The organism is Streptomyces sp. NPDC048584 (assembly GCF_043199595.1).
GTDB classification, from domain to species: Bacteria; Actinomycetota; Actinomycetes; order Streptomycetales; family Streptomycetaceae; genus Streptomyces; species Streptomyces edwardsiae.
On record NZ_JBICWF010000015.1, the window covers coordinates 1 to 57,671 of the forward strand.

Sequence of the window (57,671 nt, forward strand, 5' to 3'; positions counted from 1 at the left end):
CAAGGGCGTCCTACGCGACCGGACCACCGGCGACCTGAAGATCGTCACCGTCACCCCCGACAACGAGGCCGACATCCTCGTCCACGACGCCCACACCGCGTCCCCCACGACCGCGTTCGCGCTCTCCCGCCTCGCCGACCCCAACACCCTCCACAACACCCCCATCGGTGTCCTCCGCTCCGTCGACCGCCCCGTCTACGACACCCTCATGGCCGACCAGCTCGACACCGCCCTGGAACAACAGGGCAAGGGCGACCTCGGAGCCCTCCTCACCGGCGGCGACACCTGGACCGTCGCCGGGTCGAAGGTCCGGTAGGCGATGCTGCGTCCGGTGCCGCGTCCCGCCGGGCTGTTCGACCAGGTGGTGGCCCGGCTGCGGCAGCAGATCACCGCGCAGGTCTGGCCGGTGGGCTCCCGTATTCCGACCGAACCGGAACTGGTCCGGCAGCTCGGGGTGGCCCGCAACACCGTCCGGGAGGCCGTGCGGGCGCTCGCCCACAACGGACTCCTGGACATCCGCCACGGTTCCGGCACCTATGTGGTGGCGACCAGTGAGCTGGAGGGGGTGATGCGACGCCGCTTCGCCGCCGTAGGGGAACGTGATCTCGTCGACGTACGCGACGCCCTGGAGGTGGCGGCGGCGAGGCTGGCCGCGCTGCGCCGTACGGAGGAGGACCTGCGGCGCATGAACGGGCTGCTGGACAGCGGCCCCGCCTTTCACCGGGCGCTGGTGGCCGCCTCCCACAACGAGGCGCTGATCACGCTGTACTCGGATCTCACCGAGTTGTTGCCGTCCGACGAGGACCGGGCCGGCTGCGCCTGTGCCGATCACGCCCGGCTGCTCGCCGCCGTCCACGCGTCGGCTCCGCGGGCGGCCGCGACGGAGGCGGTGTCCCACGTCCCGGCGTGGCACGTGGGCACCTGACCCGTCAGAACGGCATCTCGAAGTGGACCGTGGCCACCCCCGGGCCGTGTTCGCCGGTGGTGCGCGCGTCGAAGATCTCCTTGGCCATGCCGCGCCAGAACGCCTCCGCGCCCTCGACGTCCACATTGGTGTGCAGATAGAGGCAGTCGTAGCCAGGGGTGCCGGCGACGAAGTCGCGGGCCGCGTTCACCAGGGTGCGCGCCAGGCCCCGGCGCCGGTGCTCCGGGCGGACGTAGACGCGGACGAGCTGGGCGGTGGTGCCGGACGGATAGCGTTCGGCCAGCCAGCGGGGGTGCGGCGGGTGGGCCGGGCCCCGGGAGTGGACGGCGGTGGTGGCGACCACCTCGCCGTCGTGGACGGCCACCAGCAGGGTGTGCCGGGGATCGTCGAGGTAGGTGCCCTTGAGGTCCGTCACATCACGGTGCCAGCGGGGCACATAGCCGTATCCGAACTCCTTGTAGAACGTGTCGAGCATGACGGCCCGGGCACCGTCGACGTCCGCCGGTGTCGCGGGACGCACGGTGTAACCGGCGGGCGTGTTCCGACTCATCGTGGGGTCCTCTCGTATCGGGGACCTCACAGTACCTGACAATGAAAATGATTACCGATATCGTGTCGACCGGTCGCGGCCCTGTCGTCAGGGCGGCGCCGTACGTGACGACACGAAAAGGGGAGCCGTGGCTCATCTGCTGGTGGTCGAGAGCTGGGTCGGTTCGATGAGCAGGCTGCTGCCACGGGCGATCCGGGAGGGCGGACACGAGTTCACGTTCCTCACCCGCGACCTGCATCACTACCTGCGGTCCGCGCCCGAGGGTGTGGCGCACCCGCTGCTCGGGGCGCGCAATGTGATCACCGCGGACACCAATGACACCGAGGCTTTGCTGCCCCGGGTGCGGCGGTTGCACGAGGTGCTGGGCTTCGACGGCGTGCTCACGTCCTGCGACTACTACCTGCCCACGGTGGCGCGTGCGGCCGCCGCGCTGGGGCTGGCAGGACCGGCTCCGGAGGCGGTCGGGAACGCCTGCCGCAAGGACGCCACCCGTCGGGTCCTGGCCGGGGCGGGGGTGGCCGGGCCCCGCTTCGCGGTGCACGAGGAGTGGGCCGAACTCACCCGTGCGGCACGGGAGATCGGCTATCCGCTGGTGGTCAAGCCCGTCGACCTGTGCGCCGGCATGTTCGTGCGCCGGGTGGACGACGAGGAGCAGCTCGCCGCCGCCGTCGGGGCGCTGGCCGACTTCCCGGTCAACGCGCGCGGGCAGCGCCGGGTGCCCGTCGTGCTGCTGGAGGAACTGCTGGACGGTCCGGAGGTGAGTGTCGAGACCGTGTCGCACGCGGGCGCGGTGCATGTCATCGGGGTGACGGACAAGAGCGTCGGCGGGGCACCCGCGTTCATCGAGACGGGCCACATGTTCCCGGCCGCGCTGTCGGCGGCGGACGCCGACGCCGCCGAGCAGACCGCGCTCGGCGCCCTCAAGGCACTCGGGCTGACGGACGGCGTGGTGGCGCACACCGAGATCAAGCTGACGTCGGCCGGTCCGCGCGTGGTCGAGGTGAACCCGCGCCCCGCCGGGAACCGCATCACCGAACTGGTACGGCATGTCACCGGCATCGACCTCGCCGCCGCCTTCGTCGACGTGTCTCTGGGCCGCGCTCCCGACCTGCGGCGTACCGACACCGGGCTGCGCAGCGCCGCCGTCGGCTTCCTGGTGCCGGAGGCGACGGGCACGCTGGAGACGCTGGACGGTGAGCGGGTGCGGGCCGCGCCGGACGTCCTCGAAGCGCGGTTCGCCGAGCCGGGACGGCAGGTGAAGGCGGCCGGCAGCAACAACGAGTACCTGGGCCATGTGATGGCGGCCGACCCGGCGGGGACCGGCGCCCGCGCCCGGGTCGAGGCCCTGCTCGGCGAGGTGCGGTCCGGGCTGGTGATCCGATGAGCCCCGCCACCCCCGCGTCCGCCCGCACGGCGACGACGTACGACGAACTGCTCACCCTCGCCCGTGCCGGCGGACTCGGTCCGGATCCCGCCGGGTTGCGGATCTCCGTGGCCTTCACCACCCGGCAGGCCGTGCGGCACGAGGGGCGCGGCACCGGGTACCGCAACGAGGTGCTCAGTCTGCGCCTCGCCGAGGCCGTCGGCAGTTGCGCGGTCGAGCCCGGCGCGCTGCCCGACGGCGCGGTGGAGGACTGCGCCGGCGCGGACGCGGCCCGGCTGCTGGAGCATCCGACAGCACCGGTGCGGGTCGCCGCGCTGGACGCGTATCTGATGCACGTCACCCCGCACACCCCGGAGAACGGGGCGCGGCCCGTCACGCTGCCGTCCGGGACGTCGCTGGAGAAGTCCCGGGCCCGGGCCGAGGCCGTCGCCGGGCTGCTCGTCCTGCCGCCCGGGGCGACGGTGCTTGTCGTCGGCGTGGTCAACTCCCTTCTTGAAGCGCTGCGTTCGCGAGGTCTGGGCTATGTTCCGTGCGATCTCAAGGGCGGGGTCACCGAGTGGGGCGAGCCGGTCGTCACCGACGCGCTCGGCGCCGCCGGCCGGTGCGACGCGCTGCTCGTGTCCGGGATGACGCTGGGCAACGGGACGTTCGAGCCGCTGCGGGAGCTCGCGCTGCGGCAGGGCAAGCAACTGGTGATGTTCGCCCAGACCGGGAGCGCGGTACTCCCCCGCCTCCTGGGGCACGGGGTGAGCGCCGTGTGTGCGGAGCCGTACCCCTTCTTCTGGCTGGACGGCGGCCCCGGCACCCTGCACCGCTACCGCGTCGACCGTCCGGGAGGCACCCGGTGACCACCGCCGCCGTACGCCCCGCCGCACGCCCGGAGCTGCTCACCCTGCTCGGCCGTACCCCCGTCGTACGGATCACCGCCGGACTGCCGGGACCGCACCCCGGTTTCTGGGCCAAGCTCGAAGGGCTCTCCGCGGGCGGGATGAAGGCGCGGGCCGCCGTGTCGATGCTGATGGGCGCCCGTGAGCGCGGCGAACTGCGGCCCGGCGCCCCGGTGGTGGAGTCCACCTCGGGCACCCTCGGTATCGGGCTCGCCTTCGCCGGACAGGCCCTCGGGCATCCCGTCGTACTGGTCGGTGACAGTGAACTGGAGCCGACGATGCGCCAGTTACTGCGCTCGTACGGGGTGCGGCTGGAGATCGTGGACCGGCCTCGGCCGCAGGGCGGCTGGCAGGCCGCCCGTCTGGCCCGGCTGCGCGAACTGCTGGCCGTACTGCCGGACGCGTACTGGCCCGACCAGTACAACAACCCGGACAACACGGCCGGTTACGCCTCCCTGGCCGCCGAGCTCGCCGCCCAGCTCGACCATGTGGATGTGCTGGTGTGCAGTGTGGGCACCGGCGGGCACAGTGCCGGTGTCATCGGACCGCTGCGCAGGCACTGGCCCGAACTGCGCCTGATCGGCGTGGACTCCACGGGCTCCACCATCTTCGGCCAGCCCGCCCGGCCCCGGCTGATGCGCGGCCTCGGCAGCAGCATCCATCCGCGCAATGTCGCCTACGACGCCTTCGACGAGGTGCACTGGCTCGGTCCCGCCGAGGCCGTGGACAGCTGTCGCCGGCTGGCACGGGGCAGTTTCGTCAGCGGCGGCTGGAGCACCGGCGCGGTCGCCCGGGTCGCCGCCTGGGCGGCCCGCGTCCATCCGGGCGCGGTCGTCGCCACCGTCTTCCCCGACGGGCCGCACCGCTATCTCTCCACCGTCTACGACGACGACTTCACCACCGCCCACGGCGTCGACCCGGCCACCGCGGCCACCCGCCCGGTACAGCTGCCGCACCCGTACGCGGCCGAGGCCACCGGCTGGGCCCGGTGCACGCGCGTCACCGATCCGCTCACCCGTCCGGAGGAGGGCCGGTGAGGACCGGACTGCGCACCGTGCGCCTCGAACTGACCGAGCCGCTGCGGATCTCCCGTTCCACGATGTCCGCCCGTGAGGCGGTGTGGCTGAGCATCGAGCACGACGGTACGACCGGTCACGGCGAGGCCGTCAGCAGCGTCTACTACGGCCTCGACGTCCACGCCCTGGGACGCCATCTCACCCTCGCCGGAACGGCCTTGGCCCGCCACCCCGATCCGGAGTCGGCCCTGGAGGCCCTCCGAACGGGCGAGCTGGCCACCGGGGACACTCCCCCGGCCGTGACGGCGGCCGTGGACGCGGCACTGCTGGATCTCGTCGGCAAGCGAGCGGGCCGTCCCGTCCACCGGCTCCTGGGTACCGCCGACGGTCCGGTCGTGGCCACCGCGCGCACGATCGGCATCACCTCCCCCGCCCACGCGGCGGCGCTGGCGCGCCGTCTCACGACGAGCGGTTTCGAGGTGCTCAAGGTCAAGGCGGGGGCGGCCGATCCCGAGGAGGACGTCGATCGCGTACGGGCCGTCCGGGCCGCCGCGCCGGACGCCCGGCTGCTCCTGGACCCCAACGGCGCCTGGAGCACCGCTCGGGCGACGGCGCTGCTCCCCCGGTTCGCCGAGCTCGGCGTCGAGGCCGTCGAGCAGCCCCTCGCCCCCGGCGACCCGGACGCCCTCGCGGCGCTGGCCGCACGCTCACCGCTGCCGGTCGTCGCCGACGAGGACGCCGTGGACCTGGAGGACGTACGCCGGCTGGCCGGGCGGGTGCACGGCGTCAACGTCAAGCTCGCCAAGTGCGGCGGTGTGCACGCGGCCCTGCGCATCGCGGAGGCGGCCGCCGGCAGCGGCACGGAACTGATGCTGGGTTGTCTGACCGCCAGCAGCCTGGGGCTCGCGCCGGCCGTGCATCTCGCCGACCGGGCCCGCTGGGCCGACCTGGACGGTCATCTGCTGCTCGCCCACGACCCGTGGACCGGCATCGGCGGCGAGGACGGCCGGGTGCGGACGAGCGGACTGCCCGGACTGGGCGTCGCACCGCGGGAGGGCGACCGTGCGGACCTGGCATGAGATACGCCGCTTCCCGCCCGCCGTGCAGCTGCTGCTGGTCAACCAGCTCGGCGTCAACACCGGCTTCTATCTCCTCGTCCCCTATCTCGCCACGCATCTCACGGAGAACCTGGGGATGTCGGCGGCCGTCGTCGGGGTCGTCCTCGGGGTCAGGAACCTCAGCCAGCAGGGCCTGTTCGTCATCGGCGGCTCCGCCTCCGACCGGCTCGGCGCACGCGGCGTCATCATCGCCGGATGCGCCCTGCGCACCGCCGGGTTCGCGCTGTTCGCGCTCGGCGACGGCCTGGGCGTGCTGCTCGGGGCGTCCGTTCTCAGCGGGTTCGCGGGGGCGCTGTTCAACCCCGCCGTACGCGCCTACCTCGCGCGGGAGGCCGAGGACCGCAGGGCGGAGGCGTTCGCCCTGTTCAACGTGTTCGCCACCACGGGCGCGCTGATCGGGCCGCTGCTGGGCAGCGCGCTGCTGCTGGTGGACTTCCGTACGTCGGCGCTGACCGCCGCCGGGATCTTCGCGGTGCTGACCGTCGCACAGGCCCTGGTGCTGCCCGCCCGGAAGGCCGAGCCGAGCACGGGCGGTGTCCTCGCCGACTGGCGGGAGGTGCTGGGCAACCGCGCGTTCCTGGCCTTCGCGCTCGCCATGTCCGGCCTGTTCACCCTGGAGAGCCAGCTGTATCTGCTGCTGCCGGACGGTGCGCGTCACGCCACCGGCTGGGACGGCGCCGCCGGACTCGTCTTCGTGGTCGGCGCGGTCACCAGTCTGCTGTTCCAGCTGCGCCTCACCCGCGCGCTCAAACGCCGGGGGGACGGGGCCCGTTGGGCCGCGGTGGGGCTGGGGCTGATGGCGGCCGCCTTCCTGCCGCCCGCCCTGGTCGCCGGGGCGTCCGGCAGCCCGGACGGTGTGGCCGACGCGGTACTGCGGGTGCTGCCCGTGCTGGCGGCGGCCCTGCTGCTGCACCTCGGGGTGATGGTCGCCCAGCCGTTCGTGATGGACCTGGTCCCCGCCTTCGGCCGTCCCGGACTGACCGGCACCTGCTTCGGCGTCTTCTCCATGGTCTCGGGCGTCGTGGCGGCGGTCGGCAACGCCGTCGTCGGCTGGGCCATGGACACGGGGCGGGACGGCGGCGCCGCGTGGCTGCCGTGGGCGTGCTGTGCGCTGGCCGGGCTCGCCTCCGCACTCGGCGTCGTACGGCTGCGCCGCCTGGGCTCACTGCCCGCACCGCCGCACTCCCCCGTCCCCACGGCCGTACGAGGAAGGACCCCGGCATGAGCGGCAACCTGCTCACCGACAACCCGGCGCTGTACGAGGCCCGGTTCCCCGACCCGGCCCGGCTGGCCGGGCGCTGGACGGAGGACTGTCTGCGGCGGCACGGCGCGGGACGGCGCGTGCTGGACCTGGGCTGCGGCACCGGCCGTGACGCCGCGTGGCTGCACGACGCGGGCCGCGAGGTGACCGGCGCGGACCTCTCCCGGGCCATGCTCGCCCACGCCCGCGACCATCACCCCGGACCCGTGTACGTCCGTGCCGATCTGCACGGATTCGACCTGGGGCAGGGGGTGTTCGACGCCGTCGTGTGCCTGGACAGCGCCCTGCTGTACTGCCACACCAACGACCAGCTCGACGGCTTCCTGTCGTCCTGCCGCCGTGCCCTGGCGCCGGGCGGGCTGCTCGTCGCGGAGATGCGCAACGGCGCGTACTTCCTCGGCCGTACCGACCTGCTCGACACGCCCCGGAGCGACGAGTTCCTCTGGCAGGGCACCGTCCACCGGTCCGTCACCACCCTCACGGTGGACCGTACGGACCAGCTTCTGCGCCGCAGACGCGTATGGACCACCGACGACGGGTCGGCGCCGCCGGTCGAGCAGCGGTCCGCGTGGCGGCTGCTGTTCCCGCAGGAGCTGCGCCATGTGCTGGCCGCGCACGGCCTCGAGGTCCTGGAGCTTCACGACGGACCGGGGCCGCGCACCGAACCCCCCTGGCACGAGGGTCTGCTCCCCGGCCGCACCACCGATGCCGACCGGCTGCACCTCGTGGCCCGTCTTGAATCCGAGGAATCCTGATGCACGACGATACGACCCGTTCTCCCTCCTTCACCGCCCTGCGCCGGCGCGGCTTCCTCGCCGCGACCGGGGTGGGCGCTCTCGCCCTGGCCGGCTGCGGCGGTTCCGGTTCCGACGACGGCGCCGGTGACGGCGCGCCGAAGAAGGGCGGGCGGCTGCGCGCCGCGTTCGCGGGCGGCGGCGCGAGCGAGACCCTCGACCCGCACCTCGCGAACCTGTTCGCCGACGCCGCCCGCGCCAAGGCCCTGTTCGACAAGCTCGCCGACTACGGCGCCGACCTGTCCGCCGTGCCCCGCCTCGCCGAGAAGTGGGAGCCCAACGCGGCGCTGGACCGCTGGCAGGTCACCCTGCGCGAGGCCGCCTTCCACGACGGCAGACCGGTCACCGCCAAGGACGTCCTCTACAGCTACCGCCGGATAGCCGACCCGAAGCAGGCGTTCCGCGCCAAGGCGTCCCTGGAACCCATCGACCTCGACGCCAGCCGCGCCACCGGTGAACGCTCGGTCGAGTTCGTGCTCAAGCGGCCCACGGCCGAGTTCCCCAACATCCTGGCGGCGTTCGGCGCGTACATCGTGCCCGACGGCGCCACCGAGTTCGACAGGGCGCCGGTCGGTTCGGGGCCGTTCCGCTTCGTGTCGTTCGCGCCGGGCCGTTCGGCGGTGTTCCGCCGCTACGACGAACACTGGGAGGGCGCCCCGCACCTCGACGAGATCGAGTTCCTCGTGGCGAACGAGGAGTCGGCGCGGGTGAACGCGCTGCTCGGCGGGCAGATCGAGTACGCCCACGAGCTCAACCCCACCACCGCGCGCGCCCACGAGGACAAGGGGCAGATCGAGATCGTGCGGCTACGGGGCAGTGCCATGCAGGCCTTCTGCATGAAGACCGACCGCCCGCCGTTCGACGATCCGCGGGTGCGCCAGGCCTTCTTCCTCATCGCCGACCGCCAGGAACTCGTCGACGGCGCGCTGTCCGGCGCGGGCGAGGTCGGCAACGACCTGTTCGGCAAGGGCTACCAGTACTACGCCGACGGCCTCCCCCAGCGCGAACAGGACCTCGACAAGGCCCGCGCACTGCTGAAGCAGGCCGGCGCCGAGGATCTGAGGGTCACCCTGGACACCTCCGCCGTCGCCGCCGGATTCACCGAGGCCGCCGGCATCTTCCGCGACCAGGCGAAGAAGGCCGGGGTCACGGTCGAGGTGCGGATGGGCAGCAAGGACTCCTACTGGAGCGACATCCTCGACCAGGGCACCCTGTGCTGCTACCGCTCGGGCGCCATGCCCATCGAGGCGCACATCTCCCAGCGGCTGCTCACCGACTCCTCCACCAACGCCACCCGGTGGCGGCACAAGGACTTCGACGCGCAGTACCAGCAGGCCCAGTCCACCCGCGACCCGGCCGAGCGTGCCGCCGTCTACGAGCGGATGCAGCGCCGGCTGTACGCCGAGGGCGGCTTCCTCGTCTGGGGGTTCGCGGACTGGATCATCGGAACCGGACGCCGGGTCAGGGGCGTTGAGACCAAGGCGCCCGCCAACACGCTCGACTGGGCGCGCTTCGACAGGGTGTGGCTCGCGTGAGCGGACCACGCTCCTTCGTCGCCCGGCGGCTGCTGCTCGGCGTCGCGCAGACCGTGGCCGTGGTGCTGCTGGTCTTCGCGCTCACCGAGGCGCTGCCGGGCGACGCCGCGGTCGCCCTCGCCGGGGACCAGCCCGACCCGGCCCGGATCGCGGCCATCCGGGAGGCGATGCGGCTCGACCGGCCGGCCTGGGAGCGGCTGGCCGACTGGACGGCCGGGCTGCTCCACGGCGACCTCGGCACCTCGCTGGTCTCCGGCCGGCCCGTGAGCCTGTACCTCGCCGACGCGTTCGGCCCCACCCTGCTGCTGGCGTCGCTGACCGTGCTGCTCCTGGTGCCGGCCGGGTTCGGGCTCGGGGTGCTGGCCGCCCGGCACGCGGGCCGGCCGGTGGACCGGCTGATCAGCTCCGTCACGCTCGCCGTGTACGCCGTCCCCGAGTTCGCCCTCGGGGTGCTGCTGGTGACGGTGTTCGCGCTGCGGCTCGGCTGGCTGCCGCCGACCGCCGTCGGCTACGGCACCGATCTGGCCGCCCATCCGGCCGCGCTGGTGCTGCCCGTGCTGGTGCTGCTGTCACGGCCGGTGTGCTCGCTGGTGCGGCTGGTGCGCGCCGGCATGATCGACGCGCTCGCCTCCCCGTACGTGGCCCAGGCCCGGCGGTACGGCGTGTCCGGCGCCCGGATCCGGTACACGCACGCGCTGCCCAACGCGCTGGCGCCCGCCGCCCAGCAGCTCGCCCGGACCGTGGACTGGCTGCTGTGCGGGGTCGTCGTCGTGGAGGCCCTGTTCGTGATCCCGGGGCTCGGCACCGTACTGCTGGGTGCCGTGGCCGAACGCGATGTGCCGGTGGTGCAGGGGCTGGCGGTGGTGTTCGGTGTGGTGACCGTCGTGCTGAACCTCGGCGCCGATCTGGTGGCGCACCGGGTGGCTCCGCGGGCGGGGGTGGCCGCGTGAGCCGGCTCCGTACGGGCCGCTTCGCCCTCGGTGTCGCGGTCGTCGCCGTACCGCTGCTTCTCGCTCTGTTCGGGCCGGTGTTCGCGGGCGGGCCGGGGCCGCGGGCCACGTCGTTCACGCTGGGTGGGGGGCACTGGCTCGGCACCGACTTCGTGGGCCAGGACGTGTGGCGGCAAGTCCTGCACGGCGGGCGGCCGGTGGTGCTGACCGCGCTCGCCGCGACCGCCCTGGCCTATCTGGTGGCCCTCCCGGTCGGTCTCGTCGGTGCCCTCACCCGGCACCGCCGCCTGGAGGACCTGCTGATGCGGCCCCTGGACGTGCTGCTGGCCGTCCCGTCACTGCTGCTGATCCTGCTGGCGGCCACGGTGTTCGAGCCGGGCGCCGTCGGGCTGGCGCTGCTGGTCGCCGTGGCCAATGTGCCGGACGCGGCGCGTCTGGTGCGGGCCGCGGCCGCGGAGGCCGCCGCCCGGCCCGCGGTGGAGGCTCTGCGCATGCAGGGCGAGACATGGTGGCGGATCGCCGTCGGCTATGTCGGCCGCTCCATGCTGCGCACCCTGGCCGCCGACGCCGGCACCCGGCTGACCGGCGTGCTCTACCTGGTCGCCACGGCCGCCTTCCTGGGTGTCGGTGTGGCGCCGGACGCCGCCGACTGGGCGGTCATGGTCGACCGCAACCGCACCGGACTGTTCGTGCAGCCGTGGGCGGTGGTCGTCCCCGCCGTGCTGATCGTGACGCTGACGACGGGGACGAATCTGCTTTTCGACGCCGCGCTGGACAAGGGCGGCAGACGGACCAGGAAGGAACCACGTCCGTGAACCACGAGCACACGGTGGCGGAGATCCGCGACCTGCGCGTGCGGGTCGACGGCCGGTTGATCGTCGACGGTGTGAGCCTGCGGGTGCCGCCCGGCAGGGTCACGGCGCTGATCGGCGCGTCCGGCAGCGGCAAGACCACCACCGGGCTCGCCCTGCTCGGCGAGTACCCGGCGGGCGCCGAAGTCACCGGCGAGGTACGCGTGGAGGGCGACGGCCCGGTCGGCTACGTCCCCCAGCATCCTGCGTCGGCGCTGAACCCGGCCCGCCGGGTGTCGGCGCTGCTGATGGACATCGCGCGGGCGCAGGTGCGCCATCTGCCCTTGCGCCGACGCCGGTTGGCGGCGCGGGAACGCGTGCTGGAGGCCATGTCCGAGGCCCAGCTCCCCTCCGTCGCGGAGCTTCTGCGGCGCTATCCGCACCAGCTCTCCGGCGGGCAGCAGCAACGCGTCGTCCTCGCCCAGGCGTTGCTGCTCGGCGCGCGGGTCGTCGTGGCGGACGAACCCACCACGGGCCAGGACGCGCTGACGAAGAGCCGTATCGTCGAGCAGCTCACGGCGGTCAGGGCGCGGGGCATCGCGGTGGTGCTGCTCAGCCACGACCTGGACGTGGTGCGGGCCCTCGCCGACGAGGTGGTGGTGCTGCGGGCGGGCCGGGTCGTCGAATCGGGCCCGGCCCAGCGGGTCCTGCTCGCTCCCGAGCATGCGTGGACCCGCGAACTGCTGGCGTCTGACGCGGCGTTGCCCGATTCGGAAGCGCCGACCACCGAACAGCCCGTACTCCGTGTACGCGCCCTGACCGCCCGCCATCGGGACGGCTCGCGCCCCGCCACCGTCGTTCTGCGCACACCCGAACTCGACCTGTTTCCGGGCCGGTCGCTCGCCGTCGTGGGCCGTTCCGGCAGCGGCAAGACCACCCTGGCCCGCTGTGTCGCCGGACTGCACCGGGACCACGACGGCGAGGTGCTCCTGGACGGCGTCCCGCTGCCGCGCAGCCTGCGCGACCGCGACCGCGCACAACTGGCGGCCGTGCAGTACGTCTTCCAGGACGCGCACGCCGCCTTCGACGAACACCGTTCCGTCGCACGGCAGGTCGCCCGCACCGCCGTACGGCTGCGCGGCACCGACGAGGACACGGCGATCCGGGAGGCGCTGACCACGCTGGACGCCCTCGGCCTGCCGGAGGAACTGGCCCACCGGCGCCCCGGCCGGCTCTCCGGCGGCGAACTCCAGCGCGCCGCCCTCGCCCGCGCGCTGCTCGCCCGCCCCCGTGTCCTCGTCTGCGACGAGATCACCTCGGGCCTCGACCCGGTCACCCGCCGGGGCATCCTCGACATGCTCACGGGGCTGGCCCGCGAGCGCGACGGGCTGTCCCTGGTCCTCATCACCCACGACCTGGACACGGCGGCCCTGGCCCACCGCATCGCCGTACTCGACGCCGGCGAGATCGTCGAACAGGGCCCGGCCGGACAGATCCTGACCGCGCCGGCCCACCCGTTCACCGCGTCGCTGGTGGCGCGGATTCCGGCGGCGGCTCGGGATCAGTAGCCGACCGAGAACGTCGCGTCGGCGCGGTCCGTGGCGGTGGTGACCGGGTCGACGCGCAGGGCGTAGTCGGAGTGGCGGATGTAGCGGGTGGGGTAGTTGTGGGAGCGGAAGGAGGACCAGGACGCGTCGGCCAGACCGGCCACCCGGTGGAAGGTGGCGTCCTGGGCGAAGGCGCTGGTGCCGTCGCTCGCGTCGAGGCGGAGCACGTAGTCGTAGTGCCGCAGATAGCGGGTGGGGAAGTTGACCGACTGGAACGAGACGCCGGAGGAGTCCGCCAGGCCGGGGACGAGTTTCCACTGGGAGTCGGTGTACGGGTCGAAGGGGTAGGCGTCGATCCGTGCCAGGTAGCCGGCGTGGCGGACGTAACGGTCGGGGAAGTTGTACGACTTCAGCCGGTTCCAGGCGGGCGCGCCCCAGCGGGACAGCAGGTTGGTGTACTCGGCGGCGGTGATCGGGGCGATGGTGCAGTGCTTGGCGTTGACCGGGTGGGTGTAGAGCTTCTGGTCGACCGGGGTCCAGGTGCCGGCGGCGAGGTTGGTGGTCTGCCAGGCGTAGAAGACGCCGTTGGGCGTGTAGGTGTCGCCCCACAGGTACCAGGTGTTGGAGGTCAGGGACTTCACAAGGGTCGGCGCCTCCGTGCCGCCGTGGGCCACCGACGTGCTGAACGGTGTGAAGCTGCCCGGGTTCAGTGAGGCGGAGCGGGCGCCGACCAGGCCGCCGGTACTGCTGCTCTTGAAGTAGAGGTAGTTGACGCCGTTGACGCCGACGGCCATGTCGCCGTCGATGATGTCGTAGCCGGGGTCGAAGAACACCTGCGGTGCGGAGACGGTGGTGAAGTCGCTGGTGTAGTTGACCATCAGGACGCTGTGACCACTGCTGTTCACCGAGGAGTAGATAATCCCGTACTGTCCCCGGCTCGCGTCCCAGAAGGCCTCCGGGGCCCAGCTGTGGGTGACCATGTCGTGCAGGTGGGGGCGGCGGTAGTTGGTGAAGGAGCGCAGGTCTGCGGAGTCCCACACATGGATGGTCTGGCTGTTGTAGCCCCAGTCGGTGCCTTTGAGGTCGGTGGCGATGACGATGAGGCCGCCCTCGCGCTTGCGCAGGATGAACGGGTCGCGCAGTCCGCCGGCCCCGGCGGTGGGGGTGACGACGGGGTTGTTCTGGTTGAGCGGCGTCCAGTTGAGGGAGTCCGTGCTGACGGCGAGGTGAAGGCCGTAGTCGGTGCCGAGGCCGCTCGGCGACTCGGTGAAGTAGCCCATGACGTAGGCGGAGTCGGCGGCTCGGGCGGACCGGGCGCCGAGGGACAGATCGGCGGCCAGGGCCGCCGTCGTGGCGGCGGCGGCACCGAGGAACAGCCTGCGGGACGGCAGGGCCTGGCTGTGCGGGCGTGCGCTCATCGGTTCTCCAGGTGGGTGCGGGGCACATGACCGGCATGTTCGATATTTCAAACACAGTTCGATAAGCCGGTCAGAACCTAGAGCTGTTGACCGAGACCCGTCAACACCCGCGGCGTGCCCCCGCCATGCGGTCTCTCAGCGCGGGGAGGCGGGGGCGAGCGCCCTGTCCAGGAGGGCGCGGAGCAGAGCCGGGGCCGGGGCGCCGTGGGCGTGTGCCGGTCGAGGAGCGGGGGGCGGCGCGCCGCGTCACCGCAGGGCGCGCCTCAGCGCGGGCATGAGACGGAGTGCGTTGTCGCGGTTGATGCCGCGGCGTTGCTGGTCGGTGAAGGCGGGGTCGGTCTCGACGGCCGGCACCGTGTAGCCGGTGACGATGTCGGCCGAGGCGGCCGGCCAGTCGGTGCCGAAGAGGACCCGGTCGGCACCGGCGGTGGCCACCAGAGTGCCCGAGGGGGCCAGGGGGCCCGCCGTGTCGTAGAAGAATCGGTGGAGATGGTCCCGTACCCGGGCGGCGTCGAGGGGCGGGGTGCAGAAGTCGCCGAAGGCCGCCATGCGGGTGGCGATCTGCGGGAGGAACCCGCCGGCGTGCGGCAGGACGACCGACAGGTGCGGGTGGCGGTCGAGCGTCCCGGTACGGATCAGGTTCACGGCGGCACGCGTGGTGTCCAGCAGGAAATCGCACATGAAGTTGGGAATCCCGGGGACGGTGGGCACGCCGGGTGGTCCGCCCGGGAGGTCGAGCGGGTGGGTGAAGAGGACGGCGGCGCGGTCGTCGACTTCCGCGAGGAAGCGGTCGTACGCGGGGTCACCGAGATAGACCCCGTCGTAGTTGGCCTTCACGCTGACTCCCACGGCGCCGAGGTCGTCGTAGGCACGTCGCAGAGCCCACGTGGTCACCTCGGGATGGTCCAGGACGGCGGGGGCGAGGACGGCGAAACGGCCCGGGTGTGCGGCCATCAGGCCGGACATCGCCTCGAAGACGACCGTGAGGCCCTCCCTGGCCTGTGCCGCGGAGCGGTAGCGGTCCTGCATGGTCGGGTTGAGGACCGCGGTCGCGATTCCCACCCGGTCCATCAGCGCCAGGGTGGAGTCGAGATCCCAACGCGCCCACCACAGCAACTCCTCCCGCCGCACCAGGCCCTCGCGCTCGGCCCAGTCCACCCATGCCGGAGCGGTGAAGTGATGGTGGACGTCGATCCTTGCCCGGCGGCTGTCACCCCCGTTCCCCGAGCCCTGCGGCGGCTTCTCCTCCCCGGCCTGCGCAGTGGCCCCGCCCCCGGCGGAGACGGTGGTCGCCACCGCCCCACCTGCGACGAGCAGACTCCGGCGGCTCATGGCCCGTGTCGATTCCGGCATCCGTGTACCCCATCCGTAGCGCCCTCAGCGTGCCGCACCACGATGGCCCCACGGCGCGCCCGCGATCGCCACGGCGTGCTCTGTTCGCGGTGGGTTCCCCCGGACGGACGCGGTCCGGTCCCCAGGGGCCGGACCGGCCGGCTCGTGCCCGGCGCCGCACCGGAGGGCCACCGGCTCGCCCCTGCCCGCGGGCCGACTACCGCCACCACCGGACCGGACGGCGCCCCGTGGTTCACGGAGTGGGGCGGCGACCGTGTCGGCACCGTCACCGCCGGGGGCGTGATCGAGGCCCGGTCGAGGAGATCCGTGTCGCGCGGGGGAGGGCGAGGTCCGCGGGCCTGAACTCATCGGTGAAGGACGGCGCGACGTCGGGAAGCCCCGAAGCGCCGGACGGACTCCGCATGGACGTGAGCCAAGTCCGGAAGCCGGTGAGCGCTTTTCGGACAAACGGGTGCCGTCCGGGTGAGCAGAGACAACCCGGAGGGTGCCCATCCGCCTCTCATGGTCCGAACACCACGGCTCTGCAAGCCAGTTGGGGTCGTGCTGCTCGTCCACGTTCCATGACCCACTCGAAAGCCGGAAGCACGAGGACTGATGACCAGACTCCAAAAGGGCCGCCCCAGCCACCTGAACCGCCCCTACCTCGCCGCCGCCGCGGCCGTCGCCGTGGTCGCGGGTGTCGTCGCCGCCGCACCGGACGCGAAGTCCGAGGAGCCGACGCCGAAGCTCGGCCTGATCGCCGCCTCCACCTCCGTCACGCTCGACTCGTGGAAGGAGGATCCCGGGGTCTATCTCGACCTCGGGACCTACCTCACCTCCGAGAACGGCGCCCTGGAGCTCAAGGTGACCCGGAAGTCCTACAAGGACCCGGTCGTCGCCCAGCAGATCCTCCGGAACGGCAAGAAGACCCGGACCCGGACACTTCCCGCCGGGCTCGTGAACGACTTCGCCGGTCTGCCGGACTTCACGCGGATCACCCTCACCGACGAGGCCGGCTCGACGGTGCTGGAGAAGAGCGAGGCGTTCTGTCCCAACAACGCCTCCGGCCGGGTCCGGCCGGACGCCCCCGCCAACTCGAAGTATCCGGAGAGCTGTCCGACGAACCCCTTCACCCTCGGCTCGGTATGGGGCGTCGAGAACGGCTGGGCGTCCAACACCTACTCGGGGTTCTACACCGCCCCGGTCCAGCTGGCCGCAGGCACCTACACCGCCGAGATCAACGTGGCCGAGAAGTACCGTGATCTCTTCGGCATCGCCGACAAGCCGCAGACCGTCAAGGTGGTCGTCCGCGAGCGCAGCTGGGAGGACGAGGAGAGCGCCGGCGTCCGCGGTTCGGCGAAGACCACCGCCTCCGGGCACAGCGCCCATGCCGAGCACGACGCACACGCCGAGCACAGCGCGCACGCGGGGCACGGGGCCGGCGCGGACACCCCGGCCCCCGGTGCCGTGACGAGCGGCGCGGGCCCCTCGTACAACGCCGGCCACGGACCCTACCCGTCGGCTCCGCCCGCCCTGCCGTGGGCGGTGAAGCGGAAGGCCCTGGAGCGGCAGGCCCTCACCACCGCCGAGGCCGGTGACGGCCCCGGTCAGACCGACGGCTCGCGGCAGGCACCGGGTGCCCTGCCCAACGCGAAGCGGCCCGCGGGCAAGGCATCCGTGCCCGACGTACCGAAGCCCGACCTGCGCTCGCTGCCGGCGTACGGCATCACCGTCAGCGACGGCTACGAGGAGGTGCCCGGCAAGGACTACCTCGCCTTCAGCGCCAACGTGTGGAACGCGGGCCCGGCCAAGCTCGTCGTGGACGGCTTCCGCTCCCCGGGCAAGGAGGTGATGGACGCCTACCAGTACTTCTACGACGCCGACGGCACACAGGTCGGATACACCCCCACCGGCGGCATGGAGTGGGACCCGCGTCCCGGCCACGAGCACTGGCACTTCCTGGACTTCGCCAGTTACCGGCTGCTGACGGCCGACCAGAAGGAGACGGTGCGCAGCGGCAAGGAGGCGTTCTGCCTGGCCAACACCGACGCCGTCGACTACACGGTGAAGAACGCCGACTGGCACCCGGGCAACACGGACCTGTCCACCGCGTGCGGCCAGGAGAACTCCATCTCCGTCCGCGAGGTGCTCGACGTCGGCTCCGGCGACACCTACACCCAGGACCTGCCCGGCCAGTCCTTCGACATCACGGACCTGCCGAACGGCACGTACTACATCCAGGTCCTCGCCAACCCGGAGAACCGGCTCAAGGAAACCGACCACAGCAACAACAGCGCGCTGCGGGAGGTCGTCCTGGGCGGCGAGAAGGGGGCCCGTACGGTGACGGTCCCCCCGCACCATCTGGTGGACGCCAACTGACCCGCCCGTGACGGCCGGGGCGGCCCCGGAGACGAACCGGAGCCGCCCCACACCGCGCTCACGGCTTCCTCGATCCCCGCTGTCGGACGTTGAGCGGGTGATGGTCTTCATGGCGCCGGCCGACTCGCCGATGTCTGTCGTGGGCGAGTACCCCGGACCGGGGCCCGGAACGCCGATCGGAGCGTGTCTCCCGGCTGTACCGCCGGGAGACACGCTCCGATCGTCGTTCGGACGGGGCCGGTTACTCGGCCGCGGCCGCCTTCTTCTTGCGGAGGAAGAACATCGCCGCGCCGCCCGCGGCCAGCAGGGCCACCGCGATGCCCGCGATCAGCGGGGTGGCGTTGGAGCTGCCGGTGTTGGCGAGGTCGCCCTCGCCGCCGGTGGCCTCGTCGGAGGAGCCGCCGGCCGGGCTCGGGGCCGACGACGGGGTGTCACCGCCGGTGCCCGGCGTCTCCGTGCCCGGGGTGCCCTGGGTCTTGCAGTCCAGGACGCCCTCGAAGCGCTCCGAGAAGCCGTTCGGGCCCTTGACGGTTATGTCGTACGTGGCGTCCTCGTCGACCGGGACGGTCACGGTCTTGGACTCGCCGGCCCCGATCGTGTGCTCGGTGCCCGCGAGTTCGAAGGTGAACGGGGAGTCGCCCTGGTTGCTCGCCGTGACGTCGACGCCGTCCTTGGCGCAGTTCTTCTCGGCCGTGACCGAGGGGATCGCGCCCTTGGTGGCCCAGTTCGCGGTGGCCTCGGCGGTGACCGTGGACTCGCTGGAGCCGGCCAGGATCTGCGTCTGGCTCTTGCTGGGGCTGGCGAACGCGCGGCCGACCGGGATCTCGGTGGTGGCCTGGACCGTCAGCGCGGCCGAACCGTCGGCCGTGCCCTCGGGCACGTCGAAGTACAGTTCGGTGCCGTCGCTGGCGGACGTGACGGCGTTGCCGCTCTTGTCGGTCACCTTGACGCCGGCACCGGCCGCGTCGGCGGAGGCGGCGACGGAGACCTGACCGGCGTCGGTGTGCACGGTCACCGGGCCGAGCGTGCCGCCGGCCTTGCCGGAGACCGCGTTGGGCTCCAGCGTGAGGGAGGTCTTCGGCTCCTTCAGGTTCTGCGCCTCGGCCTCGAGCCAGTCGGCGAGCTTCTCGGCCTGCGCGTCGCGGGCCTCGACCTTCGCGCCGTCCGAGAAGCGCCAGATGGCCACCTGGGTGCCGGCCGCCGCGGTCTTGGCGGTCAGCCCCTCGGCACCCGACTTCTGGCCCAGCGCGGCCAGGTCGCCGATCTGGGGGTACGAGTTCTCGAGGATCCAGAGGATCTTGCCGGCGTTCTCGTTGGCGCCGAGCGAGGTACCGGCCCAGGGGGTCTCCAGGTACTTGGCCTTGTTCTGGGTCGGGTTGTGGATGTCGATGCAGTACGTCTGCAGACGGCCGCTGCCCTCGACGTTCATCTCGAACAGGCCGGCGGCGATGTTCTGGGTCTTGCCGCCGCCGAGGTCGAGCCGGGCCGAGTCGTACGTCTTCAGCCCGTCGAGCGTGGCGACCGCACCTCCCTGGTGGTGCGTGTCCCCCTCGTCGGCGGCGGCGTTGCCCGCCCCGGCGAGAAGGCCCATGGTGAGCAGTCCGGCCGTGGCCGCCCCTGCGGCCATACGCCGCCCTGTGGTGCGCCGCCCGGTCGAGGCGGACGCGGAATGAAGAGCAAACACAGATTTCCCCTCCGGCGGGACCCGCAACGGGACACACGAGATGTGTTCACACGAGATGCGTGGTGAAAGAGTCACGCCAGTTGTCTCAAGTGCTGGACCAGCACACGGGGATCCTATGGATGGAACGGTTCCGGATCTTCGTTCCGGACGCCGCACGGCCATTCCGAATCGGAAACGTTACTTCGCGCGACCGGAGTGTCCTCATCCATCCAACCTTCACAACCCGACCAGCAAGTGTGCACACCTACCGACGAGTTGGGGATCGGCGCCGGTATGCCCGCGAAGCGGCCTTCGCCATACGGACGACCGCAGTACACGGGGGTGTGCCTGCGGTCCGCCCGCCGGGCCGTGCTGGATCGGTGCGAGCGGCGGGGCGGCGCCTTGGAGTCGCTCGTCGCCGAGGCCGGGTCCGGCACCGTGACCGCCGTCGCCGTGGTCCGCTTCCGCGGCCTGCCGTGCGTCTTCCGCCGTGGCATCCGGCCACCGCACCACCCCGCGGCCCCACAGGCCGCCCTGTACACGGCGGTCCTGGAGGAGCGCCCGCCGGCCCGGGTCCGGCCCTCGTCCGGTGGCGGCCCGTCGCCGGTGGATCTCCGCGCTCCCGTCCGCGTTCACGGTTTCGGTCAACCTCGGGCGCACGTCCGCCGCCGGCCCGCCCGCCCGGCCTCGGCCGCACGCCGGCCATGGCCTCGATCGGCCGGGCCGGCGTCCCACTGACCACCCTTGTTCCCGGCAGTTGTCCGGCGTTCTGGAAAGTAGACACAAATTCCACACACCCTCTCTTCATACCGGCCCCGATGGTCTAGATTGACCTTGCTTCAGCCGTTCGGACACAAGGTGACCAGTGATGACCCTGGGTGCGGGGAGCATCCGTTATTTCTGGTGCCACCGGGGTGGGCCGTCCGACCGGTTCTGAAAGGGCCGATTCGGCATGTGCGGGAGGCGGGGGCCTCTCGTGGGGGAGAACAGAGCGGCGCGGGGGGCGGGGGCCTCCCGGGTGGAGAAACGGTGTCAGGGGAACACGTCGAACCACTGGGAACCTGGGGGGTTCTGTGCGGCAAGGGGGATTACTCAGCCCGTTTCCGTCGGAGCGGGGGCGTCTGGCGGGCAGTTCGGTCCGTCAGCCGGCGGCCGACTGGGAACATCGGTACCGCCGTACCGTGATCACCGGCGACGCCGTCACCACGGCCGTCGTGGTGGCGTCGATCGGCAACTTCTTCGGGGCGCGGGACGCGGCCAACTGGCATGAGAAATGGGGGATTCTGGCCTTCGGCACCTGGCTGCTGGTGCTGGGGGCGCTGGCGGTGGGCAGGGCGTGGTCCCCTGCCGTACTCGGCCAGGGCGCCGAGGAGTTCCGCCGGCTCGGGCGCGCGCTGTTCGCGGCGACCGTCGTCCTGGCACTCGGCGGGATAGCGCTCACCTCGCGCAACATCAAACTCTGGATCTTCGTCGCGGTCCCAGCGATCGCGATCGTCGCGATGACGGCTCGGTATCTGCTGCGCCTGTGGCTGCACCGGCAGCGCAAGGAGGGCCGGTGCCTGAGGCCGGTCCTCGCCGCGGGCAGCCCGGACACGGTGCACGATCTGATCGCCCGCACCCGTAAGTTCCCGCACCTCGGCTGGCGGGTGGACGGGGTGTGCACCCCGGACGGTCTGGCGCCCGACGGCGATCATGTGGACGGGGTGCCGGTCATCGGCCAACTCGCCGACGTGGCGGGCCGCGTGCGCCGGGACGGCTACCGGGTCGTCGCGGTCACCCCGGACCCGCACTGGTCACCGCACCGGCTGCGGCGGCTGGCCTGGAACCTCGAGGGCAGCGACGCGGAGATGGTCGTCGCCCCCGTGCTGATGGAGGTGGCCGGACCCCGGCTGCACATCGACGCGGTGCTGGGCATCCCGCTGCTGCGGGTCAGTATGCCGGTCTTCACCGGGGGCCGCCGGGTCGTCAAAGGGGTCGTCGACCGGCTGGGCGCGGCGATCCTGCTGCTGCTGTTCTCGCCGCTGATGCTGTGCGTCGGGCTGCTCGTGACGGCCACCAGCCGGGGCGGGCCCTTCTACAGCCAGCGCCGGGTCGGCAAGGACGGACGCGAGTTCACCATCCTCAAGTTCCGCACCATGGTCGCCGGCGCCGACCGGGCCCGTGCCGGACTGGCCCAGCTCAACGAGGGCGCGGGCCTGTTGTTCAAACTCCGCCGGGATCCGCGGGTGACCCGGGTCGGGGCGGTACTGCGCCGGTACTCGATCGACGAACTCCCGCAACTGTTCAACGTACTCACCGGATCGATGTCGCTCGTCGGCCCGCGGCCTCCGCTGCCGGAGGAGTCGGCGGCGTACGGCCCCGACATCCGGCGGCGGTTGCTGGTCAAGCCGGGCCTCACCGGCCTGTGGCAGATCAGCGGGCGCAGCGATCTGTCGTGGGAGGAGGCGGTACGGCTGGACCTGCGGTACGTGGAGGACTGGTCGCTCGCCCTGGACACGGTGATCTTGTGGAAGACGCTGCGTGCGGTGCTCTACGGGCAGGGGGCCTACTGATGGACGGCGCGCGGACCGCAGGCCGAAGGGGCCTGCCCTGGGGGAGGAACGGGTCATGAGAGTCAGCGTGTTCGGGCTCGGCTACGTGGGCTGCGTGTCGGCCGCGTGCCTGGCGAGCATGGGGCACGAGGTCGTCGGGGTGGACGTCAACCAGGTGAAGGTCGACCTGGTCAACGACGGCAAGGCCCCGGTGGTCGAGGAGCGGATCGGTGAGCTCATCGCCGACGTCGTACGGAGCGGGGCGTTACGCGCCACCGACGACGTACGCGAGGCGATCATGGCCAGCGAGGTGTCGCTGATCTGCGTGGGCACCCCGTCGGAGCCCAACGGCAGCCTGTGCACGACGTACCTGGAGCGGGTCACCGAGCAGATCGGTGCCGCGCTGGCCGAGCGGGGCGGGCGGCACACGGTGGTGTTCCGCAGCACCATGCTCCCGGGCACCTGTCTGAACCTGCTGCTGCCGATCCTGGAGAAGTACGTCGGCGGCACGGCCGGGGTGGACGTCGGGGTGGCGGTCAACCCGGAGTTCCTGCGCGAGGGCACCAGCGTGCGGGACTTCTTCGACCCGCCCAAGACCGTCATCGGCGAACTCGACCCGTCGAGCGGCGATGTGGTGGCGCGGCTGTACGAGGGTCTGCCCGGCGAGGTGTTCCGGGTGCCGGTGCCGACGGCCGAGGCGATCAAGTACGCGGACAACGCCTTCCACGGCCTCAAGATCGGTTTCGCGAACGAGCTGGGCGCGGTGTGCCAGGCGCTCGGTGTGGACTCGCACCAGGTGATGGACGTGTTCCTGGCCGACCGCAAGCTGAACATCAGCCCCGCCTATCTGCGGCCCGGTTTCGCCTTCGGCGGCTCCTGCCTGCCCAAGGACCTGCGCAGCCTGGTGCACGCGGCGCAGCGGGCCGATGTGTCGGTGCCCATCCTCTCCCATGTGCTGCCGTCCAACTCCGCGCATCTGGAGCGCGCGGTGGAGCTGGTCGAACGCACCGGGAAGCGCCGGGTGGGCCTGTTCGGGCTGTCCTTCAAGCCCGGCACCGACGACCTGCGGGAGAGCCCGCTCGTCGAGCTGGCGGAGCGGCTCTTCGGCAAGGGGTACGACCTGCGGATCTTCGACGCCCATGTGAGCCTGTCCAGGCTGCTGGGCGCCAACCGCGAGTACATCGAGACCCGGCTGCCGCATCTCGCGCAGCTCCTCGCGGACTCCGTGGACGAGGTGCTGGAGCACTCCGAGGTGTGCCTGGTCGGGACCAGGGACCCGGCCGTGCTGTCGGCGCTGCCCCATGGCGGCGGCCCGGTGATCGTCGATCTCGTCCACCTCCCCGACGCCGAGGCGCGCCGGGCCGAACCGGGGTACATGGGCCTTGCCTGGTGACTCGTCGTTCAACGACACGAACAGCGGTGGTGGCCGCGGCCGTCGCGCGCTGATCCTGGTGGAGAACCTGTCGGTGCCGTTCGACCGGCGGGTGTGGCAGGAGTGCGCCACACTGCGCGACGCCGGCTGGGAGGTGCACGTCATCTGCCCCCGGGGGACCAAGCGGGACACGGAGCCGGAGGCGGTGATCGACGGGATACGCATCCACCGCTACCCGTTGCGCGCCGCCACCGGAGGGCCCGCCGGGTATCCCCGGGAGTACGGGTCTGCGCTGTGGCACACCGTCCGGCTGGCCCGGAAGGTCGGTCCGGTCGACGTGGTCCACGCCTGCAATCCGCCCGACCTGCTGTTCCTGCCCGCCCGGTGGCTGAAGCGGCGCGGGGCGCGGTTCGTCTTCGACCAGCACGACCTGGTGCCGGAGCTGTACCTGTCCCGGTTCGACCGCGGCAAGGACCTGCTCTACCGGGCCGTGTGCGCGCTGGAGCGGGCGACCTACCGGGCCGCCGACGTCGTACTCGCCACGAACGAGAGCTACAAGGACGTCGCGGTGCGCCGGGGCGGACGCCGGCCCGAGGACGTGTTCGTGGTGCGCAGCGCGCCCGACACCGAACGGTTCCACCCGGTGCCGCCCGAGCCGGAGTTGAAGCAGGGCAAGCCCCATCTGCTGTGCTATCTGGGCGTGATGGGGCCGCAGGACGGTGTCGACTACGCCCTGCGGGCGCTGGCGAAGCTGCGCGACGAGATGGGGCGGACCGACTGGCACGCCGTGTTCGTCGGCGGCGGTGACACCTTCGACGCGATGGTGGAGCTGTCCCGGCGGCTCGGGCTCGACGGGCAGGTGCGGTTCACCGGGCGCGTACCGGACGCCGACCTGGTGCGCTATCTGTCCACCGCGGACGTGTGCCTCTCCCCCGATCCGCGCAATCCGCTCAACGACGTGTCCACCATGAACAAGGTCCTGGAGTACATGGTGATGGGCCGGCCGATCGTGTCGTTTGAGCTGAAGGAGGCGCGGGTCTCCGCCGGTGACGCCGCCCTCTACGCGCCCGCGAACGACGAGAGCGCGTTCGCGAAGCTCATCGCACGGCTGCTGGACGACCCGGAACAGCGGGCGCGGATGGGCGAGATCGGCCGGGAGCGGATCAACGGGGCGCTCGCCTGGCGGAATTCGCAGGCGGCGCTGCTCGCCGCGTACGACGCCGCCTGCCGTGACCGGGCGCCGGTGGCGCCGGACGGCCCGAACAGGGCAGGGAAGAGGCTGCGCCGTTGAGCGAGGACACCATACGTCTGGTCACGATCGGCAGGATCGTCCGCCGGCGCCGGCGGCTCCTCGTCGTCCTCACCGTGTTGGGGGCGCTCGTCGGCTACGGCGTCTCCGCACTGTTCCCGCCGCGCTACACCACGTCGGCCTCGGTGCTGCTGCCGGGCGCGTGGGAGGAGCGCGAGCTGCTGACCCGGACGCAGATCGCGACCAGCTCGGTGGTGATCGACCGCGCGGCCGCCGCCCTCGGCTGGGCCGGTGTGGACGGCGAGGAACTGAAGGACCGGGTGAGCGCCAAGGCCGCCGACGGCAACATCATCGAGGTCTCGGGCACGGCGGAGACACCGGGGCGGGCACAGCAGCTCGCCGATCAGGTGGTCCAGGAGTTCGTCGCGTTCAGCGCGCGGCTCGCGGACGACACCACCGCCCCGGAGGCGTCGGCGCGGCCGGAGGAACTGCGGCAGCTCGTGACACGGACCAGCCGCCGTATCACCGAACTGGCCGACGCGGCCGATCCCGGGAGCACCGTGGAGAGCGTGCAGACCCGTACCGAGCTCGCGGAGCTGCGTACCGCCCTGCAGGAGGCCATCACCGCGCTGAACGAGTCCGGTCCGGCCGGCACCAAGGCGAACATGGTGGTCATGGGTCCGGCCGCCCGGCCGTCCGGTGAGGCGCCGCCCACCCGGGTCCAGCTGATCGTCGGCGGGGCGCTGCTGTTCCTGCTGGTCTCGGTCATCGGCCATCTCACCGCCGCGCGGATGAGCCGCCGGCTGCGCGGCGAGCCGGAGATCGCCTCGGCGCTGGGCTCGGCGCTGCTGGGCTCCGTCGATGTGCCCGCGGAGGGGTCCGGGCTCGGGCCTCAGGACCGTGGCCGGTGGGCCGGGGTCCGCCGGCTGCTGGGTGCCGACGTCCGCTGGGATCTGCCCGTTGTGCCGGTCTCCGCCGACGAGGCCGGCCGGCGGCTGCGTACCCGGCGGGTGCTCGCCCGTCTCCGGAACCGGCTGCCCGCTCCCCGGCGGCTGCTCGTCGTCGTCCCGGACGGCGACGGCATCGCCCGTCTGGCCGCGGGACAGCTCGCCGCCGAGGCCGACGGCGATCCGCTGCTGCGGGTGGTGGAGGTGCCGGTGTCCCGGCCGATGGTGCCGGACTCCGGCGAGGAGTCCGGTGCCCTCGTCGTGATCGGCGCCGGCCACTGGACCGCCGGGGAACTCGCCGGCATCGCGGAGGCGTGCGCCGACGCGGGCCACGAGGTCGTCGGGGTCGTCCTCGCCGCCCCGGTCCGGGACCGGGCGCGTACGGCGCGGTCCGCCGGCCGTCCCCGGGACGCCGCCGCGCCCGCGCTGGCGGGGAGCCACGACGCGTCGGGAGGTACGGGGTGACGACACGTACGAGTGCGGAGTCACCGGCCGCCGCTCCGCTGCTGGATCTGCAGGTGCTGGTGGTGGCGGTGCGCAGACGGCGCCGCCTGTGGTGCTCCGCGGCGCTGCTGGGGCTGCTCGCCGGCGGTGCGGTGGCTGTGCTGCTGCCGAAGCCGCCGACCGCGGTGACGAAGGTGCTGGTCGCGCACCAGCAGGACCAGCCGAACGATCCCGGCACGCTGATCCGTACCGACGCGGCGCTGCTGCACACCACGCGGATCGCCGATCAGGCACGGCGGTCCCTGAAGTCCCCGGAGAAGCCGGAGGACTTCATGGAGCACTACGAGGGAGCCGGGCTGACCAACAACCTGCTGGAGATCACCGCGACGGGCGACAGCGACGCCCAGGCGTTGGCCCGTGCCGAGGCGGTGGCCAAGGCGTTCGTCGCGGACCATGTGCGACGGATCCGGGAGGCCGCGGACGCCGAGGCCAAGACCCTGCTGGCGCAGCGGGACCGGCTGCGGGACGAACTCGCGGAGGTCAACGAGGAGATCGGGGACGGAGAGCCGAGCAGCGATCCGAAGGCGGCGGCGGACCTGGAGTCGCTCTTCGCCCGCCGGGCGGAACTCACCTCTCAGATCACCGCCTTCGGGGACCGGGCCGGGGAGGCGCGCATCGGTACGCCGCAACTCGTGGCCGGCACGCAGATCGTGGACGCCCCGCATGCCGTACGGCAGTCGCTGCCCAGGACGCTGGCCACCGACGCCGCGATCGGGCTCGTCCTCGGGCTCGTTCTCGGGCTCGCGGTGGCGGCGGTCGGCGCGGTGGTGGCGGACCGCCCGGTACTGCGCCGGGACATCGCGGCGCACCTCGGTGCCTCGGTCCTCGCGGAGCTGCCCCGCCGGCCGGGCGGGCCGCTGCGGCGCCGGCGGTTCCGGGGTGCCCGGTCGCGGCTCGCCCTGTCGCTGGCCCGTACCGTGCGCGGCTCCGCCGAGCCGGTGTCGCTGCTGGAGCTGGGGTGTGCGCGCGGCGCGAGCCGGATCGCCCTGGACGTCGCCAGGGAGGTGAAGGCGCACGAACCGGTGGTCCTCGTCGACGGGCTGCCCCGTCCGCACCTCACCCGGCGCCGTCCGAAGCCGGGGGACCCCGAGGTGGCCGCCGGCGCGGACGAGGCGGGTCCGGAGATCCGCATCGGTGTCGGCTCGGTGGCGCCCGGCACGGCGTGGACCGACCTCCCGTTCCTCGGCACCCGGACCGTGCTCGTCGTACGGGCCGGACACGCGGGCACGGCATGGCTGCACACCGTGGCCCGGCAGCTCGCGGACCAGCGCGTGACGGTGATCGGTGTGGTGCTGATCGACCCCGATCCGAGGGACCGGACCGACGGCACGCTGTGGGACGGGCCGCGCACCGCGCGGCGCGACCGCGGCACGCCGCCGCCGGTCCGGCAGCCCGGCCCGGAACGGCCGCGGGCGGAACGGCTGCCGACGCCGGCCGGCCGGGTCCCGGACAGTGAGCAGGAGGGACGGTAGGACATGTGTGGCATAGCAGGCACCTACCGGTGGCCGGACGGAAAGGCCGTGACCGACCGGCTCACCGATGTCCTCGCGCACCGGGGCCCGGACGGGGCGGGCCGGTACAGCCACGCCGCCGGTGACGCCGAGGTGCACCTCGGGCACCGCCGGCTGGCCATCATCGACCCGTCCGAGACGGGCGCCCAGCCGATGGCGTCGGACGGTCTCGTGCTCACGTACAACGGCGAGCTGTACAACGCGCCCGAGCTGCGCGCCGAGTTGGCGGCGGCCGGGGTGCGTTTCCGCGGCACGTCCGACACGGAGGTGCTGCTCGAGGCCTGGCGGCGCTGGGGCACGGACTGTCTGCCCCGGCTGCGCGGCATGTTCGCGTTCGGGGTCTACGACGAGCGGACCGGTGAACTGGTGCTCGCACGCGACCAGTTGGGTATCAAGCCGCTGTTCGTGCTGCGACGTGGCGAGGGTCTGGTGTTCGCCTCCGAACTGAAGGCGCTCGCCGCCGTGACCGGCGGGAAGCTGGAGGTGGACCACGCGGCGCTGGTGGCGTCGCTGCTGTACTACTGGGTGCCGGACTCACGGTGCGCGTTCCGTGAGGCGGAGAAGCTCCCGCCGGGGAGCTGGCTGCGGTGCCGGCCCGACGGCCGGGTGGAGCGCGGCCGGTTCTGGAACCTGAGGGACGTCGCCGCCGAGGCGCGGGAGGGGGCCCGTGGCGGGGGGCTGCCGGATCTCGCCGCCGTCGTCGAGGAGTCGACCCGGCGTCATCTGCTCTCCGACGTGCCCGTGGCGACGTTCCTCTCCGGCGGCCTCGACTCCAGCTATCTGACCGCGCTGGCGGCCCGCGAGCGGCCCGGGATCTCCGCCTACACGATCGGGTTCCGCGCCGAGGACGCGAGGTTCGAGGCGATGCCGGACGATCTGCGCTACGCCCGGCAGGTCGCGCAGCGGTACGGCGTCGATCTGCACGAGATCGAGATCGCCCCGGACGTGCTCGATCTGCTGCCGCGGATGACGTACCACCTGGACGAGCCGATCGGCGACCCCGCCGCGATCAACACGTTCCTGATCTGTTCGGCCGCCCGGGAGGCCGGGGTCAAGGTGATGCTGTCGGGGATGGGCGCGGACGAGCTGTTCGCGGGCTACCGCAAGCACCTGGCCAATGTGCTGGCGCTGCGCTACCAGCGGGTGCCGCGGCCCCTGCGGCGCGGGGTGTCGGCGGTCGTGGACCGGCTGCCGGTCGCCTCGGCGGCCCGGGGGTACCGGTCGGTGCGGTTCGCGAAGCGGTTCCTCTCCTTCGCCGAACTGCCGGAGGAGACCGCGTTCCGGCGCAGCTACACCATGTACGACCGGGGTGAACTGCTCGGCCTGATCGACCGGGACCTGGCGGGCACGGTCGACGACGTGCTGACCGAGCACGCGGACGTCTACGAGGACAACGCGCTCGACGACTTCGTCAACCGTATGTGCCTGGGCGACGCCCGGATGTTCCTGCCGGGCCTGAACCTCGCCTACACGGACCGCTCCAGCATGGCCGCGTCGACCGAGGTACGGGTGCCGTACGTGGACGTCGAGGTGGTCAGGGCGGCGTTCGCCTTCCCCGGCGCCCGCAAGATCGCCGGACGGCAGGGCAAGGCCGTGCTCAAGGAGGCGGCGGCGTCCGTGCTGCCCCGGGAGATCGTCTACCGGCCCAAGGGCCTGTTCAGCGCCCCGCTGCGGGCCTGGATGAGCCGGGATCTGGCACCGCTGGTGCGTGAGGTGGTCAACGACGGCGAGCTGGTGCGGTCCGGGTTCCTGCGCCGTGACGCGCTGCGGCGGATGGTCGCCGAGGACGCGTCCGGGCAGCAGGACTTCTCCAAGCATCTGTGGCATGTCCTGACCCTCGAGTACTGGTACCGCGGCGCGACCTCCGGACCCGGCCGGGCTCCCTGACGGCGTGGAGACGCGGCGTACGGAACGGCGTAGAGAACCGGCGTAGAGACGAAGAGGACTTCGGTGAAACAGGTCGTACAGAACTACAAGAGCGGCGAGCTGGCCCTGCTCGACGTACCGGTGCCGGGGTGCAAGCCGGGCGGTGTGCTGGTGCGCAGCGCGTACTCGCTCATCTCCACCGGCACCGAGCTGATGAAGGTGTCCGAGGCGGGCATGTCGATGGTGGGCAAGGCCCGTTCCCGCCCCGACCAGGTGGCCAAGGTGGTGCAGAGCGTGGCCGCCAACGGGGTGCCCGCCACCTATCGCAAGGTGATGGGCAAGCTGGACTCCTATACGCCGCTGGGCTATTCGCTGTGCGGGGTGGTCGAGCGGGTCGGTGCCGGGGTCGACGACGTGAAGGTGGGCGACCTCGTGGCCTGCGCGGGCAACGAGCACGCGCTGCACGCCGAGTTGAACTGGGTGCCGAAGAACCTCTACGTCCCCGTGCCGGACGGTCTTGCGCCGAGGCACGCGGCGTTCGGCACCGTCGGCTCGATCGCGCTGCAGGGGGTCCGCCAGGGCGAGTCCCGGCTCGGTGAGGTGGCCCTGGTGATCGGCCTGGGGCTGATCGGGCAGCTGGTGGTGCAGCTGCTGGCGGCCTCGGGGGTCCGGGTGGTCGGGGCCGACCCCGACCCGGCGCGCTGCGAGCTCGCCGAACGCCTGGGCGCGGATGCCTGCGGCGACCCGGCGTCGTCGGCCGTGGAGAGCGCCGTCGCCGAACTCACCGACGGCCACGGCGTGGACCAGGTGTATCTGGCCGCCGGCGGCGGCAGCAACCAGCCCGTCGAGCTGGCCGCCAGGCTGAGCCGCGACCGCGGCCGGGTGATCGACATCGGCAAGTGCAGCCTCGACCTGCCCTGGAACGCGTACTACGAGAAGGAACTCGACGTCCGCTTCTCCCGCAGCTACGGCCCGGGTCGCTACGACCCGGAGTACGAACTCGAGGGGCGGGACTACCCGATCGGCTATGTCCGCTGGACCGAGCGCCGCAACCTCGCGTGCTTCCTGGACCTCGTCGCCCGCGGCCGGGTCGACGTGGAGCCCCTGGTCTCCCACACGGCCGACTTCGCCGACGCGGTGGAGACGTATCAGAGCCTCAAGGACGGCGGCCTGAAGGCGGTGGCCGTGCTGTTCCGGTACCCCGGCGGCCCGGACACCGGGGCCGGGGCCCCGGTGGTGACCGTACCGCCGGTGCGGGTCGGGCGGAGTCCGGCGAGGGCCGTGCAGACGCCGGTACGCCTGGCGTTCGTCGGCGCGGGCAATTACGCGACCTCGATGCTGTTGCCGCACCTGGCCCAGCGCGACGGAGTCGAACTGTCCACGGTCGTCACCACGACGGCCCTGTCGGCGGCCAACGCCCAGCGGAAGTTCGGCTTCCGTGAGGCGACCACCGATCTCGACGCCGTGCTCGGTGACGCGTCCGTCGACGCGGTGTTCGTGGTCACCCGGCACAGCTCGCACGCCGAGCTGACCCGCAGGGCGCTGCTGGCCGGCAAGGCCGTCTTCGTGGAGAAGCCGCTGGCGCTCACCGAGGACGAACTCGCCGGTGTGCTCGCGGCGGTGGAGGAATCCGGCAACGACCGGCTGCAGGTGGGCTTCAACCGCCGCTTCGCGCCGCTGCTGCGGGAGGCCGGGGAGCGGTTCGGTGCCCGGGGCGGGCCGGGACACCTGCGCTATCTGGTCAACGCCGGCCGGCTCGACCACGGCAGCTGGTATCTGCGGCAGGGCACCGAGGGCTCCCGGTTCGCCGGTGAGGGCGGGCACTTCATCGACACGGCGGGCTGGCTGCTCGGCGCCGACCCCGAGTCGGTGTACGCGGTGACCACGCCCGGCGGCGAGGACCTCCAGGTGGTGCTGCGCTACCCGGACGGATCGACCGCCACCGTCGGCTATGTCACCACCGGCCCGTCCGGATTCCCCAAGGAGACCCTGGACCTGGTCGCGGACGGCCGCGCGCTGCGGCTCGACGACTTCGTGCGTGCCTCGGTGTACGACGGCCGCAAGCGGTGGATCAGTTCGCGGCTGCCCAAGGCGCGGGACAAGGGCCAGTCCGCCGAACTGGCCGCGTTCGTCAGGGCGGTGCGGACCGGCGGCCCGATGCCGGTGCCGCTGGAGTCGCTGGTCGCCACCACGGCGGCCACCCTCGCCGTACCGGCCGCCCTGGCCGCGGGGGCGCCGGTGACGCTGGCGGGGCCGCGATGACCATGAGCACGGCCTGGTACCTGCGGCGGCTGTCCCGGATGGGGCCGCGGGAGATCGGCGGCCGGGTGGGCGACGCGCTGCGCCGGCGGCGGTGGCGGTCGGGGGCGCCGCCGGCCGGCCCGGAGACGGCCGGTGCCCGGTTCACCGCCGTGCTGCCCGCCGAAGCGGTCGCCTCGGTGCCGCCGGACGCCGTGAAGCGGCTGGTCGCCGAGGCGGACCGGCTGATGGGCGGGCACGGCGGGTTCTTCGGGGTGGACCGTGACGACCTGGCCGGTCCGGACTGGGCCTACGACCCGAAGACCGGGCGGCGGGCCCCGTCGGGCTACGCCTTCGACGTGCCGTACCGGGACGAGGACGCGGTCGGGGACATCAAGCAGATCTGGGAGCCGTCCCGGCACCAGTTCCTCACCGCCCTCGCCGCCGCGTACGCGGTCACCGGGAACGAACGGTACGCGGAGCGGGTGGACGGGCTGCTGCGGTCGTGGTGGGCGGCCAACCCGCCGCTGCGCGGGGTGCACTGGACGAGCGGTATCGAGCTGGGGATCCGGCTGCTGTCCTGGGTGTGGATCCGCCGGCTGCTCGACGGCTGGCCGGGCGCGGCCGCACTGTTCGAGGACAACCCGGCGGCGTCGGCGCAGATCTGGCACCACCAGCGCTGGCTGGCCGCCTTTCCCAGCCGGGGTTCGTCGGCGAACAACCATGTGATCGCCGAAGCCGCCGGGCAGCTGGCCGCGTCCTGCGCCTTCGGCTGGTTCCCGGAGTCGGCGCGCTGGCGATCCGGGGCGTTGCGCTCGCTGGAGCGGCAGCTCCGGCACAACACCTTCCGTTCCGGTCTCAACCGTGAACTGGCCACCGAATACCACGGACTGGTGTTGGAACTCGGTCTGGCCGCGGTGGCCGAGGCGGATGCCGCCGGGGTGCCGGTGCCCGCGTCGGTACGACTGGTGCTGCTGCGGATGACCGACGCGCTCGCGGCCGTCGTGGACGACGCGTTGCGGCCGCCGCGCCAGGGGGACGCGGACGACGGCCACGGTCTGGTCGTGGACGGCGCGGGCACCGGCCGCTGGGGTTCGCTGCTCGCCACCGGTGACGCGGTCTTCGGGCGGCTCGACTGGTGGCCGGAGGTGACCGGCACCGATGTGCGCACCCCACTGCTGGCCGCGCTGCTCCGGCCCTACCCCAGGAGCGGTACCGCGCGCCCGGCGAGCAGGCCGGGGCACTTCGCCGACGCGGGGATGACGATCCTGCGTGGTCCCGGCGGGATCTGGTGCCGCTGCGACGGCGGTCCGCACGGGTTCCTGTCGATCGCCGCGCACGCCCACGCGGACGCGCTGTCCGTGGAGGTACGGCACGACGGGGTCGAGGTGCTCGCCGACCCGGGGACGTACTGCTATCACGGACAGCCGGAGTGGCGGCGGTACTTCCGCTCCACCCTCGGCCACAACACCCTGCAGCTCGACGGCACCGACCAGTCGGTCTCCGGCGGCCCGTTCCTGTGGACCCGGCACGCGCGCAGCCGCGTCCTGACCGCGGACACCACCCGCTGGTGTGCCGAACACGACGGCTACCGGCCCTCGGTACACCGCCGCAGGGTCGAACTCATCGCCGCCACACATGAGCTGAAGGTGGTCGACGAGGTGCGTGGCGCACGCCGGGAGGTGCGGCTGGCGTACCACCTCGGCCCGGCGGTCACCGCGGAACTGACGGACGACCGGGCGCTGCTCACCTGGACCCGGGACGGCGAGGAGCGCTCGGCCGTGCTCGAACTGCCCGCGCGGCTGTCCTGGCGGGCGCACCGCGGCGAGAGCGCGCCGCCACTGGGCTGGTACTCCGCGGGCTTCGGCCGCAAGGAACCCGCCACCACGCTCATCGGCACCGGCTTCACCGACGACGCACGGGAGTTCGTCACCGTACTCGGATTCCAGGGCTAGGGAGAGGAGGACACGTGGGAAGCAAGTGGCGGGCGTCGGCGCTGGCGCTGGCGCTGCTGGCGGCGGCCGGCTGTGACAGCGGCACACCGGACGACGCCCGGCCGAAGCCGACCGCGGCGCCGACCGCGGCGCCCACCTCCGCGCCGGCCGCGTCCGTGGCCCGGGTGTGCGACAAGCCCGTGGCCGGACCGGCGAAGGCACCGGCGGGCGCGGTGAAGGTCGATCCCGCGGTCCCCGGCGACCTGGCCGCCAAGACGAAGAGCAACCCCGCGCACACCACGTTCTGGCTCGCACCCGGCACGCACCGGCTCGACCCCGACCCGTACGCCCAGGTCGCCCCCAAGGAGGGGAACAGCTACATCGGCGCGCCGGGCGCGGTGCTCGACGGCCGTGGGACCAACCGGTACGCGTTCGGCGGCGACGCCCGCGATGTCACCGTCAGCCATCTGACCGTGCGGCGTTTCGTCGCACCGCGCAACGAGGGCGTGGTCAACCACGACTCGGCCGACGGCTGGAGGATCGAGCACGCGACGATCCGCGACAACTCCGGCGCCGGGCTGATGGCGGGCGCCCGCCAGGAGGTCCGCGCCAGCTGTCTGCGCGACAACGGCCAGTACGGCATGAACGCGTACAAGGCCGGTGACTCCATCGAGGATCTGGTGGTCGAGGGCAACGAGATCACGGGCAACAACACCGGCGACTGGGAGCGGCGGGAGCAGGGCTGCGGCTGCACCGGCGGCATCAAGTTCTGGGCCGTCGACGGCGCCGACATCCGCGGCAACTGGGTGCACGACAACCGCGGGACGGGTCTGTGGGCGGACACCAACAACAACGACTTCCTCATCGAGGACAACGTGCTGGAGGCCAACGACGGTGCCGCGCTGATCTACGAGACCAGCTACAACGCGGTCATCCGGAAGAACACCGTCCGGGGCAACAACGTGGTCGAGGGCCGTAAGTACGCCGACCGGGGCGACACCTTCCCGTTCGCGACGGTCTATCTGTCCGAGTCCGGCGGTGAACCGCGGGTCCCGGCCCGCACCGACAAAATCGAGGTGTACCGGAACCTGCTGGAGAACAACTGGTCCGGGATCACCCTGTGGGAGAACGCCGACCGGTTCTGCAACAGCCCGGCCAACACCTCCTCCGGTGACTGCACTCTCCTGGTGGAGGACACCGACCGCTGCGCCCAGCCGGGTATCGCCTCCGAGCCGCTCTACACCGACTGCCGGTGGCGGACCCAGCGGGTGGACATCCACGACAACCGCTTCGTGCTGGACAAGTCGGTCCTCGACTGCACGTCGCAGTGCGACCGCATGGCGGTGCTGGCCAACTACGGCACCTACCCGGACTGGTCGCCGTACCAGGGCGAACGGGTCGCCGAGGCGATCACGCTGGAGCAGCACAACCGCTGGCACGACAACGTCTATGTCGGACCGTGGCAGTTCGTCGTCCACGACCCCAGCCAGGTGGTCGACTCCACGCAGTGGCGGGGCGCGCCGTACCGGCAGGACACGGGCAGCACCTTCCGCGCGCGGGGCGGTGACTGAGATGGACGAGGAGCGCACGCCGAAGACCGTCGGGACGGTGTGGGGACTGCTGATCCTCAACACCCTCGGCTCCACCGGGGCGGAGACCATCGTCCCGCTGCCCCGCTCCCTGATCCAGATGGTCACCATGGGCGCGCTGGTCGCCGCGTTCGTGCTGGCGCTCGCGGTCAATCTGCGGCTGCGCGTGCGGCCGAACGCCTACCTGTTCCTGCTCACCCTGCTGCTGGTGCCGAGCCTCCTCTCCAGCGCGGACCTGGGGTCCGGGTTCGGGGCGCTGTTCCGCTGCGCCCGGCTGGCGCTGTTCATCGGGACACTGTGGCTGCTCAGCCGCTGGTGGGACGGCGGTCTGACGTTCGTACGGCATCACATCCGGATGTACTTCGCGGTCCTCGCGTCGGTCGCCGCGGGCGCGGTGATCTCGCCGGGCGCCGCCCTGCCCGACCTGTACGGCGGGCGGCTGGTCGGCGCGCTGTGGCCGCTCACCCCGCCGCAGATCGGACAGTACGCGGCGGTGATCATCGGGCTGACCGTGCTGCTCGTGCTCGGCGGCCGGACCGACCGCAGGAGCGCGGCGCTGGTCGCCGTGCCCTCGCTGATCCTGCTCGCGCTGACCCACACCCGGACGGCCACGCTCGGCATGCTCGCCGGGCTGCTGCTGGCGATCGGCTCGCTGGTGCTGACCAGTTCCGCCGCCCGCCGGTTCTTCGCCTGGACGGTGCTGTGCGCGGCCGTGGCCGCGGTGGGGTTCAGTTCGTGGCTGCAGTCGTGGTTCCTGCGCGGGCAGAGCCAGGAGAACTTCGCCAGTCTCACCGGCCGGCAGAAGGTGTGGGACGCGCTGCTGGCGGCGCCCAGGTCGACCTCGGAGTTCCTGTTCGGCGTGGGCCTCGGCGACAAGTCGTACGGCGGGCTGCCGATCGACAACTCCTGGCTGGCCGTCTTCCAGGAGCAGGGCATGACCGGTGTCGTCCTGGTGGCCGCGTTCATCGCCGTACTGGGTGCCGTGGCGCTGCTGCGGCCGCCTTCACTGGCGCGGGCCTGCGCGATCTTCCTGATCGGCTACTGCGCGCTCGCGTCGTACACCGAGGCGGGGCTCGGCGACGCGTCGCCGTATCTGCTGCATCTGGCACTGGCCGCCTCCCTGCTCGCGGCACCGGCCGCGGACACCTCCCCGGCGCCACCGGCCCCTCGACGACGTGTCCCGGGCTGGGCCCGGCGAACGGAGGTGACGTGAGCATGCGTGTCCTCGTGGTGCACAACCACTACGGCTCGGCGCAGCCGAGCGGGGAGAACAAGGTCGTCGGCCAGGAGGTGGAGCTGCTGCGCGACGCGGGTCACGAGGCCGGGGTGTTCGAGCGGCGCAGCGACGACATCGCCGGCCGGTCCCTGCCGGGGAAGGCCGCGGTGCCGCTCCTGGTGCCGTGGAATCCGGGGGTCCGCAGGGAGCTGGCGGCGCGACTGCGCGCCGAGCGGCCGGACGTGGTGCACGTCCACAACGTGTTCCCGCTGCTGTCGCCGTCGGTCCTCGCGGCCTGCGCGGACGCGGGGGTGCCGGCCGTCGCGACGCTGCACAACTACACGCAGGTCTGTCCGCCCGGGACGCTGCAGCGGGACGGCCGTCCGTGCACGGAGTGCGTGGGGTCCGCCCCGCTGCCCGCCGTGCGGCACGGCTGCTACCGGAACTCCCGGCTGGCGACGGTGCCGCTCGCGGTGAGTCTGTCGGCCAACAGGCGGCGCTGGTGGACCGGTGTGGACCGGTTCTTCTGCATCTCGGCGGCGCAGCGTGACGTCCTGGTGGGGGCAGGTATGCCGGCCGGGCGGATGGCGGTGAAGCACAACTTCGTGCCCGACACCGACGCCCGCCGCTCGGGCCCCGGCGAGCATGTGCTGTATCTCGGCCGGCTCGCGGAGGCCAAGGGCGTACGGCTGCTCATGGCCGCCTGGGACGGGATCGCGGCCGGCGGCGGTGCGGGCGTACCGCTGGTGATCGCCGGCACGGGGCCGCTGGAGGGGGAGGTGGCCGCGTGGGCGGCGGGCCGGGACGACGTGCGGTACGTCGGCCTGTACGACCCGGTGCGGTGCCGGCGGGCGCTCGCGCGGGCGGTCGCCGTGGTGGCGCCCTCGACCTGGCTGGAGGCGTTCGGGCTGGTGGTCGTGGAGGCGATGGCTGCCGGGGTGCCGGCCGTCGCCGCCGGTCACGGCGCCTTCACCGAACTCGTCGAGGACGGGAGGACGGGGCTGCTGCACCGGCCGGGCGACGCGGCCTCGCTCGCGTCCTGTCTGCGCCGGATCACGGCCGAAGGGGAGCGCAACGCGGAGATGGGCCGGGCGGCCCGGCTCCGTTACGAACAGGGCTTCAGCCCGGCCGTCGGGCTGGAGCGCCTGGTGGAGGGGTACCGCACCGCGATCGCGGGGCGGTCGGCACTGGCTCGCGGCGGGGACACGCGCGCGGGCAGGGGGGACGGGAACAGCAGATGACACGATGCCGACTCTGCGGCTCGGAGGCGATGGCGAGCGTCGTCGACCTCGGGGCGACACCGCCGTGCGAGAGTTTCCTCGCCGCGGAGCAACTGGACCGGCCGGAACCCGCGTACCCGCTGCATCTGCGGGTCTGCACCGAGTGCTGGCTCGCGCAGATCCCGCCGCTGATCACACCCGAGGACACGTTCAGCGAGTACGCGTACTTCTCCTCGTACTCCCACTCCTGGGTGGAACACGCGCGGACGTTCGTCGAGGGTGCGGTGGAACGGCTGGGGCTCGGCGCGGACTCGTTCGTGGTCGAGGTCGCGAGCAACGACGGCTACCTGCTGCGGCATGTGGTGGACCGGGGCATCCGCTGCCTGGGCGTCGAGCCCTCGGTGAACGTGGGTGCGGCGGCGCGGGACGCGGGTGTGCCCACGGTGACGGAGTTCCTGAGCCCGGAGACCGGTGCGGCCGTCCGCGCCGGACACGGCCCGGCGGACCTGGTCGTGGCCAACAACGTGTACGCGCACATCCCCGACGTGGTCGGCTTCACCCAGGGCCTGCGCGCCCTGGTCGCCGACGACGGCTGGGTCTCCATCGAGGTGCAGCATCTGCTCACCCTGATCGAGGAGAACCAGTACGACACGATCTACCACGAGCATTTCCAGTACTACACGGTCGCGTCGGCGGCACGGGCCCTGGCGAGCGGCGGACTCACGCTCGTGGACGTGGAGTTGCTGCCGACACACGGCGGCTCCATCCGGCTGTGGTCGCGGCCGTCCGGGGTGGCCGGGGAGCCGTCCCGGCGGGTGGCCGAGGTGCTGGACCGCGAGAAGGCGGCCGGACTGCGGGAGCTGACCGGGTACGCCGAGTTCTCCGCCCGGGTGGCCAAGGTGCGCCGGGATCTGCTGCGGTTCCTCATCGACGCGGCCGAGCGCGGGGAGACGGTCGTCGGCTACGGCGCTCCCGGCAAGGGCAACACCCTGCTCAACCACTGCGGCATCCGCCCCGACCTGCTGCCGTACACCGTGGACCGCAATCCGTACAAGCACGGCAGGTTCACCCCCGGCACCCGTATCCCGGTACTGCCGCCGGAACGGATCGCCGCCGACCGGCCCGACTACGTCCTCGTCCTCCCGTGGAACCTGCGCGAGGAGCTGACCGAGCAGCTGTCCTTCGTGCACGAGTGGGGCGGCCGGCTGGTCTTCCCCATCCCGGAACTGAGCATTGTCGAGGTCGAGCGATGAAGGTCGTACTGTTCTGCGGCGGTTACGGGATGCGGATGCGCAGCGGCGCCGCCGACGACGTGCCGAAGCCGATGGCGATGGTGGGGCCGCGCCCGCTGATCTGGCACGTGATGCGCTACTACGCGCACTACGGACATCGGGAGTTCATCCTGTGCCTCGGCTACGGGGCCCACCACATCAAGGACTTCTTCCTCCACTACGAGGAGACGACGTCCAACGACTTCGTCCTGCGCGGCGGGCGCACGGAGTTGCTGTCCACCGACATCTCGGACTGGACGATCACGTTCGCGCAGACCGGTATCGAGTCGCCCATCGGGGAGCGGCTGCGCCGGGTCCGGCACCATCTGGACGGCGACGAGATGTTCCTCGCCAACTACGCCGACGTGCTCACCGACGCCCCGCTGCCGGAGATGATCGAGAGGTTCGCCCGGCGGGACGCGGGCGCGTCGATGATGGTGGTGCCGCCGCAGTCGTCGTTCCACTGCGTGGAGCTGGGCGAGGACGGGCTGGTGGGCGGCATCACCGCGGTGAGCGACATGCCGCTGTGGGAGAACGGCGGCTACTTCGTGCTCCGCCAGGAGGTCTTCGACCACATCCCCGAGGACGGCGATCTGGTCGCCGACGGCTGCGGCGGGCTGGCCAAGCAGGGGCGGCTGGTGGCGCACCGGCACCGCGGCTTCTGGAGGCCGACCGACACCGTGAAGGAGCGGGCCGCGCTCGACGCCGCCTACGCCCGCGGGGAGCGCCCGTGGGCCGTGTGGGAGCGGGCCGGGGCGGGGGTGAGCGGGTGATCCGGCTCGGTACCGGCGGCCTGGAGCGGATCGTGGCGGTGGGCGCGCACTGCGACGACATCGCCATCGGCGCCGGCGGCACCCTGCTCACGCTGTGCCTCGCCCGGCCGGGCGTCCGCGTCGACGCGCTGGTGCTCTCCGGCGGCGGCGGTGAGCGGGAGCGGGAGGAACGGGCGGCGCTCGCCGCGTTCTGCCCGGGCGCCGATCTGCGGCCGACCGTGCTCAAACTTCCGGACGGGCGGCTGCCCGTGCACTGGGAGGAGGCCAAGGCCGCGGTGGAGGAACTGCGCGGGCGGACCGAACCGGACCTGATCCTGGCCCCGCGCACCGACGACGCGCACCAGGACCACCGCGGTCTGGCGCGGCTGATACCCACGGCGTTCCGCGACCATCTCGTACTCGGCTACGAGATCGTCAAGTGGGACGGCGATCTCGGCCGGATGGTGGCCTACCAGCCGCTGACACCGGAGACCGCCGAGCGGAAGGTGCGGCTGCTGCAGGAGCACTACGCGTCGCAGCGGCACCGGCCCTGGTACGACCGGGAGGCCTTCCTGGGGCTTGCCCGGATCCGCGGTATCGAATGCCAGGCGCGCTACGCCGAGGCGTTCGCCGTCACCAAACTCACTCTCGACCTGGGGGATTGAACCTTGCGCGTACTGCTCACCGGACACCAGGGCTACCTCGGCACCGTGATGGCACCCGTCCTCACGGCGGCCGGACACGACGTCGTCGGTCTGGACGCCGGCCTGTTCGCCGACTGTGTCCTCGGCCCGGCGCCCGTGGACCCGCCGGGGCCGCGGGTGGACCTGCGGGACGTCACCGCCGAGCATGTGGCCGGGGTGGACGCCGTGATCCATCTGGCCGCGCTCTCCAACGACCCGCTGGGCTCGCTCGCCCCGGAGCTCACCTACGACATCAACCACCACGCGTCGGTCAGGCTGGCCCGGCTGGCCCGTGACGCCGGTGTGCAGCGCTTCCTGTACGCGTCGACCTGCTCGGTGTACGGCGCCGCCGGCGGCGACGACCTGGTGACCGAGGAGGCCCCGCTGCGACCGGTGACGCCGTACGCGGAGTCCAAGGTGCGGGTGGAGGACGATCTGCACGCGCTCTGCGACGGCGACTTCAGCCCGGTGTACATGCGCAACGCCACCGCCTTCGGCCACTCCCCCCGGCTGCGCGCCGACATCGTGCTCAACAACCTGGTCGGACATGCCCTGTTGTCCGGCGAGGTGCTCGTGCTCTCCGACGGCACCCCGTGGCGTCCGCTGGTGCACGCCGCCGACATCGCGCGCGCCTTCGCCGCCGCGCTGGTCGCGCCCCGGGAGGCGGTGCACGACCGGGCGTTCAACATCGGCAGCGAGGTCAACAACGTCACCGTCGCCGAGATCGCCGAGCAGGTCGCCGAGGCGGTGTCCGGCGCCAAGGTCGTGATCACTGGGGAGACGGGTGCCGACCCGCGCTCCTACCGGGTGGACTTCTCCCGGTTCCGTGCCGCGATACCCGGCTTCGACTGCGAGTGGACGGTGAAGCAGGGCGCGCTCGAACTCGCCGACGCCTACCGGCGGCACGGGCTGACCCGGGAGGGCTTCGAGCAGCGCTTCACCCGGCTCGCCGTGCTGCGCGCGGCGTCCGACGCCGGCACCGTCGACGACACCCTGCGGTGGCGCCGATGACCCAGCCCGGCGAGGAGATGTACGCGCTGGTGGAGCGGATGTACCCGCTGTGCCGGAGCATCACGGGCGACGGTGTGCGCGCCACCCTGGGCATCGTCGACGAGTACATCCCCCTGCGCATGCATGAGGTGCCGACCGGGACGCGGGTCCTCGACTGGACGGTGCCGCAGGAGTGGAACATCCGCGACGCGTACGTCGCGGACGCCGGCGGCCACCGGGTCGTCGACTTCCGCGCGTCCAGCCTGCATGTGCTCGGCTACAGCGTGCCGGTGTCGGCGACCATGCCGCTGGCCGAGCTGCGCGAACACCTGCACACCCTGCCGGACCATCCGTCCTGGGTGCCGTACCGCACCAGTTACTACGAGCCGAAGTGGGGCTTCTGCCTGGCTCAGGAGACCCTGGACGCGCTCCCGGACGGCGAGTACGAGGTGCGTGTCGACTCCACACTCGCCGACGGTCATCTCACCTACGGCGAGCATGTCGTCCCCGGCCGGGTTCCCGACGAGGTGATCGTCTCCTGCCATGTCTGCCATCCGTCGCTGGCCAACGACAACCTGGCCGGCATCGCGGTCGCGGTCTTCCTGGCCCGGGCGCTCGCGGAGCAACGGCCGTACTACACCTACCGGTTCGTCTTCGCCCCCGGCACCATCGGGGCGATCACCTGGCTGGCCCGCAACAGGGAACGGGTGGACCGGGTCAAGCACGGACTCGTGCTGGCCTGCGCGGGCGACCCGGGACAGCTGACGTACAAGCGCAGCCGGCGTGGCGACGCGGAGATCGACCGGGTGCTGCGGCACGTCCTGGCCTCCTCCGAACGCCCGCACCGCATCACCGAGTTCACTCCGTACGGCTACGACGAGCGGCAGTACTGCTCCCCCGGGTTCGACCTCGGCGTGGGCTCGCTCACCCGGACCCCGTACGCGGGCTACCCCGAGTACCACACCTCGGCGGACAACCTGGACTTCGTCTCCCCCGAGGCGATGGCCGACACGCTCGCCGTCTGCCGTGAGGCGTTCGCCGTGCTCGACCGCAACCGGCGGTACGTCAACCTCAGCCCGTACGGCGAACCGCAGCTGGGAAGGAGGGGGTTGTACGACTCGCTCGGCGGACGCAGCGACGCCAAGCAGGCCCAGCTGGCCATGCTCTGGGTGCTCAGCCTCTCCGACGGCGAGCACGGTCTGCTGGACGTCGCGGAGCGGTCCGGGCTGCCGTTCGACACGATCGCCGACGCGGCCGACGCGTTGCACGGCACCGGGCTGATCAAGGCGTGACGCCGATGACCGCCGAGGGGGAGGAGACGACGACACCGCCGGGGCCCGCCCGGCGGGGCGTCGTCGGGCGGCTGTCCTGGGGGCTGGCCGACCAGGCGGCCTCCAGCCTGTCCAACTTCGTGGTCGGCGTCTATGTGGCCCGCTCACTGGGACTGACCGCGTTCGGTGTGTTCAGTCTGGCCTGGGTGACGTACGGCGTGGTGCTCAACGTCTCCCGCGGGCTGGCCACCGACCCTCTCGTGGTGCGCTTCAGCGGCGTGCCGGAAGCGGTCTGGCGCGGGGCCGTGGCCCGGTCGTCGGGCACCGCGCTGCTCGTCGGCACCGGCATCGGCACGGTGTCGCTGGCCGCCGGTCTGGCCATCGGCGGCCAGGTGGGGGCCGCGTTCGCCGGTCTGGGCGTCGTACTGCCGGGGCTGCTGCTGCAGGACGCCTGGCGGTACGCGTTCTTCGCCGCCGGCGTCGGCCGGAAGGCGTTCGTCAACGACGTCGTGTGGGGTGTCGCGCTCGTCCCGGCCATGGTGGTCGCGGCCCGCGTGGGCACGGTGACCGCGTTCCTGCTCGCCTGGGGCGGGGCCGCCGCGGTGGCGGGAGCGTACGGCTGGTTGCAGTCCGGCATCCGGCCCCGGCCGGGCGGGGCGCGCGACTGGCACCGCGACCACCGCGACCTCGGCTACCGGTATCTGGCCGAGAACGTCGGTGTCAGCGGCGCCGGCCAGATACGGGCGTACGGGCTCGGTGTGATCGTCGGCGTCGGCGCGGTCGGGGTGGTCCGGGGCGCGGAACTGCTGCTGGGCCCGTTCCTCGCCATCCTGATGGGCCTGTCGCTGGTCACCGTCGCGGAGGCGGCGCGGGTGCTGCGGCAGGCACCGCACCGGCTCGGACCGTTCTGTTTCCTGCTCGGCGGCGGGCAGGCCGTCGCCGCGCTGCTGTGGGGCGCGGTACTGCTGCTGGTGCCGGACCGGCTCGGTGAGCTCGTCCTCGGTGACGTCTGGAGCTCCGCCGCCGAGCTCATCGTGCCGGTCACGCTCGGTGTCGCGGCCGCCGGCCTCGGCACCGGCGCGGCGTCCGGGCTGCGCGCGCTCGCGGCGGCCCGGCGCAGCCTTCGCTCCCAGTTGTTCGCCTCCGCCTGCTATGTCACCGGCGGGCTCGGCGGCGCGGTCGCCGGCGGCGTGGTCGGCTCGGCCTGGGGTGCCGCCGCGGCGTCCGTGTGCGGCTCCGCCGTGTGGTGGCTGCAGTTGCGGGCCGCTTTGCGTGAGCGCCAAGACCATTCCGTTCCCGAAGTGAGGAATCCATGACCCCCCACCCCCGGCTGAGCATCGGCCTGCCCGTCTACAACGGCGAGGAGTATCTGGCCGAATCGCTCGACGCCCTGCTGGGCCAGACCTACGAGGACTTCGAACTGGTCATCTCCGACAACGCCTCGACCGATGGGACCCAGGACATCTGCCGCCGCTACGCGGCGAAGGACTCGCGTATCCGCCATGTCCGGCTGACCCGGAACATCGGTGCCGCGCCGAACCACAACTTCGTGTTCACCGAGTGCCGGGGCGAGTTGTTCAAATGGGCCTCGCACGACGACCTGTACGCCCGTGATCTGCTGCGGCGCTGTGTGGAGGCGCTCGACGAGCGCCCCGACGTGATCCTCGCGCACTCCGGTCAGGCGGTCATCGACGGCGAGGGCAAGGTGAAGGTGCCGTACGAGTACGGACTCGCCACCGACTCGCCGCACGCGCCGGAGCGCTTCCGCAGTCTGCTGTTCGAGCCCGGGGGCGACGACTTCTACGGGGTGATGCGGGCCGACGTGCTGCGCCGGGTGAAGCCGCACGACAGCTACCACCACGCCGACCGCACCTTCGTCGCCGAGATCACCCTGCACGGCCCCTTCCACCAGGTGCCGGAGCTGCTGTACTTCCGCCGCGACCACCCCACCCGCGCCGAGCGGGCGAACCCCTCCAAGCGGTCCAGGTGCGTCAATCTGGACCCACGCAGGGCGGGACCGCTGCATCCGACACCCCGGCTGCTCGCCGAGTACGTCCTGGGGTTCGGGTCGGCGGTGCGGCGGGCGCCGCTGTCCGCGGCCGACCGGCGTGCCTGCTACCGGCACCTCGCCTCGTGGATGACCAGCAGGGTCCGTCCGGGCGCCGGCGAGCGGGTCGAGGACCGCGCCCCGGTCGACCCGGCCCGGCTCACCGTCTCCGTCGACGCCCTCGTCGCCGGCCGTGAAGGGAGGCAGGCATGAGGTCTGCGCAGGAGAAGCCGTTACGGGTCGGTGTGTTCGGTCTGCTCGGCTCGGGGAACAGCGGCAACGACGGCTCGCTGGAGGCCGTGCTCGACCACCTCCGCGCCGCGCACCCGGAGGCGGTGGTGGACTCGATGTGCGGCGGGCCCGAGGTGGTCGCCACCCGGTACGGGATCCACACGACGCGGCTGAACTGGTACCGCGGGGAGTACCGGACCGCGTCCCGGGTGGGCGCGATGGCGGGCAAGGCGCTGGGCAAGCTCGTCGACGTCGTCCGCACCGCCGCCTGGGTGCGCCGGCACGACGCGGTGATCGTGCCGGGCACGGGTGTCCTGGAGACCACGCTGCCGTTGCGGCCGTGGGGGTTCCCGTACTCGCTGTTCCTGCTGTGCGCGACGGGGCGGCTGTTCGGCACCAAGGTGGCACTGGTCAGCGTTGGCGCAGGGCCGATCGGCAACCGGCCGACCCGGTTCCTGACCCGCTGGTCGACCCGGCTGGCCGCGTACCGGTCCTACCGCGACACCCACTCGCGTGACGCGATGCGGGCGATGGGCGTGGACACCTCGCGGGACGGGATCTACGCGGACCTCGTGTTCGCGCTGCCCGCCCCGGTGCCGAACGAGGCCGCGGGCATGTCCGGCCCGGTGTGCGTCGGTGTCATGGACTTCCACGGGAACAACGACGAGCGTGACCGGGCGGAGGAGATCCACCGCCGCTATCTGGAGGGGACGACCCGGTTCGTCCGCGCGCTGGCAGAGGACGGCCGGCCCGTGCGGCTGCTCACCGGGGACGAGCTCGACCGGCCGGTGGCCGCCGCGATCGCCGACGCGGTGGGCTCGCCGCTGGTCACCGTCGCCGAGGCGGCGTCCCTGGCCGATCTGATGAAGGAGACGGCGTGCGCCGACGCCGTGGTCGCGACCCGGTACCACAATCTGGTCTGCGCGCTGAAGGCCGGCACCCCGACGCTCGCGCTCAGCTATTCGGCGAAGAGTGACGCGCTCATGGCCGACATGGGGCTGGGCGAGTTCTGCCACCCGGCGCGCGAGGCCGACGCGGACCGGCTGCTGGAGCGGTTCCGTGAACTGGAGCGCAGGTCGCCCGAGTTACGCCGGACACTCACCGAGCGCAATCTGGCCGTCGCCCGGCGCGTCGAGCGCCAGTTCGCCGACATGGCCGCCGTTCTCTTCGGCACCGGCACTTCCGCACGGCAGGAGACTCGATGAGAGTGACCGAAGTCCCGGCGGTCTCGGGAGCGTTCCTGTTCGAGCCGACGCCGTACAGCGACGAACGCGGCTTCTTCTGCCGTACGTTCGACGCGGACGTGGTCCGCTCGGTGGGCCTCGACCCGCACGCGTTCGTCCAGGACAGCGTCTCCCGCTCGGTGCGGGGCGTGCTGCGCGGCATGCATCTGCGCTCCGGCGCGGGTGAGGCCAAGCTGGTGCGGTGCTCGTACGGGAGGATCTTCGACGTGGTCGTGGATCTGCGGCCGGACTCACCGACGTATCTGGGCCGGGCCTTCTTCGAGCTGTCCGGTGAGACGCAGGCGACGCTGTACATCCCGGCGGGCTGCGCGCACGGTTTCCAGGCACTCACCGACACCGCCGACACGTCGTACCGGATCGACCGCCCGCACGACCCGGCGGAGGACGTGACGATCGCCTTCGACGATCCCGGACTCGCCATCCCCTGGCCGCTGCCGGCCGTATCGATGTCCCAGCGGGACCGTGAGGCGCCGAGTCTGGCCGACGTCCTGAAGAACAGGGAGAGTTGAGAACACCGTGGAGATCCCGGACACCCCGGACACCGACGACTTCTCGCTGCCCCGCTCGCGGGAGGCGAACGAGCGGCTGAACGCCCTGATCCCCGGCGGCGCGCACACCTACGCCAAGGGCGACGACCAGTACCCCGAGGATCTGGCCCCGGTCATCAGCCACGGCCGGGGCGCCCATGTGTGGGACGTCGACGGCAACCGCTACGTCGAATACGGCTCCGGTCTGCGCTCGGTCAGCCTCGGTCACGCCCACCCGCGCGTGACCGAGGCGGTGCGGCGGGAACTGGACCGCGGCAGCAACTTCGTCCGGCCGTCCCTCGTGGAGGCCGAGGCGGCGGAACGCTTCCTGGCCACCGTGCCGACCGCCGAGATGGTGAAGTTCGCGAAGAACGGCTCCGACGCCACGACGGCCGCGGTACGCCTGGCCCGCGCGGCCACCGGGCGCCCGCGGGTGGCCCTCTGTGCCGACCACCCGTTCTTCTCCGTCGACGACTGGTTCATCGGCACCACGCCGATGTCCGCCGGAATCCCGGCACGGACGACCGAGTTGACCGTGTCGTTCCCGTACGGCGACCTGCCCGCCACCGAGGAGCTGCTCACCCGGTACGGGGGCGAGATCGCCTGCGTCATCCTCGAACCCGCCACCCACACCGAACCGCCGCCCGGCTACCTCGCCGGACTGCGCGAACTCGCCGACCGGCACGGGTGCGTGCTGGTCTTCGACGAGATGATCACCGGTTTCCGCTGGTCCGAGGCGGGCGCCCAGGGCCTGTACGGCGTCGTCCCGGACCTCTCCACCTTCGGCAAGGCACTGGGCAACGGCTTCGCCGTCTCCGCGCTGGCCGGGCGCCGGGATCTGATGGAGCGGGGCGGACTGCGCCACTCCGGTGACCGGGTGTTCCTGCTGTCCACGACCCACGGTGCGGAGACGCACGCGCTGGCGGCGGCGATGGCCGTGCAGACCACGTATACGCGGGAGGGCGTCACCGCCCACCTGCACGCGCTGGGAGCGAAGTTGGCGGCGGGCATCCGGGAGGCGGCGGCCGGCATGGGCGTGGCCGACCATGTCGTCGTGCGGGGCCGGGACAGCAACCTGGTCTACGCCACCCTGGACGAGCGGGGGCGGCCCTCACAGGAGTACCGCACCCTGTTCCTGCGCCGGCTGCTCGCGGGCGGGGTGCTGGCGCCGTCGTTCGTGGTGAGCGCCGCGCTCACCGACGCGGACATCGATCACACCGTCGAGGCGGTCGCCGGGGCGTGCGCGGTGTACCGGAAGGCACTGGACGCCGGCGACCCCACGCCCTGGCTGGGCGGACGCCCGGTGAAACCGGTGTTCCGCAGCCGGGCGTGACAGTACGTCAGAGGTGTTTCCGGGCGACCGCGTCGATGGTCCACGCGGTCGCCGGAACCACCGCGAGGGCGGTGCACCAGCCGCCGAGGGCGTCGGTCGGATAGTGCGATCCCATGGCGACCTGTGCCCACCCCATGGCGGCACCGGCGACGAGTGCCGCGCCGAGTACCAGTGCCGGCCCGGCCGTTCTGCCGAGGCCGAGCCGGCCGGCCACGAGCAGCGCCACCGTGAGGGCGAAGGCGGTGAGGAAGGCGGTGTGCCCGCTCGGGTAGGACAGGTTCTCGTCACCGTGGATGGTGCGCCCCACCAACGGCTTCAGCAACGTCGTCGTTCCCGCGGCCGCACCGGGCCCGGCCACGACGAACACGGCCGCACGCGGCCACCGCATCAGCAGGCACACCGCCGCACCGCCCACGGCCAGCAGCGCCGCTCCCCCGGGATCCCCCAAGAAGTCGACGGCCTGGGCGACTTGCCACCCCGCCCCGTACACCGCCGCGCCGACCCGCGCATCGACGCCGCCGGGCTCCCCGTCCCCGGCATACACGGCCCCGAACACCCCGGCCACCAGCGCGGCGATCACGGCGATCACGGCGAGCCGCCGGCGCAGCGCCGGTGGCAGCACGGGTGGCCTCGTCCGGCCGGGGCGGGTGGGCAGGGCCACTTCGTCCAACATGGATCCATCATCGCAGCGCCGCCCGGACCGGGGGGCGACATGACCGCGGGTGTGAGACTGGGCGCATGCTCGACGCAACGATGCCGCACGACGACGATCCGGCGCTCGACGACCCGGTGGGCGGGTCACTGGCCGGCCGGCACGCGCACCTCGCACGCAGGCGCGGCCGGGCCGCCGCCTACCTCACGGACGTGGCGACCTTCTCCACCGTGACCGCCGACCCGGACACGCGGGACTGGGCCGACCTCGCCGGACTGCTCGGTCCCGGCGCGTTCGCCGACATGTTCGACTGCCCGGCTCTCCCGCCGCCGGACTGGGAATCCGTCTTCAGCCTCGACGGCCGGCAGCTGATCTGGCACGGCGACGGCCGCGCCCCCGGGCCGGACACCGGTGTGGTCGAACTGGGCACCGCCGATGTGCCCGAGATGCTGGGCCTCGTCGCGCGGACCGAGCCGGGGCCCTTCCGGCCGCGCACGCACGAGCTCGGCACCTACCTCGGCGTCCGGGTGGACGGCACCCTGGTGGCGATGGCCGGGGAGCGCCTGCGCCCTCCGGGATGGACCGAGATCAGCGCCGTCTGCACCGCTCCCGAGGCACGGGGGCGGGGCCACGCCGCCCGCCTCGTCGGCACCCTCGCCGCCCGCGTCGTGGCCCGTGGCGAACGCCCCTTCCTGCACGTGGCCGAGCACAACACCGCCGCGACCGCGCTGTACGAGCGCCTCGGCTTCAGGACCCGCAGGCAGGTGACGTTCCGGGGCTTTCGCACCCCGGGGTCCGCGTGAGCCCCTGGTCGTGCTCCGCGTCGACCCGCGCGGTGACGCCGGTCCCGGTCCTGATCGGCTGGTCCTCCGTCCGCCGCGACAAGGCACTCGCGGCGGACGGAGGAGCGGGCGACGGGCCGTGACGGCGCGGCGCCCTCCCCACCTCAGCGGCGCAGGGTGAGGACTCCCGGGCGCCACGGCAGCGCGTTGTACTCGCCGCCCGCGTTCGGGTCCTTGCCCTGGTAGAGGAGCTGCAGGTTGCAGGGGTCGATGGTCATGGTCTGGTCGGGGTTGTCGCGGACCAGGTCACCGTGGCTGATGTCGTTGGTCCAGGTCGCACCGCTGTTGGCCTTGCCCGCGAAGGGGTTGCCCTCACTGGCGGCCTGCGGGGTCCAGGACCCGTTCAGGCTGGACGCGGTGAAGGAGCGGAAGTAGCGCCCGTTCCCGCCCATCGCCTCGACGATCATGAGGTACTGGTTCTGGCCCTTGACCTTGTAGACCTGCACTCCCTCGAACAGGTTGGCCTTGGTGTCGCTCATGATCGTGGTGTACGAGGAGCCGAAGTTGCCCGGGAAGTTCCCGATCGGCATGCTCGCCCGGTAGATCTTGCCGTTGTCGCCGGCGAAGAACAGGTACATGTTCTGGCCGTCGGCGATCAGCGTCTGGTCGATCGGGCCGGTGTCGGAGCCGGAGATGCTCCCGGTGAACAGCGGCTGTGGAGAGGACCATCCATTGGCGTTGGTCGGGTCGCTCGAGGTGCGGTACATGAAGGCCGCCGAACCCCACTGGTAAGCCAGCACCCACACGTTCTTGGGCGCGAAGTAGAACAGCGTGGGCGCCACCGCGCCCTGGCTCATCGCGTTCTGGCCGGCCGACGCCATGTCGGACCAGTTGGTGAAGGGGCTGAACACCATCGAGCCGTACGACGTTCCGTTCGAGGTGGACCCGTAGACCAGGTTCCTGCCGTTGTACTTCACCGCGGTGAAGTCCTTCAGCGCGACCCATCCGCTCCTCGGCTGCGCCAGGACACCCGTCGAGGACCAGCGGTACGTCGACGGCAGGGAGGAACACGAGCCGTCCGGCGGTGTCCCGGTCAGGCCGGTCCACTTCTGGTTGGCGCCTCCGTTGCACGTCCAGAGCTGGACCGCCGTGCCGTTGGCCGTGCCGTGGTCCTTCACGTCCAGGCACAGTCCGGACTCCACGCCGACGACCGTGCCGTCCGAGGTCACCCGCCACTGCTGGTTCGCGGCGCCGCTGCAGCTCCAGATCTGCACCCGGGTGCCGGCCGTGGTGGCGTGGTCCGGCACGTCGAGGCACTTGTTGCCGTACACGGTCAGCTGGTTGGCGTCCGTCAGCGTCCACTGCTGGTTGGTGCCGCCCCAGCAGTCGTAGATCTGCAACTGCGTACCGTCGGTCTGTGCGGCGCCCAGCACATCGAGACACCGGTTCGAACCGGTACCGCGTAAGGCCCCGGTATCGGCGGCCTGGGCCGGAGTGGCCACGAGCAGCGCCGCCAGCGCGGCCAGGGTCGCGACCACGGCGGCGAGCACCGCGGACGGATACCGGCGGCTGATACTTCGTCTACGCATGGAGACTTCCCCAAACTTGAGTGGACGGTCGAGGTGACGACACCCGGCGTTGACGTTCGGGATACCGAACGAGTGTCGCAGTATCGAGCAGCCTGAATGATAGGGAGCCGTCGATCGGCGTCAGTACCCCTCGCACGTGTCGCCATCGATTCCGAAACATTCTTCGGATCCCCTCCATGGAATGCCGCACGTCACCTGGGCCGCAGGGCGTGTAACCCGAAGTAAGGCCATGGATCCGCGAGCGAAGTGCACAGGAGACCCCTGTCAACGACACCGTCAACAATCCCTCGAAAGTTTCGACGCGGGGACAGAAACTTTTCCCGTCAGGAGTGTTGACGGGGCATCATCAACACCTCAATCATTCCTGTCTGAGAAACCGGCCTCGGCTCGATACGCCGAACAGGTGCCGGCCTCCGCCCGCCCCCTATGCCCCCCTGGAGGCACAGCATGGGCTCGTACGCCCTTACCGGACCCGCCGTCCGCGGGAAGATCCGCGGCTTACTGATGGCGCTGACCATCGGCACCCTCGGTGCGGCCACCGCACTGGCCGCACCACCGCCGGCCGCACACGCCGCCGAGAGCACACTCGGCGCCGCGGCCGCGCAGAGCGGACGCTACTTCGGCACCGCCATCGCCTCGGGCAAGCTCGGCGACTCGACGTACACCTCGATCGCGGGCCGTGAGTTCAACATGGTGACGGCCGAGAACGAGATGAAGATCGACGCCACCGAACCACAGCGGGGCCAGTTCAACTTCAGCTCCGCCGACCGCGTCTACAACTGGGCGGTGCAGAACGGCAAGCAGGTGCGCGGTCACACCCTGGCCTGGCACTCCCAGCAGCCCGGCTGGATGCAGAGCCTCAGCGGCAGTTCACTGCGCCAGGCGATGATCGACCACATCAACGGCGTGATGGCCCACTACAAGGGCAAGATCGTCCAGTGGGACGTGGTCAACGAGGCGTTCGCCGACGGCAGTTCGGGCGCCCGCCGGGACTCCAACCTGCAACGCAGCGGCAACGACTGGATCGAGGTCGCCTTCCGCACCGCGCGCGCCGCCGACCCGTCCGCCAAGCTCTGCTACAACGACTACAACGTCGAGAACTGGAACTGGGCCAAGACCCAGGCCATGTACTCGATGGTCCGGGACTTCAAGCAGCGCGGCGTGCCGATCGACTGCGTCGGCTTCCAGGCGCACTTCAACAGCGGCAGCCCGTACGACAGCAACTTCCGCACCACGCTGCAGAACTTCGCCGCCCTCGGCGTCGACGTGGCCGTCACCGAACTCGACATCCAGGGCGCCCCGGCCTCGACCTACGCCAATGTGACAAAGGACTGCCTGGCCGTCCAGCGCTGCCTCGGCATCACCGTCTGGGGCGTGCGCGACAGCGACTCGTGGCGGTCGGAGCAGACACCGCTGCTGTTCAACAACAACGGCGGCAAGAAGGCCGCCTACACCGCCGTCCTCGACGCGCTCAACGGCGGCGACACCACCACGCCTCCCACGGACGGCGGACAGATCAAGGGCGTCGCTTCGGGCCGCTGTCTGGACGTGCCCAGCGCGAGCACCACCGACGGCACCCAGCTCCAGCTGTGGGACTGCCACAGCAACAGCAACCAGCAGTGGACGTACACCGACGCCGGCGAACTCCGCGTCTACGGCGACAAGTGCCTGGACGCCGCGGGCACCGGCAACGGCGTCAAGGTCCAGATCTACAGCTGCTGGGGCGGCGACAACCAGAAGTGGCGCCTCAACTCCGACGGTTCCATCGTCGGAGTCCAGTCCGGCCTCTGCCTCGACGCCGCCTCGGCCGGAACCGCCAACGGAACCCTGATCCAGCTCTACTCCTGCTCGAACGGCAGCAACCAGCGCTGGACCCGTACCTGACGGGACGCGCGGCTCACCGCATCGAGGCCCGGCATCCGGTCACGCCTCCGTCCTCACGGACGCGACACCGCGATGCCGGGCGACGCCGTGGGCGAAGTCCGGTACGCGTGACGTGCCGTCCCGCAGACCGTGCGGGAACCGCCGGCGTCCGGCGTCGCGGGAGCCCGGCACACTGGTGTGGGCCGGGGCGGGGGTGGGGGCGCGACGCAGGACGGCGTCCATGTCCGTCGCCGTGAACGGACGCCTCGTCGGCGCCTCCCGGACGGCGACGCGTGCCTCCCTGACGACAGCCGAGGGAGCATGCCGGGTGACCCCGGTCGGGCCCGCTGACCCGCCAAGCGGCCGGACACGACCGTGCCCCCGTCTCCGGGAGACCGGATGCCGGGGGCACGGGGGACCGCACTGCTCACGGGGACGTCATCGCGTCGATCTCCCTCGCCACGTCCGCCGCCCAGTGCTCGATCACGGCGAAGTCGCGGAAGTCACCGCCCTTGCCGCTGCGGAGGATCATGCCGGCCACACGACCGTGCGCGCCTTCGGTGAGGCAACCGCCGAAGGTGACGTGCTGCCTGACGTCCAGCCTGTCCATGGCCCTCCTGACGCCCGGTACCGGCGGGATGTCCCGCTCCGAGGCCGTCGAATCGAGCGGCCCCGAGCTGAAGAACCAGACCGGCCGTCGCGACAGCGCTCCGCGGTTGCGTCGTACGAAGCGCCTGGCGTCCTTGTGCCAGCGCCCCGCGTACAGGGCGCCGCCGACCACCACCGCTTCGTAGCGGTCCGGGTCCGTCACGGACCCGGCGGGCAGCGCCTCGGCCGTGATCCCCGCCGTCCGCAGCACCTCCGCCACGGTCTCGGCGATCCTCTCCGTCGATCCGTTGGCCGACCCGTAGGCGACCAGCACCCTCTCGTCCATGGTGATCCTCCTCCTTCCTCGGTCGTCCGCGACGCCCGCGCGCCACGGTCCCGGGCCCGTCAGTCCGTGTCGGGTACGACCGCGACCGGGCAGGCGGAGTGATGCAGAAGCGTGTGGGCGACCCGGCCGAGGCGGTGCCCGAACTGCCCGGGACGCCGTCGGCCGACGACCAGCAGGTCCGCCTCGTGCGAGGCGGTCAGCAGCACCCGGCGGGCGGGGCCCTCGACCGTGTGCCGCCGCAGCCGCACATCCGCCGGGACACCGGCGAGCGCGGCCTCCAGTTCCTTGGCCGCCCGTTCCTCGTGCACCCGCTCGGGCGTGCCCGCGAGCAGCGCGTGATCGGCCGTGTCGTGCGTGGGGCATCGCCACGCCCGTACGGCCTCCAGGGCGGTCCCGCGCCGCCGGGCCTCCTCGGAGGCGAAGCGCACCGCCGCCGTGGGGGCGTCGGCCACGCCGACGAGGATGCCGCCGGGCCGGCCGCCGACGGCCCGGTTGTCGTGGCTGCCCCGGATGACGATCACCGGGCAGCCCGCCGAGGTGGCCACGGTCAGGCTGACGGAGCCGAGCAGGAGGTCGGCGACGCCACCGCGCCCGCGGGTGCCCACGACCACCGCGGACGCGTCGCGGGCCGCACGCAGGAGGACGTACTCCGGTTCCTCGGCCACCGCTTCGGCGGTGACGGTGAGGTCCGGGTGGTGCCGGCGGGCGCGGCGGGTGGCGACGACGAGAACGTCGTCGGGCGTCACGCGCACGGACGGCTCGCCGTGCTCCCGGGCAGGCGCGGCACCCTCGTACCGGTCCCAGCGGTAGGCGTGGACGATCCGCAGCGGCACTCCGTGCAGGGCGGCCTCGTCGGCCGCCCAGTCGACGGCGCGCAGACTCGGCTCGGAGCCGTCGGCGCCGACGACGACGGGCAGGGGTTCCGTGAACTCCCGGACGACCGATGCCTTCATGGTTCCCGCTCCTTCCGTCCCTCTTCCCGGTGAACCGCGTCAGCCGTGCGCGACGACGGCGACGGGGGTGGTGGCGTGGTGCAGGACCGCGTGGGCGACGGCACCGATGTGCACGCCGAACGGGCTGCGGCGGATACGGCGGCCGACGACGACGAGGGAGGCGTCGTGGGCCGCGTCGACGAGGTGATTGGCGGGGCTGCCGAGCCGGGACCGTTCCGTCACCTCGACGTCCGGGTACTTCTCCCGCCAGGGCAGAAGCACTTCGGTGAGGGCGGCGGTCTGCTCGCGGGCGACCTCCGCGCGGGGGTCGACGCCCGCGGCCAGACCGTAGACGGAGTAGGGCGGCAGGTTCCAGCCCGCGACGACGGTCAGCGTCGCCTCGCGGCGCCGTGCCTCCTCGAACGCGAAGGTGAGCACCGTGTCGTCGGGGCTTCCGGGGTCCACGCCCAGGACCACGGGCCGGAAACCGGTGGCGGCGGACGGTATGCCGGCGGGGTCCTTGACGTGTTCGTCGGCGGCCTGTTCACCCGCGCGGACGAGGACCACGGGCACCTCGGCGCGGGCGATCACCGACTGGCCGACGGACCCGATCAGGAAGCCCGCCAGGCCGCTCAGGGCCCGCGAGCCCAGTACCAGCAGTTCCGCGTCGCGGGCGGCGTCCAGCAGTGCGTCAGCGGGGGCTCCGGACCGCTGTTCGGTGGTCACCTCGACACCGGGGTGCCGCAGTTCGAGGCCCTCGGCGGCTTCCCTGGGGATCCGCTCGGTCCAGTGCTGATGCGTCTCGGCGCCGAGGAGCGGGGCCTGGGCCATGGGCTCCGGTACCGGCTGCCACACGTGCAGCAGCCGTACCGGCGCCCGGCGCAGCGCGGCCTCGCGGGCCGCCCACTCCGCGGCCGCCCGGCTCTCCGGCGAGCCGTCGAGTCCCACGGTGATCGTGCGTGCCATGCCGCCCACCTCCGGTGTCCGTCCTGCTCCCAGCGTCCCTCCCGGCGGTCTCACGGGGCAGGGGCCTGTGGTCCCCGGAACGGGGCCGACGGTCCCTGCCGGGCGGGGCGGGCCGATGGACGCGGCGGGGCCCGGACAGCGGATCCGATGTCCGCGGTCCGGGCCCGTCGGGCTCCGGTCAGCCGTCCCACGACCAGTCGGCGACCTCGGGCAGGTCGACACCGTGCTCGCGGATGTACGCGTGGTGGCGCAGCCGGGTGTCCTCCATCTCCTGACGTACGGCCGCGGCGCGCACGGCGAGGCCGGGGACGCGGTCGATGACGTCCATGACCAGCCGGTAGCGGTCCAGGTCGTTGCGGACCACCATGTCGAACGGTGTGGTGGTGGTGCCGATCTCCTTGTAGCCGCGCACATGCAGATGCCGGTGGCCGGTGCGGCGGTAGGCCAGCCGGTGGATCAGCCACGGGTAGCCGTGGTAGGCGAAGACGACCGGCTTGTCGGGGGTGAAGAGGCCGTCGTACTCGAAGTCCGTCATCCCGTGCGGGTGTTCGCCGCTCGGCAGCAGCCGGGCGATGTCGACGACGTTCACGACCCGGACCGCCAGTTCCGGCAGATGGTCACGGAGCAGCTGCGCGGCGGCCAGTACCTCCTGTGTGGGAACGTCTCCGGCCGCGGCGAGCACCACGTCCGGTTCCCGCTCGCCGCTCTCGGTGCCGGCCCAGTCCCAGACGCCGGCGCCGCGCGCGCAGTGCGCCCTGGCCTGCTCCATGGTCAGCCAGTCGAAGCAGGGCTGTTTGCCGGCGACGACGACGTTGACGTAGTCCCTGCTGCGCAGGGCGTGGTCGGCGACGGAGAGCAGGGTGTTGGCGTCCGGCGGCAGATAGACCCGTACGACCTCGGGGCTCTTGTTGAGGATGTGGTCGACGAAGCCGGGGTCCTGGTGGGAGAAGCCGTTGTGGTCCTGGCGCCAGACGTGCGAGGTGAGCAGGTAGTTGAGGGAGGCGATGGGGGCGCGCCAGGGCAGGCGGCGGGTCACGCGCAGCCATTTGATGTGCTGGTTGACCATGGAGTCGACGATGTGGACGAACGCCTCGTAGCAGGAGAACAGTCCGTGCCGGCCGGTGAGCAGATAGCCCTCCAGCCAGCCCTGGCAGGTGTGTTCGGAGAGGATCTCCATCACCCGGCCGTGGCGGTCCAGGTGTTCGTCCACCTCGAGGGTGCCGGCCTGCCATGCCTTGCCGCTGGCCGCGTAGACGGCCTGGAGGCGGTTGGACGCCGTCTCGTCGGGGCCGACCAGCCGGAAGTCGCGCCGGTCGGCGGTCCCGCGCATGACGTTCTCCAGCAGGTCGCCGAGGACGCGGGTGGGTTCGTGCAGGGTCGCGCCCGGCTTGTCGACGGGGACGGCGTACCGCTCCAGTGGCGGCAGCGGGAGTTCGCGTACCAGCAGGCCGCCGTTGGCGTGCGGGGTCGAACCCAGCCTGCGGGGCCCGTCGGGGACGCACGCCAGGACGTCGGGACGGGGCGCTCCGTGTTCGTCGAACAGTTCCCGCGGCCGGTAGGAGCGGAGCCATTCCTCGAGCTGCCTCAGATGCTCGGGGTTGTCCCGTACGGCGGACAGGGGGACCTGATGGGCTCGCCAGGTCCCTTCCACGGGAAGGCCGTCGACCTCGGCGGGGCCGGTCCAGCCCTTCGGGGTGCGCAGCACGATCACCGGCCAGCGGGGCCGTTCGGTCGCCCCGTCCTCGCGGGCGGCGCGCTGGATGCCGGCGATGCGGTCGGCGGCGGTGTCCATGGCGTGGGCCATGGCGCGGTGCACGGCGGCCGGTTCGTCGCCGGTGACGTGGATGGGCTCGTGCCCGTACCCCTTGAGGAGGTCG

The 57,671-nt window shown here is 72.3% G+C and carries 47 protein-coding genes and 1 pseudogene (1 of these 48 running past the window's edge); 37 read left to right on the forward strand and 11 right to left on the reverse strand.

Features of this window, described 5'->3' with window-relative positions; all coding sequences use genetic code 11:
- Both ACGFR9_RS28485 and ACGFR9_RS28490 read left to right on the forward strand, forming a co-directional pair.
- Positions 1 to 316, forward strand: a pseudogene (locus tag ACGFR9_RS28485) (2-oxoacid:ferredoxin oxidoreductase subunit beta); the annotation flags it as partial.
- 3 nt (positions 317 to 319) lie between these two features.
- On the forward strand, positions 320 to 925 hold the full coding sequence (locus ACGFR9_RS28490; RefSeq protein WP_393213801.1) for a FadR/GntR family transcriptional regulator: 606 nt from the start codon (positions 320 to 322) through the stop codon (positions 923 to 925).
- A gap of 4 nt (positions 926 to 929) precedes the next feature.
- Here the strand turns inward: ACGFR9_RS28490 and ACGFR9_RS28495 are convergent, their stop codons facing one another.
- Positions 930 to 1,475 carry a GNAT family N-acetyltransferase gene (locus ACGFR9_RS28495; protein ID WP_030225495.1) on the reverse strand — a complete coding sequence of 182 codons (546 nt, stop codon included), beginning with the start codon at positions 1,473 to 1,475 and terminating at the stop codon, positions 930 to 932.
- Positions 1,476 to 1,602: 127 nt separating this feature from the next.
- Here ACGFR9_RS28495 and ACGFR9_RS28500 point away from each other — a divergent pair, with 127 nt between their 5' ends.
- The 10 genes from ACGFR9_RS28500 to ACGFR9_RS28545 are packed head-to-tail and all read left to right on the forward strand — an operon-like array spanning position 1,603 to position 12,779.
- Complete coding sequence (locus ACGFR9_RS28500; protein WP_393213804.1) at positions 1,603 to 2,859, forward strand: ATP-grasp domain-containing protein; 1,257 nt, start codon at positions 1,603 to 1,605, stop codon at positions 2,857 to 2,859.
- On the forward strand, positions 2,856 to 3,707 hold the full coding sequence (locus ACGFR9_RS28505) for a hypothetical protein (protein ID WP_393213807.1): 852 nt from the start codon (positions 2,856 to 2,858) through the stop codon (positions 3,705 to 3,707). Before ACGFR9_RS28500 ends, ACGFR9_RS28505 begins: the two co-directional genes overlap by 4 nt.
- Positions 3,704 to 4,783: a PLP-dependent cysteine synthase family protein gene (locus ACGFR9_RS28510; RefSeq protein ID WP_393213810.1), complete on the forward strand. Its 1,080-nt coding sequence runs from the start codon at positions 3,704 to 3,706 to the stop codon at positions 4,781 to 4,783. Before ACGFR9_RS28505 ends, ACGFR9_RS28510 begins: the two co-directional genes overlap by 4 nt.
- Entirely contained in the window at positions 4,780 to 5,841 is a 1,062-nt protein-coding gene (locus ACGFR9_RS28515; protein WP_393213813.1) for a dipeptide epimerase, read from the forward strand. The genes ACGFR9_RS28510 and ACGFR9_RS28515 overlap by 4 nt, the downstream gene beginning before the upstream one ends.
- Positions 5,825 to 7,105, forward strand: coding sequence for an MFS transporter (locus tag ACGFR9_RS28520; RefSeq protein WP_393213816.1), 1,281 nt, complete (start codon positions 5,825 to 5,827; stop codon positions 7,103 to 7,105). Before ACGFR9_RS28515 ends, ACGFR9_RS28520 begins: the two co-directional genes overlap by 17 nt.
- Positions 7,102 to 7,896 carry a class I SAM-dependent methyltransferase gene (locus tag ACGFR9_RS28525; RefSeq protein ID WP_393213819.1) on the forward strand — a complete coding sequence of 265 codons (795 nt, stop codon included), beginning with the start codon at positions 7,102 to 7,104 and terminating at the stop codon, positions 7,894 to 7,896. Before ACGFR9_RS28520 ends, ACGFR9_RS28525 begins: the two co-directional genes overlap by 4 nt.
- A complete protein-coding gene (locus ACGFR9_RS28530) occupies positions 7,896 to 9,470 on the forward strand; it encodes an ABC transporter substrate-binding protein (protein WP_393213822.1) in 1,575 nt (524 codons plus the stop codon). Before ACGFR9_RS28525 ends, ACGFR9_RS28530 begins: the two co-directional genes overlap by 1 nt.
- Positions 9,467 to 10,420: an ABC transporter permease gene (locus ACGFR9_RS28535; RefSeq protein WP_393213825.1), complete on the forward strand. Its 954-nt coding sequence runs from the start codon at positions 9,467 to 9,469 to the stop codon at positions 10,418 to 10,420. The genes ACGFR9_RS28530 and ACGFR9_RS28535 overlap by 4 nt, the downstream gene beginning before the upstream one ends.
- Positions 10,417 to 11,235 carry an ABC transporter permease gene (locus tag ACGFR9_RS28540; protein WP_393213828.1) on the forward strand — a complete coding sequence of 273 codons (819 nt, stop codon included), beginning with the start codon at positions 10,417 to 10,419 and terminating at the stop codon, positions 11,233 to 11,235. Before ACGFR9_RS28535 ends, ACGFR9_RS28540 begins: the two co-directional genes overlap by 4 nt.
- Positions 11,232 to 12,779 (forward strand): ABC transporter ATP-binding protein, encoded by a 1,548-nt coding sequence (locus tag ACGFR9_RS28545; protein WP_393213831.1) that lies wholly within the window; start codon positions 11,232 to 11,234, stop codon positions 12,777 to 12,779. The genes ACGFR9_RS28540 and ACGFR9_RS28545 overlap by 4 nt, the downstream gene beginning before the upstream one ends.
- Here the strand turns inward: ACGFR9_RS28545 and ACGFR9_RS28550 are convergent.
- Together ACGFR9_RS28550 and ACGFR9_RS28555 are read right to left on the reverse strand one after the other, a co-directional pair.
- Positions 12,773 to 14,176 (reverse strand): glycoside hydrolase family 43 protein, encoded by a 1,404-nt coding sequence (locus ACGFR9_RS28550; protein ID WP_393213834.1) that lies wholly within the window; start codon positions 14,174 to 14,176, stop codon positions 12,773 to 12,775. The genes ACGFR9_RS28545 and ACGFR9_RS28550 overlap by 7 nt on opposite strands.
- A 246-nt stretch (positions 14,177 to 14,422) precedes the next feature.
- Positions 14,423 to 15,508 carry an amidohydrolase family protein gene (locus ACGFR9_RS28555; RefSeq protein WP_393213837.1) on the reverse strand — a complete coding sequence of 362 codons (1,086 nt, stop codon included), beginning with the start codon at positions 15,506 to 15,508 and terminating at the stop codon, positions 14,423 to 14,425.
- Positions 15,509 to 16,123: 615 nt separating this feature from the next.
- On the opposite strand from ACGFR9_RS28555, the gene ACGFR9_RS28560 reads away from it, so the two are divergent.
- Entirely contained in the window at positions 16,124 to 17,887 is a 1,764-nt protein-coding gene (locus ACGFR9_RS28560) for a lysyl oxidase family protein (RefSeq protein WP_393213839.1), read from the forward strand.
- A gap of 241 nt (positions 17,888 to 18,128) precedes the next feature.
- Here ACGFR9_RS28560 and ACGFR9_RS28565 read toward each other — a convergent pair whose 3' ends face one another.
- A complete protein-coding gene (locus ACGFR9_RS28565; RefSeq protein WP_393213842.1) occupies positions 18,129 to 19,514 on the reverse strand; it encodes a Cys-Gln thioester bond-forming surface protein in 1,386 nt (461 codons plus the stop codon).
- Positions 19,515 to 20,623: 1,109 nt separating this feature from the next.
- Between ACGFR9_RS28565 and ACGFR9_RS28570 the strand changes: the two genes are divergently transcribed.
- The 21 genes from ACGFR9_RS28570 to ACGFR9_RS28670 all read left to right on the forward strand — a co-directional run bounded on the left by ACGFR9_RS28570 (position 20,624) and on the right by ACGFR9_RS28670 (position 48,076).
- On the forward strand, positions 20,624 to 22,102 hold the full coding sequence (locus ACGFR9_RS28570; RefSeq protein ID WP_393213845.1) for a sugar transferase: 1,479 nt from the start codon (positions 20,624 to 20,626) through the stop codon (positions 22,100 to 22,102).
- 55 nt (positions 22,103 to 22,157) lie between these two features.
- The gene (locus ACGFR9_RS28575; RefSeq protein ID WP_311648509.1) at positions 22,158 to 23,474 is read left to right on the forward strand and encodes a nucleotide sugar dehydrogenase; all 1,317 of its coding nucleotides are present in this window, start codon (positions 22,158 to 22,160) and stop codon (positions 23,472 to 23,474) included.
- Positions 23,464 to 24,744 carry a glycosyltransferase family 4 protein gene (locus ACGFR9_RS28580; protein ID WP_393213848.1) on the forward strand — a complete coding sequence of 427 codons (1,281 nt, stop codon included), beginning with the start codon at positions 23,464 to 23,466 and terminating at the stop codon, positions 24,742 to 24,744. Before ACGFR9_RS28575 ends, ACGFR9_RS28580 begins: the two co-directional genes overlap by 11 nt.
- Positions 24,741 to 26,114, forward strand: a complete 1,374-nt coding sequence (locus ACGFR9_RS28585; RefSeq protein ID WP_393213851.1) for a Wzz/FepE/Etk N-terminal domain-containing protein — start codon at positions 24,741 to 24,743, stop codon at positions 26,112 to 26,114. Before ACGFR9_RS28580 ends, ACGFR9_RS28585 begins: the two co-directional genes overlap by 4 nt.
- Complete coding sequence (locus tag ACGFR9_RS28590) at positions 26,111 to 27,625, forward strand: Wzz/FepE/Etk N-terminal domain-containing protein (RefSeq protein WP_393213854.1); 1,515 nt, start codon at positions 26,111 to 26,113, stop codon at positions 27,623 to 27,625. Before ACGFR9_RS28585 ends, ACGFR9_RS28590 begins: the two co-directional genes overlap by 4 nt.
- A gap of 3 nt (positions 27,626 to 27,628) precedes the next feature.
- Positions 27,629 to 29,551, forward strand: coding sequence for an asparagine synthase (glutamine-hydrolyzing) (gene asnB, locus ACGFR9_RS28595; protein ID WP_393213857.1), 1,923 nt, complete (start codon positions 27,629 to 27,631; stop codon positions 29,549 to 29,551).
- A 63-nt stretch (positions 29,552 to 29,614) separates the two neighbouring features.
- A complete protein-coding gene (locus ACGFR9_RS28600; RefSeq protein WP_393213860.1) occupies positions 29,615 to 31,792 on the forward strand; it encodes a bi-domain-containing oxidoreductase in 2,178 nt (725 codons plus the stop codon).
- Positions 31,789 to 33,723 (forward strand): alginate lyase family protein, encoded by a 1,935-nt coding sequence (locus ACGFR9_RS28605; RefSeq protein ID WP_393213863.1) that lies wholly within the window; start codon positions 31,789 to 31,791, stop codon positions 33,721 to 33,723. Before ACGFR9_RS28600 ends, ACGFR9_RS28605 begins: the two co-directional genes overlap by 4 nt.
- A gap of 14 nt (positions 33,724 to 33,737) precedes the next feature.
- A complete protein-coding gene (locus ACGFR9_RS28610; protein WP_393213865.1) occupies positions 33,738 to 35,273 on the forward strand; it encodes a right-handed parallel beta-helix repeat-containing protein in 1,536 nt (511 codons plus the stop codon).
- 1 nt (position 35,274) lies between these two features.
- On the forward strand, positions 35,275 to 36,504 hold the full coding sequence (locus tag ACGFR9_RS28615; protein ID WP_393213868.1) for an O-antigen ligase family protein: 1,230 nt from the start codon (positions 35,275 to 35,277) through the stop codon (positions 36,502 to 36,504).
- A 2-nt stretch (positions 36,505 to 36,506) separates the two neighbouring features.
- Positions 36,507 to 37,748, forward strand: a complete 1,242-nt coding sequence (locus ACGFR9_RS28620; protein WP_393214262.1) for a glycosyltransferase — start codon at positions 36,507 to 36,509, stop codon at positions 37,746 to 37,748.
- A complete protein-coding gene (locus tag ACGFR9_RS28625) occupies positions 37,745 to 38,980 on the forward strand; it encodes a class I SAM-dependent methyltransferase (RefSeq protein WP_393213871.1) in 1,236 nt (411 codons plus the stop codon). The genes ACGFR9_RS28620 and ACGFR9_RS28625 overlap by 4 nt, the downstream gene beginning before the upstream one ends.
- On the forward strand, positions 38,977 to 39,771 hold the full coding sequence (locus ACGFR9_RS28630; protein ID WP_393213874.1) for a glucose-1-phosphate cytidylyltransferase: 795 nt from the start codon (positions 38,977 to 38,979) through the stop codon (positions 39,769 to 39,771). Before ACGFR9_RS28625 ends, ACGFR9_RS28630 begins: the two co-directional genes overlap by 4 nt.
- A complete protein-coding gene (locus ACGFR9_RS28635) occupies positions 39,768 to 40,415 on the forward strand; it encodes a PIG-L deacetylase family protein (protein WP_393214265.1) in 648 nt (215 codons plus the stop codon). Before ACGFR9_RS28630 ends, ACGFR9_RS28635 begins: the two co-directional genes overlap by 4 nt.
- 3 nt (positions 40,416 to 40,418) lie before the next feature.
- Positions 40,419 to 41,444 carry an NAD-dependent epimerase/dehydratase family protein gene (locus ACGFR9_RS28640; protein WP_393213877.1) on the forward strand — a complete coding sequence of 342 codons (1,026 nt, stop codon included), beginning with the start codon at positions 40,419 to 40,421 and terminating at the stop codon, positions 41,442 to 41,444.
- Positions 41,432 to 42,715, forward strand: coding sequence for a DUF4910 domain-containing protein (locus ACGFR9_RS28645; RefSeq protein WP_393213880.1), 1,284 nt, complete (start codon positions 41,432 to 41,434; stop codon positions 42,713 to 42,715). Before ACGFR9_RS28640 ends, ACGFR9_RS28645 begins: the two co-directional genes overlap by 13 nt.
- Positions 42,716 to 42,720: 5 nt before the next feature.
- Positions 42,721 to 44,010, forward strand: a complete 1,290-nt coding sequence (locus ACGFR9_RS28650; RefSeq protein ID WP_393213883.1) for a hypothetical protein — start codon at positions 42,721 to 42,723, stop codon at positions 44,008 to 44,010.
- Entirely contained in the window at positions 44,007 to 44,954 is a 948-nt protein-coding gene (locus ACGFR9_RS28655) for a glycosyltransferase family 2 protein (protein WP_393213886.1), read from the forward strand. The genes ACGFR9_RS28650 and ACGFR9_RS28655 overlap by 4 nt, the downstream gene beginning before the upstream one ends.
- Positions 44,951 to 46,177, forward strand: a complete 1,227-nt coding sequence (locus ACGFR9_RS28660; protein ID WP_393213889.1) for a polysaccharide pyruvyl transferase family protein — start codon at positions 44,951 to 44,953, stop codon at positions 46,175 to 46,177. Before ACGFR9_RS28655 ends, ACGFR9_RS28660 begins: the two co-directional genes overlap by 4 nt.
- Positions 46,174 to 46,725, forward strand: a complete 552-nt coding sequence (locus ACGFR9_RS28665) for a dTDP-4-dehydrorhamnose 3,5-epimerase family protein (protein ID WP_393213892.1) — start codon at positions 46,174 to 46,176, stop codon at positions 46,723 to 46,725. Before ACGFR9_RS28660 ends, ACGFR9_RS28665 begins: the two co-directional genes overlap by 4 nt.
- A gap of 13 nt (positions 46,726 to 46,738) precedes the next feature.
- On the forward strand, positions 46,739 to 48,076 hold the full coding sequence (locus tag ACGFR9_RS28670) for a glutamate-1-semialdehyde 2,1-aminomutase (RefSeq protein ID WP_393214268.1): 1,338 nt from the start codon (positions 46,739 to 46,741) through the stop codon (positions 48,074 to 48,076).
- Between the two features lie 7 nt (positions 48,077 to 48,083).
- Here ACGFR9_RS28670 and ACGFR9_RS28675 read toward each other — a convergent pair whose 3' ends face one another.
- Positions 48,084 to 48,749 carry a phosphatase PAP2 family protein gene (locus ACGFR9_RS28675; RefSeq protein WP_393213895.1) on the reverse strand — a complete coding sequence of 222 codons (666 nt, stop codon included), beginning with the start codon at positions 48,747 to 48,749 and terminating at the stop codon, positions 48,084 to 48,086.
- A gap of 65 nt (positions 48,750 to 48,814) precedes the next feature.
- On the opposite strand from ACGFR9_RS28675, the gene ACGFR9_RS28680 reads away from it, so the two are divergent.
- Positions 48,815 to 49,531: a GNAT family N-acetyltransferase gene (locus tag ACGFR9_RS28680; protein ID WP_393213898.1), complete on the forward strand. Its 717-nt coding sequence runs from the start codon at positions 48,815 to 48,817 to the stop codon at positions 49,529 to 49,531.
- Positions 49,528 to 49,653 carry a hypothetical protein gene (locus tag ACGFR9_RS28685; RefSeq protein WP_393213901.1) on the forward strand — a complete coding sequence of 42 codons (126 nt, stop codon included), beginning with the start codon at positions 49,528 to 49,530 and terminating at the stop codon, positions 49,651 to 49,653. The genes ACGFR9_RS28680 and ACGFR9_RS28685 overlap by 4 nt, the downstream gene beginning before the upstream one ends.
- A 21-nt stretch (positions 49,654 to 49,674) precedes the next feature.
- Here ACGFR9_RS28685 and ACGFR9_RS28690 read toward each other — a convergent pair whose 3' ends face one another.
- The gene (locus ACGFR9_RS28690; RefSeq protein WP_393213904.1) at positions 49,675 to 51,099 is read right to left on the reverse strand and encodes a non-reducing end alpha-L-arabinofuranosidase family hydrolase; all 1,425 of its coding nucleotides are present in this window, start codon (positions 51,097 to 51,099) and stop codon (positions 49,675 to 49,677) included.
- Between the two features lie 447 nt (positions 51,100 to 51,546).
- On the opposite strand from ACGFR9_RS28690, the gene ACGFR9_RS28695 reads away from it, so the two are divergent.
- Positions 51,547 to 52,983, forward strand: a complete 1,437-nt coding sequence (locus tag ACGFR9_RS28695) for an endo-1,4-beta-xylanase (RefSeq protein ID WP_393213907.1) — start codon at positions 51,547 to 51,549, stop codon at positions 52,981 to 52,983.
- A gap of 39 nt (positions 52,984 to 53,022) precedes the next feature.
- On the opposite strand, the gene ACGFR9_RS28700 is transcribed toward ACGFR9_RS28695, so the two are convergent.
- The 5 genes from ACGFR9_RS28700 to ACGFR9_RS28720 form a co-directional block, all read right to left on the reverse strand.
- A complete protein-coding gene (locus tag ACGFR9_RS28700; protein WP_393213909.1) occupies positions 53,023 to 53,205 on the reverse strand; it encodes a hypothetical protein in 183 nt (60 codons plus the stop codon).
- Positions 53,206 to 53,389: 184 nt separating this feature from the next.
- On the reverse strand, positions 53,390 to 53,896 hold the full coding sequence (locus ACGFR9_RS28705; RefSeq protein WP_393213911.1) for a flavodoxin domain-containing protein: 507 nt from the start codon (positions 53,894 to 53,896) through the stop codon (positions 53,390 to 53,392).
- A gap of 59 nt (positions 53,897 to 53,955) precedes the next feature.
- Positions 53,956 to 54,849 carry a universal stress protein gene (locus ACGFR9_RS28710; protein WP_393213914.1) on the reverse strand — a complete coding sequence of 298 codons (894 nt, stop codon included), beginning with the start codon at positions 54,847 to 54,849 and terminating at the stop codon, positions 53,956 to 53,958.
- 39 nt (positions 54,850 to 54,888) lie between these two features.
- On the reverse strand, positions 54,889 to 55,794 hold the full coding sequence (locus ACGFR9_RS28715) for a universal stress protein (protein ID WP_393213917.1): 906 nt from the start codon (positions 55,792 to 55,794) through the stop codon (positions 54,889 to 54,891).
- 178 nt (positions 55,795 to 55,972) lie between these two features.
- A protein-coding gene (locus tag ACGFR9_RS28720; protein ID WP_393213920.1) for a phosphoketolase crosses the window boundary here: on the reverse strand, positions 55,973 to 57,671 show its 3' portion. Its footprint extends 686 nt past the window's final position; only the last 1,699 of its 2,385 coding nucleotides appear in the window; its start codon lies off the right edge, out of view — the gene reads right to left on this strand; it ends in the stop codon at positions 55,973 to 55,975.

Coding starts and splice junctions, on each gene's coding strand:
- ACGFR9_RS28490 (WP_393213801.1), top strand. CDS start 320: ATGCTGCGTCCGGTGCCGCGTCCCGCCGGGCTGTTCGACCAGGTGGTG.
- ACGFR9_RS28495 (WP_030225495.1), bottom strand. CDS start 1,475: ATGAGTCGGAACACGCCCGCCGGTTACACCGTGCGTCCCGCGACACCG.
- ACGFR9_RS28505 (WP_393213807.1), top strand. CDS start 2,856: ATGAGCCCCGCCACCCCCGCGTCCGCCCGCACGGCGACGACGTACGAC.
- ACGFR9_RS28525 (WP_393213819.1), top strand. CDS start 7,102: ATGAGCGGCAACCTGCTCACCGACAACCCGGCGCTGTACGAGGCCCGG.
- ACGFR9_RS28530 (WP_393213822.1), top strand. CDS start 7,896: ATGCACGACGATACGACCCGTTCTCCCTCCTTCACCGCCCTGCGCCGG.
- ACGFR9_RS28550 (WP_393213834.1), bottom strand. CDS start 14,176: ATGAGCGCACGCCCGCACAGCCAGGCCCTGCCGTCCCGCAGGCTGTTC.
- ACGFR9_RS28555 (WP_393213837.1), bottom strand. CDS start 15,508: ATGAGCCGCCGGAGTCTGCTCGTCGCAGGTGGGGCGGTGGCGACCACC.
- ACGFR9_RS28560 (WP_393213839.1), top strand. CDS start 16,124: ATGACCAGACTCCAAAAGGGCCGCCCCAGCCACCTGAACCGCCCCTAC.
- ACGFR9_RS28565 (WP_393213842.1), bottom strand. CDS start 19,514: ATGGCCGCAGGGGCGGCCACGGCCGGACTGCTCACCATGGGCCTTCTC.
- ACGFR9_RS28575 (WP_311648509.1), top strand. CDS start 22,158: ATGAGAGTCAGCGTGTTCGGGCTCGGCTACGTGGGCTGCGTGTCGGCC.
- asnB (WP_393213857.1), top strand. CDS start 27,629: ATGTGTGGCATAGCAGGCACCTACCGGTGGCCGGACGGAAAGGCCGTG.
- ACGFR9_RS28605 (WP_393213863.1), top strand. CDS start 31,789: ATGACCATGAGCACGGCCTGGTACCTGCGGCGGCTGTCCCGGATGGGG.
- ACGFR9_RS28615 (WP_393213868.1), top strand. CDS start 35,275: ATGGACGAGGAGCGCACGCCGAAGACCGTCGGGACGGTGTGGGGACTG.
- ACGFR9_RS28620 (WP_393214262.1), top strand. CDS start 36,507: ATGCGTGTCCTCGTGGTGCACAACCACTACGGCTCGGCGCAGCCGAGC.
- ACGFR9_RS28625 (WP_393213871.1), top strand. CDS start 37,745: ATGACACGATGCCGACTCTGCGGCTCGGAGGCGATGGCGAGCGTCGTC.
- ACGFR9_RS28630 (WP_393213874.1), top strand. CDS start 38,977: ATGAAGGTCGTACTGTTCTGCGGCGGTTACGGGATGCGGATGCGCAGC.
- ACGFR9_RS28650 (WP_393213883.1), top strand. CDS start 42,721: ATGACCGCCGAGGGGGAGGAGACGACGACACCGCCGGGGCCCGCCCGG.
- ACGFR9_RS28655 (WP_393213886.1), top strand. CDS start 44,007: ATGACCCCCCACCCCCGGCTGAGCATCGGCCTGCCCGTCTACAACGGC.
- ACGFR9_RS28660 (WP_393213889.1), top strand. CDS start 44,951: ATGAGGTCTGCGCAGGAGAAGCCGTTACGGGTCGGTGTGTTCGGTCTG.
- ACGFR9_RS28665 (WP_393213892.1), top strand. CDS start 46,174: ATGAGAGTGACCGAAGTCCCGGCGGTCTCGGGAGCGTTCCTGTTCGAG.
- ACGFR9_RS28675 (WP_393213895.1), bottom strand. CDS start 48,749: ATGTTGGACGAAGTGGCCCTGCCCACCCGCCCCGGCCGGACGAGGCCA.
- ACGFR9_RS28680 (WP_393213898.1), top strand. CDS start 48,815: ATGCTCGACGCAACGATGCCGCACGACGACGATCCGGCGCTCGACGAC.
- ACGFR9_RS28690 (WP_393213904.1), bottom strand. CDS start 51,099: ATGCGTAGACGAAGTATCAGCCGCCGGTATCCGTCCGCGGTGCTCGCC.
- ACGFR9_RS28695 (WP_393213907.1), top strand. CDS start 51,547: ATGGGCTCGTACGCCCTTACCGGACCCGCCGTCCGCGGGAAGATCCGC.
- ACGFR9_RS28700 (WP_393213909.1), bottom strand. CDS start 53,205: ATGGACGCCGTCCTGCGTCGCGCCCCCACCCCCGCCCCGGCCCACACC.
- ACGFR9_RS28705 (WP_393213911.1), bottom strand. CDS start 53,896: ATGGACGAGAGGGTGCTGGTCGCCTACGGGTCGGCCAACGGATCGACG.
- ACGFR9_RS28710 (WP_393213914.1), bottom strand. CDS start 54,849: ATGAAGGCATCGGTCGTCCGGGAGTTCACGGAACCCCTGCCCGTCGTC.
- ACGFR9_RS28715 (WP_393213917.1), bottom strand. CDS start 55,794: ATGGCACGCACGATCACCGTGGGACTCGACGGCTCGCCGGAGAGCCGG.